The 57,671-nt window shown below is 32.3% G+C and carries 44 protein-coding genes and 1 pseudogene (1 of these 45 running past the window's edge); 10 read left to right on the top strand and 35 right to left on the bottom strand.

Annotated features, from left to right (window positions below; all coding sequences use genetic code 11):
• From O3884_RS01615 to O3884_RS01555, 13 genes are all read right to left on the bottom strand, one after another.
• Positions 1-506: the 5' portion of an HAD family hydrolase gene (locus O3884_RS01615; RefSeq protein WP_371451274.1), read on the bottom strand. 160 nt of this gene lie to the left of the window's left edge; only the first 506 of its 666 coding nucleotides appear in the window; its start codon is at positions 504-506; the stop codon falls past the left edge of the window.
• 170 nt (positions 507-676) lie between these two features.
• Positions 677-1,327, bottom strand: a complete 651-nt coding sequence (locus tag O3884_RS01610; protein ID WP_371451273.1) for a nitroreductase family protein — start codon at positions 1,325-1,327, stop codon at positions 677-679.
• A 118-nt stretch (positions 1,328-1,445) separates the two neighbouring features.
• A complete protein-coding gene (locus O3884_RS01605; RefSeq protein ID WP_371451272.1) occupies positions 1,446-2,615 on the bottom strand; it encodes a CapA family protein in 1,170 nt (389 codons plus the stop codon).
• Positions 2,616-2,782: 167 nt separating this feature from the next.
• Positions 2,783-3,457, bottom strand: coding sequence for a hypothetical protein (locus tag O3884_RS01600; RefSeq protein WP_371451271.1), 675 nt, complete (start codon positions 3,455-3,457; stop codon positions 2,783-2,785).
• Between the two features lie 26 nt (positions 3,458-3,483).
• Positions 3,484-4,374, bottom strand: a complete 891-nt coding sequence (gene dprA / locus O3884_RS01595) for a DNA-processing protein DprA (RefSeq protein WP_371451270.1) — start codon at positions 4,372-4,374, stop codon at positions 3,484-3,486.
• 12 nt (positions 4,375-4,386) lie between these two features.
• Complete coding sequence (locus O3884_RS01590) at positions 4,387-5,436, bottom strand: competence protein CoiA (RefSeq protein WP_371451269.1); 1,050 nt, start codon at positions 5,434-5,436, stop codon at positions 4,387-4,389.
• A 70-nt stretch (positions 5,437-5,506) separates the two neighbouring features.
• Positions 5,507-5,785 (bottom strand): hypothetical protein, encoded by a 279-nt coding sequence (locus tag O3884_RS01585; RefSeq protein WP_003144200.1) that lies wholly within the window; start codon positions 5,783-5,785, stop codon positions 5,507-5,509.
• Between the two features lie 43 nt (positions 5,786-5,828).
• On the bottom strand, positions 5,829-6,644 hold the full coding sequence (locus O3884_RS01580; protein WP_371451268.1) for a methyltransferase domain-containing protein: 816 nt from the start codon (positions 6,642-6,644) through the stop codon (positions 5,829-5,831).
• A gap of 278 nt (positions 6,645-6,922) precedes the next feature.
• Positions 6,923-7,420 (bottom strand): tRNA adenosine(34) deaminase TadA, encoded by a 498-nt coding sequence (gene tadA, locus O3884_RS01575; protein WP_371451267.1) that lies wholly within the window; start codon positions 7,418-7,420, stop codon positions 6,923-6,925.
• Between the two features lie 127 nt (positions 7,421-7,547).
• Entirely contained in the window at positions 7,548-8,585 is a 1,038-nt protein-coding gene (locus tag O3884_RS01570) for a YdcF family protein (protein ID WP_371451266.1), read from the bottom strand.
• A 214-nt stretch (positions 8,586-8,799) separates the two neighbouring features.
• Positions 8,800-11,121, bottom strand: coding sequence for an ABC transporter ATP-binding protein/permease (locus O3884_RS01565; RefSeq protein ID WP_371451265.1), 2,322 nt, complete (start codon positions 11,119-11,121; stop codon positions 8,800-8,802).
• A 141-nt stretch (positions 11,122-11,262) separates the two neighbouring features.
• On the bottom strand, positions 11,263-11,883 hold the full coding sequence (locus tag O3884_RS01560; protein WP_371451264.1) for a DUF1648 domain-containing protein: 621 nt from the start codon (positions 11,881-11,883) through the stop codon (positions 11,263-11,265).
• Entirely contained in the window at positions 11,870-12,142 is a 273-nt protein-coding gene (locus O3884_RS01555) for an autorepressor SdpR family transcription factor (protein ID WP_316451791.1), read from the bottom strand. Before O3884_RS01555 ends, O3884_RS01560 begins: the two co-directional genes overlap by 14 nt.
• 538 nt (positions 12,143-12,680) lie before the next feature.
• On the opposite strand from O3884_RS01555, the gene O3884_RS01550 reads away from it, so the two are divergent.
• The gene (locus tag O3884_RS01550) at positions 12,681-13,679 is read left to right on the top strand and encodes a D-2-hydroxyacid dehydrogenase (RefSeq protein WP_371451263.1); all 999 of its coding nucleotides are present in this window, start codon (positions 12,681-12,683) and stop codon (positions 13,677-13,679) included.
• Positions 13,680-14,711: 1,032 nt separating this feature from the next.
• On the opposite strand, the gene pyk is transcribed toward O3884_RS01550, so the two are convergent.
• The 6 genes from pyk to O3884_RS01520 form a co-directional block, all read right to left on the bottom strand.
• Entirely contained in the window at positions 14,712-16,151 is a 1,440-nt protein-coding gene (gene pyk / locus O3884_RS01545; RefSeq protein WP_371451262.1) for a pyruvate kinase, read from the bottom strand.
• Between the two features lie 115 nt (positions 16,152-16,266).
• The gene (gene pfkA / locus O3884_RS01540; RefSeq protein ID WP_371451261.1) at positions 16,267-17,229 is read right to left on the bottom strand and encodes a 6-phosphofructokinase; all 963 of its coding nucleotides are present in this window, start codon (positions 17,227-17,229) and stop codon (positions 16,267-16,269) included.
• Positions 17,230-17,357: 128 nt separating this feature from the next.
• Positions 17,358-20,627 carry a DNA polymerase III subunit alpha gene (locus O3884_RS01535; protein ID WP_371451260.1) on the bottom strand — a complete coding sequence of 1,090 codons (3,270 nt, stop codon included), beginning with the start codon at positions 20,625-20,627 and terminating at the stop codon, positions 17,358-17,360.
• Between the two features lie 46 nt (positions 20,628-20,673).
• Positions 20,674-21,264 carry a flavin reductase family protein gene (locus tag O3884_RS01530; RefSeq protein ID WP_304096480.1) on the bottom strand — a complete coding sequence of 197 codons (591 nt, stop codon included), beginning with the start codon at positions 21,262-21,264 and terminating at the stop codon, positions 20,674-20,676.
• A gap of 50 nt (positions 21,265-21,314) precedes the next feature.
• On the bottom strand, positions 21,315-22,043 hold the full coding sequence (gene yaaA, locus O3884_RS01525; protein WP_371451259.1) for a peroxide stress protein YaaA: 729 nt from the start codon (positions 22,041-22,043) through the stop codon (positions 21,315-21,317).
• 2 nt (positions 22,044-22,045) lie between these two features.
• Positions 22,046-22,459, bottom strand: coding sequence for a hypothetical protein (locus O3884_RS01520; RefSeq protein ID WP_371451258.1), 414 nt, complete (start codon positions 22,457-22,459; stop codon positions 22,046-22,048).
• Between the two features lie 428 nt (positions 22,460-22,887).
• Between O3884_RS01520 and O3884_RS01515 the strand changes: the two genes are divergently transcribed.
• The 3 genes from O3884_RS01515 to O3884_RS01505 all read left to right on the top strand — a co-directional run bounded on the left by O3884_RS01515 (position 22,888) and on the right by O3884_RS01505 (position 25,660).
• Complete coding sequence (locus O3884_RS01515) at positions 22,888-23,031, top strand: hypothetical protein (protein ID WP_371451257.1); 144 nt, start codon at positions 22,888-22,890, stop codon at positions 23,029-23,031.
• A gap of 107 nt (positions 23,032-23,138) precedes the next feature.
• Positions 23,139-24,635: a glycerol kinase GlpK gene (gene glpK / locus O3884_RS01510; protein WP_371451256.1), complete on the top strand. Its 1,497-nt coding sequence runs from the start codon at positions 23,139-23,141 to the stop codon at positions 24,633-24,635.
• A gap of 212 nt (positions 24,636-24,847) precedes the next feature.
• Positions 24,848-25,660: an SIALI-17 repeat-containing surface protein gene (locus O3884_RS01505; protein WP_371451255.1), complete on the top strand. Its 813-nt coding sequence runs from the start codon at positions 24,848-24,850 to the stop codon at positions 25,658-25,660.
• Between the two features lie 93 nt (positions 25,661-25,753).
• On the opposite strand, the gene O3884_RS01500 is transcribed toward O3884_RS01505, so the two are convergent.
• Together O3884_RS01500 and O3884_RS01495 are read right to left on the bottom strand one after the other, a co-directional pair.
• Positions 25,754-26,503: a protein-ADP-ribose hydrolase gene (locus O3884_RS01500; RefSeq protein ID WP_371451254.1), complete on the bottom strand. Its 750-nt coding sequence runs from the start codon at positions 26,501-26,503 to the stop codon at positions 25,754-25,756.
• A 219-nt stretch (positions 26,504-26,722) separates the two neighbouring features.
• Positions 26,723-32,086: a S8 family serine peptidase gene (locus tag O3884_RS01495; protein WP_371451253.1), complete on the bottom strand. Its 5,364-nt coding sequence runs from the start codon at positions 32,084-32,086 to the stop codon at positions 26,723-26,725.
• Between the two features lie 780 nt (positions 32,087-32,866).
• Between O3884_RS01495 and O3884_RS01490 the strand changes: the two genes are divergently transcribed.
• The gene (locus tag O3884_RS01490; protein WP_371451252.1) at positions 32,867-35,101 is read left to right on the top strand and encodes an HAD-IC family P-type ATPase; all 2,235 of its coding nucleotides are present in this window, start codon (positions 32,867-32,869) and stop codon (positions 35,099-35,101) included.
• 135 nt (positions 35,102-35,236) lie between these two features.
• On the opposite strand, the gene ftsH is transcribed toward O3884_RS01490, so the two are convergent.
• From ftsH to O3884_RS01470, 4 genes are all read right to left on the bottom strand, one after another.
• Entirely contained in the window at positions 35,237-37,261 is a 2,025-nt protein-coding gene (gene ftsH, locus O3884_RS01485) for an ATP-dependent zinc metalloprotease FtsH (RefSeq protein ID WP_371451251.1), read from the bottom strand.
• 100 nt (positions 37,262-37,361) lie between these two features.
• On the bottom strand, positions 37,362-37,907 hold the full coding sequence (hpt, locus tag O3884_RS01480; RefSeq protein WP_371451250.1) for a hypoxanthine phosphoribosyltransferase: 546 nt from the start codon (positions 37,905-37,907) through the stop codon (positions 37,362-37,364).
• Positions 37,908-37,911: 4 nt separating this feature from the next.
• Positions 37,912-39,228, bottom strand: coding sequence for a tRNA lysidine(34) synthetase TilS (tilS, locus tag O3884_RS01475; protein WP_371451249.1), 1,317 nt, complete (start codon positions 39,226-39,228; stop codon positions 37,912-37,914).
• Entirely contained in the window at positions 39,218-39,832 is a 615-nt protein-coding gene (locus tag O3884_RS01470; RefSeq protein WP_371451248.1) for a S1 RNA-binding domain-containing protein, read from the bottom strand. The genes tilS and O3884_RS01470 overlap by 11 nt, the downstream gene beginning before the upstream one ends.
• Positions 39,833-40,263: 431 nt before the next feature.
• On the opposite strand from O3884_RS01470, the gene O3884_RS01465 reads away from it, so the two are divergent.
• Complete coding sequence (locus O3884_RS01465; RefSeq protein WP_371451247.1) at positions 40,264-40,503, top strand: hypothetical protein; 240 nt, start codon at positions 40,264-40,266, stop codon at positions 40,501-40,503.
• Positions 40,504-40,588: 85 nt separating this feature from the next.
• On the opposite strand, the gene O3884_RS01460 is transcribed toward O3884_RS01465, so the two are convergent.
• The 5 genes from O3884_RS01460 to O3884_RS01440 all read right to left on the bottom strand — a co-directional run bounded on the left by O3884_RS01460 (position 40,589) and on the right by O3884_RS01440 (position 46,091).
• Entirely contained in the window at positions 40,589-42,460 is a 1,872-nt protein-coding gene (locus tag O3884_RS01460) for a polysaccharide biosynthesis protein (protein WP_371451246.1), read from the bottom strand.
• Positions 42,461-42,639: 179 nt separating this feature from the next.
• On the bottom strand, positions 42,640-42,891 hold the full coding sequence (locus O3884_RS01455; protein ID WP_003144102.1) for a hypothetical protein: 252 nt from the start codon (positions 42,889-42,891) through the stop codon (positions 42,640-42,642).
• Between the two features lie 2 nt (positions 42,892-42,893).
• Positions 42,894-43,856, bottom strand: a complete 963-nt coding sequence (locus O3884_RS01450; RefSeq protein ID WP_371451245.1) for a CdaR family protein — start codon at positions 43,854-43,856, stop codon at positions 42,894-42,896.
• Between the two features lie 11 nt (positions 43,857-43,867).
• Positions 43,868-44,674: a diadenylate cyclase CdaA gene (cdaA, locus tag O3884_RS01445; RefSeq protein WP_371451244.1), complete on the bottom strand. Its 807-nt coding sequence runs from the start codon at positions 44,672-44,674 to the stop codon at positions 43,868-43,870.
• Positions 44,675-44,942: 268 nt separating this feature from the next.
• A complete protein-coding gene (locus tag O3884_RS01440) occupies positions 44,943-46,091 on the bottom strand; it encodes a pyruvate kinase (protein WP_371451243.1) in 1,149 nt (382 codons plus the stop codon).
• 554 nt (positions 46,092-46,645) lie between these two features.
• Here O3884_RS01440 and O3884_RS01435 point away from each other — a divergent pair.
• Positions 46,646-47,983 carry an MFS transporter gene (locus tag O3884_RS01435; protein WP_371451242.1) on the top strand — a complete coding sequence of 446 codons (1,338 nt, stop codon included), beginning with the start codon at positions 46,646-46,648 and terminating at the stop codon, positions 47,981-47,983.
• 119 nt (positions 47,984-48,102) lie between these two features.
• On the opposite strand, the gene O3884_RS01430 is transcribed toward O3884_RS01435, so the two are convergent.
• Complete coding sequence (locus O3884_RS01430; RefSeq protein ID WP_371451241.1) at positions 48,103-49,197, bottom strand: NAD(P)/FAD-dependent oxidoreductase; 1,095 nt, start codon at positions 49,195-49,197, stop codon at positions 48,103-48,105.
• Between the two features lie 542 nt (positions 49,198-49,739).
• Positions 49,740-50,333 carry a TipC family immunity protein gene (locus O3884_RS01425; protein ID WP_371451240.1) on the bottom strand — a complete coding sequence of 198 codons (594 nt, stop codon included), beginning with the start codon at positions 50,331-50,333 and terminating at the stop codon, positions 49,740-49,742.
• Between the two features lie 326 nt (positions 50,334-50,659).
• Between O3884_RS01425 and pepF the strand changes: the two genes are divergently transcribed.
• Positions 50,660-52,468, top strand: coding sequence for an oligoendopeptidase F (pepF, locus tag O3884_RS01420; RefSeq protein ID WP_371451239.1), 1,809 nt, complete (start codon positions 50,660-50,662; stop codon positions 52,466-52,468).
• A 240-nt stretch (positions 52,469-52,708) separates the two neighbouring features.
• Complete coding sequence (gene ung, locus O3884_RS01415) at positions 52,709-53,395, top strand: uracil-DNA glycosylase (protein WP_371451238.1); 687 nt, start codon at positions 52,709-52,711, stop codon at positions 53,393-53,395.
• Between the two features lie 405 nt (positions 53,396-53,800).
• Here the strand turns inward: ung and O3884_RS01410 are convergent, their stop codons facing one another.
• Entirely contained in the window at positions 53,801-54,439 is a 639-nt protein-coding gene (locus O3884_RS01410; RefSeq protein ID WP_371451237.1) for a sunset domain-containing protein, read from the bottom strand.
• A gap of 241 nt (positions 54,440-54,680) precedes the next feature.
• Positions 54,681-55,859: an acetyl-CoA C-acetyltransferase gene (locus tag O3884_RS01405; RefSeq protein ID WP_371451236.1), complete on the bottom strand. Its 1,179-nt coding sequence runs from the start codon at positions 55,857-55,859 to the stop codon at positions 54,681-54,683.
• A gap of 226 nt (positions 55,860-56,085) precedes the next feature.
• Between O3884_RS01405 and O3884_RS01400 the strand changes: the two genes are divergently transcribed.
• Positions 56,086-56,970, top strand: coding sequence for a protein kinase family protein (locus tag O3884_RS01400; protein ID WP_371451235.1), 885 nt, complete (start codon positions 56,086-56,088; stop codon positions 56,968-56,970).
• Positions 56,971-57,173: 203 nt separating this feature from the next.
• On the opposite strand, the pseudogene O3884_RS01395 reads toward O3884_RS01400, so the two are convergent.
• Positions 57,174-57,671 (bottom strand): annotated as a pseudogene (locus O3884_RS01395) (Asp23/Gls24 family envelope stress response protein); the annotation flags it as partial.

The following is a 57,671-nucleotide window of genomic DNA, read 5'->3' as shown; positions in this document are numbered from 1 at the left end:
TCTATAGCTATAACATTATTTATATTAACACCTAACTTTTCAGCTGCCAACAGATAAATATCTGGAGCAGGTTTAGGTGTGACCTTATCTTCTTTTGTAGCTATAACTGATATATATTTTTCAAAACCTTTTCTTTGAAGTCCAGTTTCAATATGTTCTCTTTTACCATTTGAAGCTACGGCCATTTTTATCCCACGAACATGTAAATATTCCATAAGTTCCGCAATACCTGGTAATACCGGCGCATTATGATAATTATCTAGAATACGCTTAGTAATTTCCGCTTCAAACTTATCGTAATCGTCACTAGACATCCCATATCTCTCATTATAGTATTTCTTACTTGTTTCTTCATTCGTTCCTGAAACATTTTTTATATAGTCCATCTTATCTAATTTTTGACCTAATACTTCTTCCGTTAAGTCGCGCATGTTTTCATAGTAAACTTTTTCTGTATCTACTATCGTTCCGTCAAAATCAAATATTACCGCCTCTATTTTTTCCACTTTATTTCTCCTTTTTTCTATTTAAACATATATTTACTATTTTATAATGTATTTAATAAAATTCAAAATTATTTGGACGAATAAAGAGCAACTTTGAAACTGAAACTTCCAATTCCACCTAGTTGCTCTTTTTTTATATTTTTGATATTTATAGAAAAAGTACCATTATATTATTCAAATCTTACTAATTTTTCAGCTTTAATTCTTACAGATAGTCTCCCATCTTTTTCTTTTTTACCTAGTGCGATTAACATCACTGGCACTAAGTTTTCCTCTAACTCAAATAATTCTGCTACTTTATCTCTCATAAATCCACCAATAATATTAGTGTCATACCCTTTAGCATAAGCTATATTAGTAAATTGCATCGTCCATAATCCGCAGTCAAAGTAAACACCTTCTCTATTTTTATCAACTGGGATTTTTTCTAATTGAGGAACCATACCTTGCTCAAAGCCATCTTTAACTTCTTGAGTCATATAACCTTTTTCTACAGCTTCGCCATATATCTCATCAAACTTATTATAGTAGTTCAAGTCTCCTAATACGATAATCATCGCTGCAGAAGTATCATTTTGAATTTTATTATAGTTAGCACTCCCTAACTTCTCTTTTCCTTCCGGAGTATCTACAACGATATATCTCCAAGGTTGTAAGTTACAAGATGAAGGAGCAATATTCGCTTCATCTAACATCTCTATAATTTCTTCACGTTTAATTTTAACATCAGCATCAAAATACTTAACTGATTTTCTTCCTTTTATCACTTCAAAAAACTCTGGACTTTTCTTACCTAATAGTGCATTAAAAAAGTTTCTCACTTATCTTCTCCTTCTATACGTAATTAACTTGATTATTTTACTATACTTGAGAAGTATTATCAAATAAAAGAGCTCATAAAAACCTCATACATTTATCATACATTCAAACAACCATTAATTACCATTTTAAATCAACAAGTTCCATTATTTCTTTATACGAGGTATCTACTTTATCTTTCATCCTATCATCTAGTTTATCTCGATGTTTTCCACCTTCGATAAAATCTTCTAACACCATAATTTTATAATCATATAGTTCCTGTCCATTCATAACTCTATTATTAGGCTTCGAATAAACCAAAGTTGGATGAGCTTTTACAGTTTTCACTATAGTTTTATCTTTATCCTTCTCAAACGTGACATTCATCAATAAACCTCTCTCCGTCCATTTATTCCCTAATCTCTCTAATCGTTGATCAGAAATAAAGTTACCCATAGAATAAATTATGAACTTTTTATCACCATCTTTTTCTATAGTTTCCGCAGGCTCAATAACATGAGGATGTCCTCCAAAAATTACATCAGCTCCCCAGTCAATCATCTTATGATAAAGAGCCTTTTGTTGCTCTGTAGGTTCTAGCTTATACTCTACCCCCATTTGTGGCATTACTACAGTAACATCCGCTTCTCTTTCCGCTCTTTGTATCTCTTCTTTTATCTTCTCTTCATCAAGATCTGATAGATAATCATCATATTGCTCAGGTGTTAGATTTACATCCATACCATTAAATCCATAAGTGTAGGCTAGTATTGCTATTTTAATACCATTAACCTCTTTTATAAGAATCTTATCTTCTGAACGTTTCTTCTCAGTATGGACTCCTATAGTATCTATTCCTCTATCTTTAAAAGCCTTATTCGTATATTGCAGTCCATATAAACCCGTATCCAATATATGGTTATGTGCCAAATCAACAACATCATATCCTGTATCTTTTATCGCATCCGCAATCTCAACCGGTGCATTAAACATAGGATACCCTCCAATTGGATGACGATCATTAATGGTACCTTCATAATCCCCAATCGCTAAATCAGCGCCTTCTATCCAAGGTTTAACATACTCAAAATATGGATTAAAGTCATAACCTCCATCGTCTTTTTTAGCAGTATAGAACAATGCAGCGTGAACTAGAATATCTCCATTAGCAACAACTCGCGCCGTCTTTACACCTGAGTTTTTCTTTAGAAAATCCCCTTCTTTATCAGATAATGTCAAAAAATAAATACCAATGAATATTCCACAAACACTTAATATCCCCAATAAATACACTAATACTTTCCTCAATACTTCACTTCCTCCAAACTAAATTAAAAATACTTTCTTACATAACAACAAGTAGCCAATATCATATCAATCAGCTACTTGCCTTAAACAATAATTTTATATCGTAATGATAATGTGTTCCTCTTACACATAATCGAATTTTCCATTATAAAATTTATCATAATTCTCTATTTCCCTAATAATATATCCAAGATCATCTGTGGTTTAGTTACCATAAGAAGATGATCTGACTCCTCTATTTGCGTATAACTCATTCCTATTAACTTGAAGTAAGAAAAAACTGAAACTTTATTAAACACAGTCCTACTTCTTTTTAATAGTTCTAAATTATCTACCCCCGCATACAAAGATAAATAATCATACTCTGTTTGCGAGCTCGGCCTTACCATATATTCACTACCTTCTTTTATGAGTTTTTTAAGAATTAACTCCACTAAAAACTCATCCCTCATCTCTTCTACACTAAGTGTCTTTGATAGATATTCTTCTTTACTAGTGAACTTTATCTCTGGTTCAAAATATGTTTTTAACACCGATTCAGGAGGTATAGGTTCTAAGCCCTCAATGATAATTAAATTAACACCATCAAGGTATTCACTAAAAATCTCTAAACCGTTAAGTAAAACGACCGTACCATAAGAAGCAGTTACAATATAACCTCCTCTTTTTACTTGCGTCATTTTATTTAAAAGTACCTGCTCAATTTCTTTTTTTGATATAGATTTAAAACTCTCTTCGGTAAATTCAATAAAATCAAAGGTTTGGTCTGGCATATTTTCTAAGACTCTCGCCCAAATACATCTATCCCAACCTAGTGGATTAATAAACAAGATATCTGTCATAGTAATCATCCTTTCAAATATCTATACTAAAATCCTAATTCGTCACCAAAATCCTCTAATTTATTTACAAGTATCGCCCCCTCTTTAATGTACTCGTTCATTGCATAACTCATCTTATCGCCAAATTTTCCCGGTAGGCAGAATACATCAGAACCTACATCTAAGGCGAAATCCACCGTTCTCTGTGTACCACTCCTTTTTGCTGCCTCAGTTACTAAAAGAGCACTAGAAAGACCAGCGACAATCCTATTTCGTTCTAGAAATTTATATTTTCTTATAGGCGAAGCCGGAAAATACTCAGATATGATAAGATGGTTTCGTTCTAGCTCCTTATAGAGCTTATAACTTTTTTCCGGATAAATAATGTTGTGCCCATGAGCTATTACACCAATAGTGTATCCTTTACTTTTTAAAGCTCCCTCATGAGCAAGGCTATCAACACCTGTAGCAAGACCACTTACTATTACAAAATTATTCATCACTAAATACGGTACTATACTATCGAGAGCTTCTTTCGAATATGAAGTATTATTTCTACTGCCTACTATAGAAATCTTTCTCCTAAACAGCAGCAGATCTTTATTACCTCTATAAAAGATAACGTACGGATAATCATAAACCCTAAAAAGTTCCTTAGGATAGTAAACATCATCACAAAACATATACTTGACATTATAAAATTCAAAATAACTCTCGAAATCAAACTCCATATTATTATGAAGTTTGGTATAGATTTCCTCAGCATTACTTCCAAAATATACAGCTAACTCTGGTATAGATAAATCCAAAATCTTCTCTATACCATTTAAATCATTAAATACCCTATGTAATTTAAGCGTAGTAACCTTCTCAATTGCTACTAAAGAAAGTAGCACTCTTTTTTGTTCTTCTGTAAAATTCCCACTATACTCCCCCATAGTTTTATCCTCTTACTTGTCATTTTCTACTAACAAAGCATAATATGCTTTAAATACTTTTAAGAAAATTTCCCCTTGTTGAATATTATTTATATAAATACTATCTTTAAATTCTATAATATTACTCATTATTCTTATAAGTTCAGAATAACTTTTACCTTCTTTATAAAATCTATACATTAATCCTTGCCAATAGACAAGCGGCGTTCTAATAAGTACCTGCTCTAACATGTTAACACCAATTACTTCAGGAATATTATTCAACTCTATATGTTGATTATAAAACATGCTTAAAACTTTATTTTTCACAGTCTTATCAAACTTAATTTGTTCATAGACATAATTCTCAACATCTGATGGATATAATTTCGACGTTAAATCTTTGTCCAGTAGTTTTAAATCAAGCGGTACATCAAACTCATCAATACTTAATGAAGTTTTTATACAAACAGCATTTCGTTTTTTTAGATTATGAGCCCAGATTTGATAGAATTCAAATTTTTTATTTATATTATCCCAACCGTAGAAGAATACTTTCCCTTGATAATAATTCAAAAAATTATCCACAAATGGCGAATATCTAATATAACTTATACCATCATAACTTTTTAATTCTTTTATAAATTTGTTTGTATCAATTAACCAAATTAGCTTTAATCCAGCCCTCATATACCCTCTCGTTCTAGCTTTAATAAGGTCAAAAGGAATAACGGATCTTTGATACTCAAAAGCAATGCTATTATCTTTAATAAACACATCCGCTATTTGAATATCATTTTTTTCCCCTGTTTTAAAAATATGTTCAACTTCCACATTACGATATTTTTTTCTAAAATGTTCGTAAAGATCTTTCTTCGCTTCTAGATGCTCACTACTCTCCTTTTTATAAGTTTCAAACTCGCAAGAGCAATTTTTAGCATGTGCAAAATGCGATTGAATCTTCACTCCCTTTTTGAAAATTACTTTTCCCCCACATATCGGACAGTGATACTCCTTATTTTTTTCTATATCCTTATCCAATGCATTAAAAACTTCGTCTTTACTATCGTATGCTACGTACATAATGTTTCTCCTCTTTTTTTCTGTACTACACTTCCAAACTACTTCTAACGCCTCTTATTCAATTGTCAATTTACTTTAAATACCTGTATTTTCTATAAACAGAATCATCTACTTCTACTTCTATAAAATTCGTAAGATCCATCCACGTAATTTCATTTTCATGATTATCACTGTCTACTAAGTAAATCTTACTACCCTTCTCACATAGATAAAAGTTTTTCTGTCTGTCGTACATCCCTTGCATAAAGTCCATATCCTCTTCTAAAGAAAAGTCAAGACATCTTTTATACCAAGGTACCTTCGCATGTTTTTTTACCTCTACTACATGATCGTATTTACTTGCGTTCATAATATCTCCTCCTTCATAATTTTTCCCCTTTATTAAACTTATATTACCTTTTACAAACTAAAAGCTCCAAATCTATCGTAATTTCTTTTAGTTTATCTATATCAGCATCTGTGATAACTTTAGAAAATGTTAAAGGTGTCATCTTTAGAAAACTCGCTGCTTGAGTCTGTGTTAATTCAAATGTATCACTCACCGTTATCCTCTCCACGATAGTACAATTCTCCTCAATTAAACTCACAGTATCACTATTCGTATATTCCTTACCACCGACCAATTCTCTAATTTCTCTTAGATAATTAGCATTCGGAATAACCTTAATCAAATATCCTTCATCTCCAAGCACTCTGAAAAATTCTTCATAATTTGCTGGTGTTAATATGTTCAAGATACACGAAACACTACCATCTTTGAACGGAAGATTAGCTAAGTTAGCTACCATGTACGGATTTAACTTATCCTCTTTTACAGCTAACTCTATCGCGTCCTTGCTATTATCTAGACCATAAAAATATTTCTCAGGAAATACCGTCTTTAACTTCTTGATGTAATAACCTTCTCCACACCCGATATCCAGCACAATATCTCTAGCATATTTTTCAACTAAATTTTGGATATTTTTTAAAACATTCGCATAAAAATCATTACCAAAAACTTCACTACGAGCTCTAAACAGCTCTTCACTATATTTTGTAGGCTTATAATTATTTATTAAATGGATATATCCTTTTTTAGAAAAATCATAACGATGATTATTACTACAAATCAAGCTAATATTCTCTATACAAGATTCTGATAAACACTTTGGACAAAGGTATATTTTTTCTTGATTAAACTTCTTTATTACATTCTCTATTTTCATTAAAACGCCTCTATACTTTCTAAGTTTATTGTATCAAATTTTTTAAAATATTGGTAGCAAAATACAGCTAAAATATTAGAAAATTTCATCTTTTTCAGTTTTCTTCTAAACTTTATTTTTATTAGCTAATTACCGATTTCATTCCACTTTTTTAAAACAAAAAATGACGACAATTCTCCACAGAATGTTTTTATCGTCATTATATTTATATATTAATATTTTTTATTATTTTATGGTTGTAATTTTATCGTTTTAAGCTTTAGAAATATATTAAAATATTATTTCTTTTTTTTCTCTCTTAACTCTTTAAAAAAGTTCTTCATTAGCGTAGAGCACTCTTCTTCAAGCACCCCAGAGATAACCTTAGCTTGATGATTAAATTTATTCTCACCTACTAAATCAATACAACTTCCACAGCAACCATATTTAGGATCACTCGCTCCATAAATAACATTTTCAACTCTAGCCTGAACAATTGCCCCGCTACACATAACACACGGCTCTACAGTAGTATATAAGTAACTATTATCAAGTCTCCAAAAACCTTGTTTTTCACAACTTTCTTTAATAACTAGCATTTCCGCATGATTCAATGCCTGTTGATTTTCTTCGCGAGTATTGTGTGCTTTCGCAACAACCTTATCATCAATAACCAACACAGCTCCAATCGGAACTTCTCCTTTAGCGTACGCTCTCCGCGCTTCTTCTAACGCCAACTCCATATAATAAGAATGATTTTTCACACCACTACATCCTTCCACAAATACTTTTTTCATCTTATTATATCATATTTAGAAATCGTTAGGGGTAGTAAATTACAAAGTTATCAACATCAATTACATAAAAAAAGACTTAACAAAAACAATATTAAAACTGATTTTGTTAAATCTATTCCCTTAAACTTTAGCGATAATTAATCCAATAATATATTTCCACAAATAGAACAGCTGCTATAAACAAGAATGTCAACATACCTAGTACTATAGCGTGTATTTTCCTTTTGAAATACAGATATCCTATAAATTCTCTAATAAATGCATTAAGACTGAAATAGAACCTTGTCGGAGCCCCATAACCAATACATCTAAATCCTAGAGTTCTTGCTTGAACCAATGCTCGGTAGACGTGGTAATAATTCGTTACAACTGCGAAACTTTTATCAGCCGGAATAAATTTCTTCGAAAAAATAATGTTTTCTTCTGTAGAAGTTGATTTATCTTCTAGAATTATATCTTTTTCATCAACACCTTGCTCGAGAGCATAATTTTTCATCGCGAATGCTTCAGATACTACTTCGTCAGGGCCCTGACCTCCTGACATTATCAATTTACTTCCAGGATTATCTTTGTATACTTTTATCCCTTTTCTAATTCTACTAGCAAGTAACGGTGTTACTCTCTCTCCAATCAATCCTGCACCTAAAACAACTACATAATCAATCTTCCTCGGTAAAATATTGATGAAGTTTAAGATGCTAGATACTAAATAAGACATCGCTATACATAGAAAATATAAAACTACTAAACTAACATAAACATAAAGTGTATTTAACGCAATATTGTCACGTGTATAAGTAGCAACACGTGGCCAATAAACTATATAACCTACAAGCAAGAAAAACGTAGCCAGACTCAGTAAGTTACCTACTCTTAAACCTTCTCTTCTAATAAGCATAAATGAATTGTATAAAAACATAATTACTACTGCAATTGGCAATAAAGTGAATATTACAATTGCAATGACAAGTAATACTACACCTAAATTATAAACAAAGTTATTATCTGTTGCATTATTAGTAATAAGAGTCATTATATAAAAAATAAAACTTAGACCTGTCGCTATAAAAAATATTCCTAAAAACAGATTTCTTCTATCGAAATACAAAACAAATAAAAACAGCAACAGAAATACTGTAAAACTTATAAAAGAACCTATTACCATAAAAACCTCCTTCTTACACATATATATTATAAATTATATTGCAAAATTAGTATAAGTGTCAATCACGTCTAAAAATAACCTATATCTTCCTCTCGCAGTTACCTTCACATTAAATATAAAAACGAGGAATATTAGATTCGTTTAAACTACCGAAAGTTACACTTTCTCGTAACCTTCTGATTATAATATAATCCGCTATTCCTCATATTATTATTTATTCAGTTCTCAACGCTTCTACCGGATCTTTCTTCGCAGCTATTCTTGATGGAATAATACTAGCAATAAGTGTCAGTATTAAACTAAGCAATATTAGTCCAATTGATGATTGAGCATTTACCGATGCAGTAAATGCCTCGACTTTTAGCGCCTTAGCAATACTTCCACTTATTGGAACAGATAAAAGCATAGTCACCCCTACACCTACAGCACCAGAAATAAATCCAATTAACCCTGCCTCTGCGATAAAGATTCTTGTAATATCTTTTTTACGAGCACCAATCGCACGTAAAATACCAATTTCCTTCGTTCTTTCTACTACAGATACATATGTTAATATCCCGATCATAATAGATGATACGATTAGCGAAATTCCCGCAAAAGCTGATAATATTAATGAAATTGTATTAATCATCTGCGACATAATCGTCGTCATTTGCTTAGCTAAATCTGCATATGTGATACTATACTTGTGATAATCTGAGCTATTCGGACCATATTTATCCGCTACTTTCTTGTTAAAATCATTAATAACTTCCGCTATTTTATCACGATCATTGAAAGATTTTGGATAAATATTAATTGCACTCGGAGCAGTTTTTGCTCCTAACGTTGCAAGAATTTGTTCCGCAGTGTCACTATCCATCTTCTGATTAGTTATAATATTTCTAGTTTTATCTTTTTGTTGAGCTACTACGATATCCGACTTCGCTTCTTTCTCAATCATCGCTTTTTGTAAAGCTCTTGTGTAACCAATTGTCATCTGTGGTCTAGTAAAACTATCTTTAGCTTTTAAAATAGCCACTACCTTAACCTTAGTTCCAGAATCATACATCTTAGCATCCACATCACGTGGCACGAATCTATCTGCTATTTTTCTGTAATAGTTGTTATTTTCTACAACACTGAACTCTTTTCCGATAACATCTTCATACTTAACTTTCGCATTTTCATCAAAGCCTAATGCTTTTATCGTGGCTTTGTCAATTTCATTATTTTTTGCAGTAAATAACACAGCTTCATTATTGCTAGGATATTCAAAATTATCTTTAGATGATTTCACCACTTCATATTGATTCATAATTAGGTTCTTATCTTCTGGTAATACTCCAAAAATACTATCATTAAATGATGTTTGTTCTTGTTTTACAGCTACTACTTCACCTTTTGCATTTTTAGTTAGTGCTTGTAATTTATAACCTTCTGCAAAATCAATCGCAGAGTAATAATCTTTAGCATTATTTTGAATATAATTTATAAATGTTTCTCCATTCCCTAATGAATCAACTGAGTATAAATTTCTATGCACATCTCGACGCGATTTTGGTACCAATTCTGAGGCATTAGAGTCTTTTTCTGAATTGTCATCATCAACACTAAGACCGAAGTTTACCTGATTTGCACTTATCATAATTGGCATTGATGATAAATTCTCATTTTGCATCGTTTGAATATACTTATCCATTCCCGATGAAATAGCTAATACTAAACCTATACTAATAATCCCTATACTACTTGCAACAACAGTCATAAGCGTACGGAATTTTTTCGTAAGAAGATTTTTAAAACTAGATTTAATCGCACTACTAAATACCATGGCTGTTTTCTTCAAAGCAAAGCCATTATCAATAACCTCTTCAGCTACATATGGATTTGTATCTTCTTGAATCTCACCGTCTATAACTCGTACTATTCTATCACTATACTCTTTTGCAAGTTCAGGATTGTGCGTTACCATTATAACTAACTTCGTCTTACTAATTTCTTTAATAAGTTCCATAATCTGAACACTAGTCTTACTGTCTAGCGCTCCTGTAGGCTCATCTGCAAGAATAATCTTTGGATCAGTTACTAATGCACGAGCAATCGCCACCCTTTGCATCTGACCACCAGAAAGCTGATTAGGTTTTTTATAAAGATGCTCCGCTAATCCAACATCTTCCAATACTTTTTTCGCCTTCTCATCATTTTCTGCATTCGATTGACCTGAGATAGATAAAGCTAATTTTACATTTTCAATAACACTTAAGTGAGAGATTAAATTATAACTTTGAAAGACAAAGCCTATAGTCCCATTTCTATAACTATCCCAATCTCTATCTTTAAACTCTTTAGTAGAGCGCCCCATAAGAGCCATATCACCTGATGTGTATTTATCCAAACCGCCTATAATGTTTAATAGCGTCGTTTTTCCACTCCCACTAGCACCTAAAATCGAGACAAATTCATTTTCTCTAAAATGAATATTTACAGATTTTAGTACCTCTACCTCACTACCACCAGTATTATACTTCTTAACTATATTTCTAAGTTCTAACACTCTACGTCCTCCTAATTTATTATTAGACAAACTTAAACTTTTCTTTACATAAAACTTCTCGTGTATGTAATTATAGCATACAACATATCCCTATTAAAAGAATACTCTCTTCTAAGGATACGTGTATGCTATAACATTTATTTAATTACTACTTTTATATTTATTAACCAAGTAAAAAGGTAAAACTGTAGAGAAAATCGCAATAACAACTATTAAAACTAGCGCTACTGTTGAACTAAAGAATCCACTGATGAATATAACAACTCCACAAAAAGTCATATACAACGCGTAAGCTCTAACTACTTTTTGTTCATTAACACCTTTTTCTAAACCAAAAAGATTAAAATTGTATTTTCCCCAAAACTCTTTTTTAGGCAGATAGTTACCAAGTATAATAAGCACTATTCCGATAACAAACACTGTTAATTGTGGTACATTGAAATTATTATCTAAAGCATATGCTACTATGCCACCTTGAACTAGAACACTTATCAAAGGTATAATTCCCTTAGCTATTAGCGCACCTTTTTTCGGAGTTTTATCAAAATCAACTACTAGCGAAATTATGACCTGAACTATAGCAAAGAATATAGGAAGTTCGATAATCGCACGAGTTCTACTTACAAAATTATCCGGCTCTCCGCTAACATTGAAATGCACAGCTATTTGTTCAGGTAATACATCATAATAATAAACTCCTATTAATATCGGCAATAAACAAATAGCAACACTTAGAAACAAACTTTTTTTATCTACTCTCATTGTCTTTTCCTCCTAAACCATAGATCCAAACCAGAACTTCTTCGAATACACTGGCATTTAATTCATAATATATGAAATTCTTATGTCTAGATTCTAATATTAAACCTGCTTTTTTTAATTGTGTTAGATGATACGATACAGTAGCACCAGATAGATTAAATTCCGAAGCTAATTCTCCAGCGCTTTTCTTATCCTCTTTCAACATTTCTAGTATATTTCTTCTTACTGGATCAGATATCGCTTTTAAAGTTTCACTCATCCCATTTATATCACCCCATTTAAAATTTGAACTGCAATTCTATTTAGATATCTTTCTAAATAGATTATAACTCTACCATATTTCAAAGTCAAGAACTATTTAGAAATTTTTCTAAATAGTTTCTGAAATTTGTTTAGCACACCCTATCAACTGTACTACAAATTAAAATATTTTTATAATCGTATTTTTAATAAATATAATAATATTTATTTGTATGATATTTATGTTAACATCTATTTATAAACTCATCTCCTTTATAAAACATGTCCTCACCTAATATTTCTGAATAAATATTATTAAAACAGTGTTGTAAGCGTATTATTTTTCTTAAATATATTTTCTGTATTATTTTTTAGCGTGTGTTGACATAATTTATTTTTCTGTTAAAATAAAAGTTGTAAGCGTTACCTAAAGAGTGTTACTACTTTTATAAACGTTATGTTTTAGCTGAATACTAGATATTATTATCTATATATTTAATACAATATTTTAATCTAATATTCAGCTAAAATATAAAAAAATTAAAAGGAGATTTATTATGAAATTAGCACTATTTAACTTGAGAGAAGACGAAAGACCATTTGTTGACGCATGGTTAAAAGAACATCCAGAGGTGGAAGTTGATCTACACGAAGGGGAGCTTCAAGCAGAAACAAAACACCTATTAGAAGGAAAACAAGGGGCAGTAATGTTCCAAAATAGACCATTTGCAAAAGAAGTTTATGATTACGCTAAAGAGCAAGGCGTAAAAGTTATCGCAAACAGAATGGCTGGATTCGATATTTACGATATTAAATACATGCGTGAATTAGGAATTAGTATGACAAACGTTCCACGATATTCACCTAACGCAATTGCAGAACACGTTGTTACAACTGTTTTATACATAAGCAGAAATATTAGAAAAATTTTAAATAACGTTGAGAGACATGATTTCACATGGAATAAAAACATTATTTCTAGAGAGCTACAAACTCTTACTGTAGGCGTCCTTGGAACAGGGAACATTGGACGTCAAGCAGCAACTTTATTCAAAGGATTAGGTTGTAAAGTTATTGGTTACGACTTATACCCTTCTGATGCAGCTCGTGAAGTATTAACGTATGTTGATACTATCGATGAATTATTAGCTCAATCTGACGTTGTGACACTTCACGTTCCAGCTACAAAAGAATACACACATATGGTAAATGATGAATTCTTTAGCAAAATGAAAGATGGATCTATCTTCGCTAATGCAGCTCGTGGTATTCTTGTTGATACTAAAGCTGTTATTCGTGCCCTTGACAGTGGTAAACTACTAGGAGCTAGTCTTGATGTATACGAAAATGAAGGGAATTACGTTCCTAAAGACTTCTCTAATAAAGAGTTTGACGACAAATTAATGCAGGAATTAATTGACAGAGATGATATCGTCTACACACCACACACTGCCTTCTACACTGAAACAGCGGTTAAGAACCTTGTAGAAGGAGCTTTAAATGCTGCAGTAGAAGTAATAACTACTGGAGATTCTCCTAATATTGTTAATAGATAATTTCATATCAACTTTTACAAAATAACGACTAACCGTTTCACACAATATAGGAGTGACTCAAAAATCGTGATTTCGTAGAAATGGATTTTGTTGAGTCACACCACACAGTTATTAGATATCAATAAATCACTGTATCTATGAATTATTATATGAACTTTGTTAAATTTTAGGACTTTTGGAACAGCCTGAGAGTTTATTGATACTTAAATAGACCATCTACCAACTATGGAGCAACTCGAGAATTTGACTAAACTAAAATCATAGTTTTCAGTTGCTCCTTTTTTATAATCTTATATTTTATAAATGCCATTATCTGTAAGTTTGCATATTCTAAATATTTTTACTTATTCTTTAAATTTCAACTTTTCTAATTGTATATACAAAAATAAATATAAGATAATATTTCTCACACTTAAGATTATAACGATTCCTTCTATTTGACAAATAGCTATAATTTGCTAAAATAAAGTTGTAAACAGTTAGTAAGATAATTTTATCATTAAAATATTTTGGTATAATTAATATTATTTTATTTCTTTTCAATTATACTATTTGTTGCATTTGATATTAATTATTACTGAAATATCTATATTGTGGGGATAATTCAAATTAAATAAATTAAGCAATATTGCAAGAGTTGACCATTTCCCAAACAATATGTGGTATTGTTACATGAGTTAATAGGTAAGGAGATATATCTATATATATCATGCAATCTCTTTGATTGTTCTTAAAACTGTGGAAGACTCTTTCGACTTCCATTTTAACGACTATAATACTATAGTCATATATTTCCTTTCGGTTGTTAAATTTATTTAACAATAAACTTTTAATTTAATATCGGAAGCAATTCCGATCAATACTACAAAATAACAATTTACCCTAAATTTTTATTTTGTGTTCATATAACGAAAAGCGGTCCATTAAGGGCCACTTTTTGTTTTTTATTATTCACAATATTCTACTAATTATTTTCTAAATAATATAAAAAAGAAGAAATAGGATTCTCTCCTACTTCTTCTTTAATTATTATTAGTCGATTACAGAAACTTTTAAGAAGTTTGTTGTTCCAGCGTTACTTACTGAAGTGTTGATACCACCAGTGATTACGATAGCATCTCCTACTTTAGCATATCCTGAAGATTTAGCAATTCTTGCAGCAGTTAGTAACATTTCGTCTGTAGATTTAGCTTGTTCAGAGATTTGAGCATCAACTCCCCATACTAAGCTTAATCCACGTGCAACTTTAGCACTTGGAGTTACAGCTAAAATAGACGCGTTTGGACGGTATTTAGAAATTAATCTAGCTGTTTTTCCTAATTCAGTGTAAGTTACGATTGTGTGTAAGTCTAAGTTTAGAGCTGTGTATCCTACAGATACTCCAATTGCGTTTGTAATATCTTTAGATACAACTTTTTTAGAACGTTCTTTTAAGATACGAGAGTAATCTTGCATTTCTTCAGTACGTTTAGCGATTGTAGCCATTGTACGAACTGATTCGATTGGGTAAGCACCCGCTGCAGATTCTCCTGATAACATGATTGCATCAGTTCCATCGTAAATTGCGTTAGCTACATCAGATACTTCGGCACGTGTTGGACGTGGATTTTTTTGCATTGAGTCTAACATTTGAGTAGCTGTAATTACGAATTTACCAGCTTCGTTACATTTAGCAATGATATCTTTTTGCATGATTGGTACTTCTTCTGCAGGTACTTCAACCCCAAGGTCTCCACGAGCGATCATAATACCATCAGATACTGCGATGATTTCATCGATGTTATCGATAGCTTCTTGACATTCGATTTTAGGGATAATTTGAACGTGTTCACATCCTTCTTCTTTAAGAATACGTCTAACTTCTAGTACGTTTTCTTTTGTACGAACGAATGAAGCAGCAACGAAGTCGATATCTTGTTTACATCCGAAACGAATATCCTCTTCATCTTTTGGAGTAATACCTGGTAATTTTGTAGATACACCTGGTACGTTAACTCCTTTTTTGTTTTTAAGTACTCCACCGTTTTGGATAGTAGTGTAGATTAATCCACCTTCAACATCAACTTTGTTTACTGTTAATCCGATTAATCCGTCGTCAAGTAAGATTGTATCTCCAGCTTTAACGTCGTGTACTAATTCACCATAAGTGATTGAGAATTTTTCTGTTGTTCCAAGAACTTCTGTCATAGAAACGATAACGTCTTTTCCAGTTTCTAACATGATCGCATCATTTTCCATGTTGTGAGTTCTAATTTCAGGACCTTTAGTATCTAAAAGGATAGCTAAGTTAGTTCCTGTAGCTTCTCTAACTTCTTTGATTGTTTGGATTCTTGCACCGTGTTCTGAGTAGTCACCGTGTGAGAAGTTAAGACGACAAACGTTCATTCCTAACTCTACCATTTGAGTTAATGTTTCTTTAGCTTCAGACTTAGGTCCAATAGTACAAATAATTTTTGTTTTTTTCTGTATCATAATATACCTCTTAATTTTTAATCTTTTATTATTTTAACTTATTTTCAATTTATTTTCAAACATTTTCCTAAAAAATACTTGATTTTAAGAAAGAAAACATTTTCAAAATTAACAATTAGATTGAAAGTTGTTTAGACACATCATAGATAGATAAGTCTACATTGTGAACATCACCAAATACATCTTCAAATTTAGTACTTACAAGTTTATTATTTTGGATACCTACAGCACGACCTGATTTACCAGCTAATAATAATTGAACAGCGTAGTTACCTAATCTTGAAGCTAATACTCTATCTTGAGCTGATGGAGTTCCACCACGTTGAATGTGTCCTAGAATAGTAGCTCTTACTTCTTCACCAGTACGTTCTTTTAATTCTTTAGCTAATTCTTGTCCACCCATAACACCTTCTGCTAAAACGATGATTGAGTGTTTTTTACCACGATCTTCCCCTGCTTTAATACGAGCAACTACTTCTTCGATATCTTCTTTTTTCTCAGGAATTAGAAGACTTTCACTTCCTCCAGCGATACCAGCAAATAATGCTAAGTCTCCTGCGTTACGTCCCATAACTTCGATAATGAATGCACGCTCGTGACTTGATGCAGTATCACGAACTTTATCGATTGCGTCTACAATAGTGTTAAGTGCAGTATCGAATCCGATTGTGAAGTCAGTACAGCAGATATCGTTATCGATTGTTCCTGGTACACCGATAGTCTTAATGTTCATTTCATTACTTAAAGCCATAGCTCCACGGTAAGAACCGTCTCCACCGATTACTACTAATCCATCAATTCCTAAAGCTTCTAAGTTTTTAATAGCACCTTTTCTAACTTCTGGGTTAGCAAATTCTGGTAGACGTGCTGAATAAAGCATTGTACCACCACGGTTAATTATGTTACCAACATCCCCTACTTCAAGTTTTTTAATGTTGTTTTCAACTAGTCCTTTGTATCCTTGATATACTCCATAAACTTCTAATCCATTATAGATTGCTGTTCTTACAACGGCACGCACAGCTGCGTTCATTCCTGGTGCATCCCCACCACTTGTTAAAACTGCGATTTTTTTCATGTAGTCTTACCTTCCTCATAATTTTATTAATTATTTTTAAATTTACCTATCAACAATATCATATTTTTGAGATTTTTTCTAGTAAAAACAGAATTTTGTTTTATTTTTGTTCGATTATTTTTGTTTTTTTACTTATATGTGATTTTGATGCGTTTTCCAGGAAACTTTTCCAAAAATTTCTGAACAAATTCATGTTCGTTATTAATTGTAATTGTCTTCCCTTTTGTAGAATCATTATCAAGCAAGGCTATTACCTTAACTCTTCCATCATCATCCTTATATTCACTTAAAAGCTCTAATATTTCTTTATCAATAATTGTATAGATAGTTTTTATATTAGTTAGGCAGTATTCTCTATAATTTCTTAAACTAGCAATTTTTTCTAGAATATACTGTTCTCTACCATTACGAAGTTGTTTTTTCAAAGTCATAACAGCGAAACTTCCTGCTTTTATAAATACATTAGCATACTTAAATACACTTGGAAAAACAGTAACATCATAATCATTTTTCCCATCGTTAACTGTTAAAAATGCCATGTAATCGCCATTTTTAGTTCTTATCTCTTTTCTCGTTATGATTTCTACATAACTATCACTAACTTCACCACCAATATACTGCAACGGTAAATAAGCATACTTCTCTTTTTCTACTTGGACTGGATGTTTTAAGAAGTATGTTCCTGTGACTTCTTTTTCCATTTGGATTCTTTCTGTGATTGAATAATCTTCTACCTCTTCTACCTTTAATGTTAGGCCACTTTCTGCAGACAACGCAACACGTACATTATTTATAAACTGCCTATTATCTGAATAATAATCATTTACCTTTTTCATCAAAGTAGCTCGATTATAACCAAAAGTATCTAAAGCTCCAGCCTTAACTAATGAAACTGCGGCTTGATAATCAACCTTCTTATTCATACGTTTTAAGAAATCATCTATATCTAGATACGGTCCAAAATTAACTCTGTCTTGAACTATTTCATAACCACTTCTATAACCAACATTTTTTATTGCAGTTAGTGCGAAAACAATATCATTTTTAAAAACTCTAAAATTAGCTAAACTTCTATTAACGTCAGGTTTTACTAGATTAATTCCTAGATTCATAAGCTCTTGTTTATACTCATTAATCTTCTTCTCACTGCTTATTACGTTATTTAATAAGGCTGTCATAAAATACTTAGTATAATAGACTTTTAAATACGCTAAGCGATAAGCTAACATACTATAAACAACCGCATGACTCTTATTAAAACCATAATTCGCAAAGGTAACGATAAGATCAAAAAGTTTCTCGGCAACTTTTATGTCATAACCAGCAGCAACACTCTTCTCTACGAAGATTCGCCCATAATATTCAAGGTCTTCTTTTTTCTTCTTACTTACCGCTCTTCTCATATTATCCGCTTCATTAAGGCTCATATGGGCAAAGTTCACCGCAATTAGCATAATTTGCTCTTGATAAACTATTACCCCGTAAGTATCTTTTAATATTTTCTCTAAATGCGGGTGTGGGTATACTACTTGCTCTTCTTTATTTTTTCTTCGCACATAGACTTCTATCTGAGCCATCGGTCCTGGTCTATAAAGAGCATTCATCGCAACAATATCATTAAATTCCGTAGGTTTTAGTAGATTAAGTTTCTCCTTCATCCCACTTGATTCAAACTGGAAGATACCTTCTGTTTTACCTTTTGCAAATAGTTCATAGACCTTCGGATCTTGATAGTTTATTTTTGTTATATCAAATGTCGGGTTCTCTTTTCTAATTTCTTCAACAATACTTGATACCATAGTTAGATATCTAATACCTAAGAAATCTATTTTTAATAAGCCTACACTCTCTACATCATCCATCGTCCACTGCGTTAAGTACTTCGTCATATTCGATTCAGCTAAAGGCGCATAGTTAACAAGTGGCTTATCATCACTTATTACTATACCCGCGGCGTGTACCGATGGATTTTTCGGTAAATGCTCTAAACTCAGCGCTATACTGAACCAACGCTTATTAATATTACTCTGATTAATAAACGTTCTTAATTCTTCTGATATTTCATAACATTCTTTTAATGTTCTTGTCGAGCTAATATTACTACTAATAAACTTCAGAGTTTGTTCATCAAACTGCAATATTCTCGCCGATTCTCTAGCAGCACTTTTCGATTGGAATGTTGTAAAAGTGATAATCTGTGCCACTTTATCCGAGCCGTATTTTTCTTCTACATATTTTATAACTTCATCACGTCTAGTATCTTGGAAGTCTATATCTATATCCGGCATAGATATACGTTCTTTATTTAAAAATCGTTCAAACAGTAGATTATATTCCAATGGATCCGCTTCTGTTATGTCTAGTAAATAACATACTAAACTTCCGGCAGCACTACCACGTCCTGCACCTACTAATATACCATTATCTTTGGCATACTTTACAAAGTCATGTACTATTAAGAAATAATCATTAAAGCCCATCTCATCGATAATCTTAAGCTCATAACTATAACGTTTTTGATACTGATATACATCTTTACCTATTAACTTTTCCTTAACACCTTTTTGAACTAAATAATGCAAGTACTCTTTAGAAGATAACTTTTCGAATATCTCTTCTTTTTCTCCGTAGATATACTTAGGTAAATGATATCCCGAAAAATTCAATTCATATTTACAACTATCTATTATTAGTTTTTGATTAGCAAATGATTTTTCGAAAATAGCATATAACTCTTCATCTCCTAGAGCTAAGATTTCTTCAAAATCCTTTTGCTCTCTGACGAAGTCTTCTCCTGAGATAGTCGTAAGTTCCTGTATATTAAGCTTTTTGTTATCGCGAATAGCACGACTAACAATGACTTGTTGATAGTGCTCTTTATTTAGATAGAAACTTGGTTTAGTATAAACAATATTATCATAATTACTATAAAGACCTACCTGAAAACTCTCATTAAAACCAAAATAAAAATCATACTTACTTAGTAAATTTTTTAAATAAGAGAATTCCATACTATCCCTAAGTTCATCTACAACAATCAAGACAAAGTCTTCTCTGTAATCTATCATATCACTAGAAAAATCTTCTACAGTCCATTCTTCTCCGTTCATTAGCTTCGTAGAAATCTCTAATAGTTTATAAAACATCTTCTCTGTTTTACACAATAAATTGAATTTTAAAAGCCCTATCCCATAGCCTAAGTTAACTTCAAGACCTTGAATTAAGTTTATTCTTGCTTTTTTAGAAGCTTTATGAGCTTTAATAGCACCATACATATTTGGATCTACTATAACAACTGATTTCTGATTGTCTTTTGCTAACTTTGAAAACAGACTCTCGTACTTAATTGTACTATTCAATAAGTCATATGCACTATGTACTTGCATATTGTAATACATACTAATATCCTCCTTTCTTCGTTATTTTTATACCATCTATGAGATATTATCCGCAAAGTGGGTTGTACTCATCCTCATCTGAAGAACAGCCCATATTTTCTCCATGGTTTTTGCTCGCTTCATTGAAGTAACGATATACTCTCTTATTATCATCACCCATAAAATAAATTGGATTGAATTGGATATATTTCATATTCCCTTCTTCATCTAGAAGATTTTCACAAACAACTCTTCGTTTTATAGATGCTACAAAATTCGTGTATTTTCCATACTCAGAAGTACTTTCAACTTTACATTCAAGCGACAGTATACATTCATCCATAATCGGAGCATCGATATATTTTGCTGGATCATATGTCATATCAGCCATACCAATTTTATTCTGCCCTGAATGGAATCCCGCAATCTCCACCTTACTAAGTATTTGTTGACACGGTACGTTAACAGTGAACTCTCCATATTCTTTAATATTATCTACAGCATTACTATCTGTTGTAAGGCCAACTGTAATCATATCTCCTAATGAATATGATGAACTACACGCTGTCACATTATACTTCCATTTTTTATCCTTATAGCCTATTAATATTACAGGAAATCCGTAATATAACTTACTGGTTTTAGTTTCTAATTTCATCTTCTTCTGTCCTTTTTCTTATTTTCCTTTTATATTTAACCTTCCCTATTTTATCTTTTCGCTATAAAAGCCAATGTCTTTTCATCTGAATTTTTTTCGTTATATTCAAAACCATCAAATTTGATCTTTTTCATTTCGTCTACTGAAGAAACTTTGTTTTTTACAAGCTCAGTTAAGAACTTACCTCTAGCTTTTTTTGATATTGTAGAGTGGACTTTTAACACTCCTTCTTTTTCTTCCATAAAGCTAATTCTAGTAAACCTATCCCTCTGTTCTTTTGAAAATACCTCTTCAAATTCACTAGAAAGTAATGACACGATTAATTCTTCATCCTTAATACTCTTATCATAATCTTCACGCCAGAAGTTTTTCAATGACTGATTTGCGATTTTAATATTTTGTAAGAAGTCTAATCTATGCTCTTGAATTAAATCGTAAGCACCTATTACGCCATATAAAGATGTTGTAATAAATACATTTTCTTTTATATATTTTTTATCCGTCTCATCAAAATCAGCACGAGCTATATTTCTATACATTAGACCATTAAATAGCTCTAACGCCTCAAAACTTTTTGCTGTTTTTTTATTTATTTTTTCCCAGCGAGAAAATTCTTCCACAGCCTTTTTTTCTTTGATTTTATAGGCTTTCGCCAAGTCCTCTACACTTAATTTTGCTATTTCGCTTACTATTTCAGTACTTTTGTCACTTAGACTTACTGTCTCATTCGGAAGAGCCTTTTTGTTTAATTCTTTGGCTGTTGGTATTAAGATTTTCATTATTATTCCTCTTCTTCTGGTAACTCTAAGAAGCTATTTTCGATTAAACTTTCAACTTCCATCAATACAAAGTTGTACTCTGTTGCTTCTATAGCTGGATCGATAATTAATGTGTTAAAGTACCCTACTACGAAATCACGGTTAGCGATCTCTAGTTTAAACATATATTCACTGATTTCATCTACTAAAAATGCTGTTTCTTTAAGAACTTTGTCTTCATAAGTGTTAGCGTAGTGAACTGTTTCTAAAAGTCTGCGAATTTCTAAATCTGCGTGCTCTTTAGCAAAGCGATCACGAATGTGTTTTGCAAGTTCTTCAGCTTTTAGTTCTTCTGTGTTAATATTTTCTTTTTTTAGTACGTCTTTCTCTTCTAATTTTGCTAATAATTCTGTTAAAGATTGGTGTAATGTTTTCATTTAATTTTCTCCTATATTTACAATAAATTTTTTTAAAACTTCCTCTATATATTTTATAAGAAAAACATGAAAAACGCTAATAATACGCTACATACACAACTACGCTAGATTTCAAAGAAAACTATATTATGTACTGTTATTTTATTATTGTAGTAGAACTGATCAGGCCTAAAAACTACTACTGAAAATTATCACATAAATAAATACATTTCCCACTTTTTATTGTTTTGACAACGCTTTCTTGTGATGTTATAATATAAGTAAGATATAATATATATTTTACTATACATTTAACATTATTATAAGATAGATTTGCTATAAAAAAAAATTTATTATCAATAAATTAAAATAATCTAAAAAATTATGGAATTAATTAGGGAGCTTTGACGATAAGTTAATTTCAGGGATTTTAAAAAGGGGGATTTTATATGAGCAATGATGATAGATTAAAAACTACTATAATAATATTATTAGTAATTCTGATTTTAACGATAATTTTTTGCACAATAGCTATAATTGAAAAATTAGACTTGGTTCAACATACTCCAAGTCTTGTGAGAATTGTAGCATAAACGATGTCCTTAAAGCACTTAAAAACGCAGATAAAACATAGTTTTTGTCTGCGCTTTTATTATAAAAGATGTTATAATATTAACGAAATAATTATTCGAGGTGAATTATGAAAAAATATGTAATGGCAATAGATCAAGGCACTACTAGTTCTAGAGCGATAATATTCAATAAAAAAGCAGAAATAATAACAAGTAGCCAAAAAGAATTCCCCCAAATTTTTCCTAAGTCTGGTTGGGTGGAACACGATGCTAATGCAATCTGGAATTCAGTACAGTCGGTCATTGCAGAAGCATTCATCGAAAGTGGTATAAAACCAAATCAAATAGATAGTATTGGAATTACAAACCAACGTGAAACTACCGTTATTTGGGATAAAGAAACTGGACTACCTATTTATAATGCAATAGTTTGGCAAAGCAGACAAAGTGCTGATATAGCTAATAAACTGGTTAGTGATGGTTATAAAGATATAATTCATCAGAAAACTGGTTTAGTCGTCGATGCCTATTTCTCTGCGACTAAAATACGTTGGATATTAGATAATGTACCTGGAGCACAACAACGCGCCGAAAATGGTGAGCTTCTATTTGGAACTATCGATACATGGCTAGTTTGGAAGCTTACAGGTGGAAAAACTCACGTTACCGACTACACAAATGCAGCGAGAACAATGTTATTTAATATTAAAGATTTAACTTGGGACAAAGAAATATTAGAAATTCTAAATATACCAGAATCTTTATTGCCAGAAGTTAGATCAAACTCTGAGGTGTACGGAAAAACTACAGATTATCATTTTTATGGTGGCGAAGTTACAATAAGTGGACTAGCTGGAGACCAACAAGCAGCCCTTTTCGGGCAACTTGCCTTCGATAAAGGAATGATAAAAAACACATACGGAACAGGTTCATTCATTATCATGAACACGGGCGAAACTATGGAACTTTCAAAAAATAACCTATTAACTACTATAGGTTTTGGAATTAATGGAAAAGTTTATTATGCTTTAGAAGGTTCAATTTTCATCGCTGGAAGTGCAGTTCAGTGGTTAAGAGACGGATTACGTTTAATTAAAAAGTCATCAGAAACACAAGCATTAGCTTACAATTCTAAAAGCAATAACGAAGTATATCTAGTGCCCGCCTTTACAGGACTAGGTGCCCCGTATTGGAATCCAGATGCTCGTGGAACTATCTTTGGCTTAACACGTGCCACTACTAAAGAAGATCTAGTGAAGGCTACATTGCAGTCAATTGCCTACCAAGTACGTGATATTATAGATACTATGAAAATCGATGCTAAGGTAGAAATCCCCCTTCTAAAAGTCGATGGAGGTGCTGCAAATAACGATTATCTTCTAGAATTTCAAGCAGATATTCTAGGTGTTAAAGTAGCTCGTGCTGAAAATCTAGAAACTACAGCTTTAGGTGCTGCATTCTTAGCGGGACTAGCTACTGGATACTGGGAAAGCTTAGATGAGCTTAAGAATCTAAACACTGCAGGAAAGCTATTCGTTCCTACTATGGAAAAAGAAGAACGGGAAAAACTTTACAAAGGATGGAAACGTGCAGTAAGAGCTACGCAGATTTTTGCAGAGGAATAATTATCAATAAAATAAAAGCTAAGAATTAGGTTTTAAAAAAACTTACTCTTAGCCTTTTTTGTATCTAATATATTTTCACTATTTATATAAGTAGTATAGCCAATTTCTTGAAATAACATTTTCACAGTGATATAATTAAAGTTATAGGTGAAAACGTTTGCCTTGAATTGTTAAACTAACCAAGTTGCAATTTATATAGAAGAGGTGATTTTATGAAGATAAATAATTTTACAAAATGCACACTAGCTGTTGCATTGGGCTTTGGCCTTAACTCTCTTGCTGTTGCAGAAGCAGCAGATAACAATGCGGAAACTCCAGCAAGCGATAAGATAAACAAAAGTTTTATCGAACAGTTTCCTTTCGCTGAAAAATTCACAGATAAAGATGGAATTACAGCCGTAAGAATGAAGAGTCCTGATGTACCTTTAGTTAACAAAGAAAAGGGTTATTCTAGAGAAATCGTTAGGGTTATTAATTATAAACAAGGAACACATAAAACTGTAATTAACAGAATTTATCAATATGTTAGATTCTACGGCGCACCTGTACACGAGATTCCAAAAGACTCTCCAGTTAATGATGTGCCAGAATACAATGGTGGTGCTAATCCTATTGACCCACCTATTTTGGAAAAACCAGAATATAACGGTGGTGCTAATCCTATCGATCCACCCGTTTTGGAAAAACCAGAACTAAAGTTTGAATATAAACTTATTGACCCACCTGTATTAGAAAAACCAGAATATAACGGTGGCGCTAATCCTATTGATCCTCCCATTTTGGAAAAACCAGAATTAAAAGTTCCAAATACTCCGGAAAAACCAAAAACACCAGAAGTATCTAAACCAGAAAAACCGAAAACGGATATTCCTACCAACTTACCTAAACCAAAAGAGAACAATCCGCAAAATAACAGTAAAGTTCTCCCCAATACAGGTTTAGAAACAAGTTCAAGCATGGCTATTATCGGAACTTTAGCTTTATCAATTATCGGACTTGCAATTTTAAAACGAAAAAACAATTAATAATTCTTTTTTACTCAGTATCAGAAAAGAAGATTATAAGATAGCCTCATCCTCTTTGATGAATCTCATTCTTATAATCTTCTTTTAATTTTCTTACCCTAATAACTCTTCGTATAATTTTTTATCTAAATCTTTAAACACATTGAATACTACTTTTAAATCAGCAGCAGGGTTCTCCCTAAAGAATTTCTTAACCTCAGCTACCGCTATTTCAGCAGCAAGATTATTTGGAAATCTAAATTCTCCCGTGCTTAAACAGCAAAAAGCAATACTCTTAAGATTGTTATCTACCGCTAATTTTAAAGAATTTCTATAAGATGATGCAAGTAATTCCTTATCATCATCTTCAACAACACGATATATTATTGGTCCAACTGTATGAATAACATGTTTAGCTGGTAAGTTATAGCCAGCTGTTATCTTAGCTTGCCCTGTTTTTTCAAAACTTCCTTGCTTTTTCATTATTTCATCACATTCTTTTCTAAGTTGCAATCCTGCTTGTGTGTGAATAGCATTATCGATACATCTGTGTAGCGGAATTAAGCATCCTAATAGAGCTTTGTTCGCAGCATTAACTATAGCATCTACTTCTAATGTAGTTATATCCCCTTGCCATAGATAAATATTCTTATCAATTTCAGTTAAATCTTCTAGTCTTGTTATTCCTTTAGCACTTAGAACCTCTTGCAAATATTCGTCTTGAACTTCATAAAATTCACTCGGTAGCTCCGAAACTTTCCACGTGTTCATTAATGATCTAAACAAATCTCTCTTTTCTTGTTCCGTCTCCGGTATTTCTATTTCTGAATTTAGTGTTTTTATTAAATAATCTAGTTTTTCCATAATCTAAATAGTTCCTCCATGTCACTTATTATTATATACCTTACTTAAACATGTGTCTATAATTGAGACATTCTATAATCTTTTCAGAGATTAACGAAAAAGCTCCAGATTTGTAAATAAGTTCGTATGAGAACTCTTAGCACCACTGATTTATTAATAAAAATACGACTTCAAAAATTAGAGAATAAACTCTAACTTTTGAAGTCGTTATATTTTATCTTATTTTTGTCTACGACGTTTTACGTAAACAGTTAGTCCTACTAAAGCTAGTACTACAATTCCAGCATAAGCTGTTGCATTATTATTTAATCCTGTTTTTGGTAATAATGAATTAGATTTTGAAACTTTTCCGAAATCTTCATCTACATTAAATGTGTTTTCTTTCTTAGTTTCTTTTCCAACAAAACCACCTAAGATATCTTTGATTGATTTTTTAGAAACTTTTTTCTCCACTTCTTTCAACGCTTCTAATGCTTTATCTACTTCTTCTTGAGTAGCTGTTGCTGAAGCTAATAGTTCCTGTGCCTTTTGAACTGCATCTAGATAAGCTTTCTTATCTTCCGCACTTGCGCTTTCAAAACTATCTTTCTCTTTGACTTCTGCTAAATGACTTAATTGTTCATTTAGTTTTTTCTTGTCTACTTTTGGTGCTTCAGGTTGCGGTTTGTTTCCTTCTTCTTTCTTAGGTTCCTCAGTTGTTGGTTTCGGCTCTTCTTTTGGAGTCTCAGCTGCTGGTTTTGGCTCCTCTTTCTTAGGTTCTTCAACCGCTGGTTTTGGTTCCTCTTTCTTAGGAGTTTCAACCACTGGTTTTGGCTCTTCTTTCTTAGGAGTTTCAGCTGCTGGCTTCGGTTCTTCTTTCTTAGGTTCTTCAACCGCTGGTTTTGGCTCTTCTTTTGGTGCCTCACCTGCTGGTTTTGTTTCCTCTTTCTTAGGAGTTTCAGCCGCTGGCTTCGGAGCTTCTACTTCTTTACCATCAAGAGCATTTTCAGCTTGTTGTAATTTTCCTAACACAGCTGTAACTTCTTCTACAGTTGCATCTTTGTTATCAAGAACTGCTGTCGCTTCTTTTATAGTATTTACGAAGTTATCTTTTTTATCTTGTCCTGCATTTTTGAATTTAACCTCAGTTTGAAGTTTTTCAGTTTCTTTTAATTTTTCGATTAATTTAGCTTTGTCTACTTCTTTCTTCACTTCTGGTTGTTGTAAATTAGCTAATGTTACTTTAGCTTCATTTAGACTTGCCACCGCACTGTTTACTTCTTCTTGAGTTGCATTTTCGTTTTCAAGAACTTTCTTAGCTGATTCTAATGCTTTGTTGTATGCATCTTTAGCTTCGATAGTTGCATTTTTGTACTCTTTAGTTTCATCTAACGCTTTATCCGCTTCTATTGCTTTTTGAAGCTCTGCTTTATTCACTTTCGCTTTCTTCTCTACTGGGGCATCTTTTGGAGTCAATGCTACAAAGTTACTGAAGCTATCAGTAGTAAATGTAAGCTTACCATCAGCATAATTAACACTGCTTACAGCCGTTAATTTTCCATCTTTTTCATGGAAGAAGCGCTCTGGAGCTTTCGCTAAATCTAAAGTTACACTTCTATCACCAGGAACTTTAACTTCTTTTCCTGCTGCATCTACAATATGAATGTTAAAGTATTCAACATCATATTTACTTAAGTCTACATTACCTTCTGTTAATTGTTTTTGGATATTTGTTTTTTCTTCTGCAGTTGGTTCTGTTACAACAAGTTTGTAATTATTGTAAAGTTTTTTCTCAGTGAAATCTACTGTACCTTGTGATTTAGAATTCTCAGTAGTTCCTACACTTGCTACTTTTTCTGCAACGTTTAGAACAACTTGTTTTTTGTTGTGCCCATCTTTTACTACTAATTCAAAGTTGTTTTCTGCTGGAGTATATCCTTCAGGTGTTACTATTTGAATTGTGTATGTTCCATTTTCTAAGTTTTTCTGGAAGGCATTTTTTCCATATAAACTTGTTGGAAGTGATATTTTAGTACCATCTTGGGCTACTGCATAAACTTTGGTTCCTGCTGGAACTGGCTTATCAAAGCTGATTTCTGTAGCATTTCTGCTGATTTCATCTACTCTAAATTCAACCTCTTTTGTTGGTTTATCTTTAGTTATTTCAAAGTCAACTTTTGATGGTGTAAGTAGTTTGTACTCTCCATCAACCATAACTACTTCTACAGTATATTTACCGAATGGTAATGCTTGGTATGTACGTTTGTTTCTAGAGAAGTCTTCCCCTACGATTTCACCTTTTTCATTAGTGATCTTGTAACGCAGGCGACGTGAATTGTTTCCTGTTCCGTCACCTTTTTTAACTTCTACTTCTAGGCTTCCTTTACCATTACCTTCAACATTTGATAAGTTAATACTGTCTTTGTTATCTGCGAAGTCTTTTACTTCAAAAGTAAGATCTTTTAATTCTACACCTTCTGGAATTGTGTAACTTCCATCTTCATTTGCCGCAATAGTATTTTTACCATAGCTTAATTTTTTGTAGAATACTCCACTTCCATCTTCTAATACTGGATATGGTGTGAATTTACGAGTTGCTTCATCGTAGTAACCACCGTTAGCACCTGTGATTTTCGGAGCTTTTCTATCGATTACTACATTGAATGTTGTTTCTTGCATATCTGCACCACTTACTGCTGCACTATAAGAAACTACATATTGATACTCACCGTCTGGAAGAGGGTTACCGTTATTGTCAACACCTTTCCAGTTTGTCATAGTTAATGATGTGTATTTTTTACTTGTGTTGTTGTAGAAGTTTTTGTTACCAGAACCATTACCATTTTGGTAAAGTGGGTTTTTACGTTCTACATCGTCTTTAGCATATACTGAAAGTTTTAGGTTTTCGAAGTTACGGTAGAATACCCCTCTCATTCCTATTTCATCATAATTCTCATCACCGTTTGGCGAGAAGAAAATTTTATCAGTAAAGAATCTTTCACCAGTAACAGGATTTACATACGCTCCTGCTAGTGTTCTCTTATCTTTTTTATCTTCTTTATAAGTTGTTAACACTCCTGTGAAATTCATCTCTGTTAATGAATCCCAGTTATTAGGGTTTGAAGTATAACCATACTCATATGTTGGTTTTTCTCCATTTTTCATAGAATAAATTGGTTTTTCTAATACGGGTAGATTTTGGAACTGACCTTTAAATCCTACGAATGGAATATTAGCTTTTAATGCACTTTCTTCATCATAGAAAGTTACAAATCCTTCTAGATAATATCCATTAGTAAATACTTTTTCTAGTTCTCCTTTGAAGTCCGTAGCATCAACTGTGATTTCTACTTCTTTTTCACCTTTCGCTGGAACTTCAACTGAAGCCCAAGCAGTCGTCAATAACTTCTTAGGTGTCATTGTCAGTCTTCCACTCCAGTCAGCACCAGCATCTTCACCATAATAGTTATCAGTAGTTAAGTGAGCTGCATATTGTAAGTTTTGAGCTTTGTCTGATAGATTATGTAATACTAATTTAAAAGTAAATTTATCGCCAACATTTCCTAAAGAAACACTTCCGTAGTTGTTTTCTCCAGTTACATAAAGATCTCCATATGCTGCTTTATTAGCATCGATTAGACCCGCTCCTTGAAGGCGTGGTGATCTATATGCTGTTGTGTATCCATCAGAATATACCTGTGGATTGGCCGTACTCATGATTAATCTCTTCGCTAAGCCTTGAATTTCTTCAGCACTTAAGTTCGGGAATCTTTCTGATAATACTTGCTTCACAAGAGTTATTGCTCCCGCAACGTGTGGTGAAGCCATACTTGTTCCACTATCTAGACCGTATCTTCCATCATTATAAGATGATAAGATATCTCCTCCTGGTGCTGTTACGTCAGGTTTTAAGTATCCATCAACACTCATTCCCCAACCAGTAGATTCATCGAATTCACCTTTTTTAGGATTATCTTGTTTATCCCAAGTACCATTAAATGTTATTTTATATTCCCCTTCATGAGCAGAAAGTTCATTACCGAATTTGTAGTAAGTTGTTACTACAGGGAAATCTTTATCTTGTCCATTTAATGTCAGGTTATAAATAGTATCTCCTTCATTGAAGTAGATTACCGCCCCTGCTGCCCCGTATTGTTTAGCTAGTTTAACTTTTTCTTCAAAGCTATTACCACCACGTTGGATAAGGGCGATTTTTCCAGTTAAATCTTTATCAGCGTAGTTTTCAGCTTTACCAACTCCAACATATACATAGTCGTATGCTCTCTTGTCGAATTGTTTAGTATAGCTGAAAATTGGCATTTTTCCATTATCGAAATCAGCATTGTCTTTAAGCTGCTCAATATTCGCCACTTCTCTGTTAAGAACGCTGTTGCTTATGTTCGCTACAGAAATTGCATCTTCAGAAACCGATGGTCTTCCTACAGTTCCGTAATCTGGATTAGCTGCACTTGGGTTTGTTTGTCCACTAGCGAAGAATGCATTGTTCCCAGCTGCTGCAACTATATTAACACCAGCTTTTTTCGCAACATCCATCGCACGAACTAAACCGTCACCTACTTCTACTACTGAACCAGCTGGTGAACCTAAACTTAGATTTATCGTATCAGCACCAAGTTTAATAGCATCTTCTATCGCTTTTGTATAGATATAAGATTCTGTTCCTGCATTTTTAGTATCCGAGAATACACGCATGAAAATTAACTGAGCTTCTGGTGCTATACCTGTTACGTAATCACCATTTGTGAATTTCTCCTTAGGATTACCTACTGCAGTCCCGGCAACGTGCATACCGTGTGATTTATAAGCACTTTGTTTGATATCATTATTCCAGTCGTTATAGTTGAATGCAAATGGTAATTTTTCACTATACCACTTACCGTAGTCTATACCCGCTTCTTTTTTTATTTTTTCAATTTCATCTTTAGTTTTATATTTAGATTTTGAATTGTCTGATAATCTAAGCACTGGATGATTCGGATCAAGCCCTGAATCTAATACTGCAACAACTTTCCCTTGTCCTCTATATCCTTTATTCCAAAGAGGTTGTATATTAATAAGATTATAACTATCTAAAGCTTTAGAAAAATCATTAGCTTCAGTGCTTTCTTTCTTCTCTTCTTCGCTCGCTACATTTTCTGGTTTATTGTAGCTAACACTCATTTCAACAGTGTCTACAAAGTCTAACTCTTGAATTTTTTTAGCATTTGAAAATGTAGTTTCTAAGGCAAAACCATTCATTAATGTATCGTATTCAAACAGTTTTTCATAATCGATACCTTTATCTTTAATCTCTTTTAACGCCTTTTCCCTAGGTGCTTTTGTTGATTCCGTAACTTCTTTAATTCCTTCTTTGGTTTTTAATTTATTAGGATCAACGTCACCTTTTAATTTAACAATAACTTTTACCTTATCATCATTTTGAAACTTATGTTCTTCACTTTTTGAAACATTCGATAGCTCATCTTTTTTTTCTTCTTGGGCTAGTGTTATTTTTGATGATACTCCATAATTAAATGTACTGATATTTCCTAGTAGTAATGCTGCACTCAGCACACTTACGGCTGTCTTTTTAGTCAGTGTCATTCCTTCTTCTCCTATCTTTTTTAAGTGTATTTAAAGTATATTTCTATATTTTAACATATATTATCTGAAAAACAAAGACAATTTTCAGATATAACGTTTTTATAAATCTAAATGGATTTTTTTATTTAAGATTCGATACAAAATTTCTAAGAAAAATTAAAAACCAAGCACAGCTTTTGTGCCTGGTTTTATAATAAAAAAGTTAATAAACGACTTAAAATACAATCTTTTAGCTCTTTTATACACTAATCGACTAAATTTTTGTCGTTTAAAGTGTAACTATATTAATTAATATTAACTATATATACATCTTAATTATTTCATACTATTTATACTTTGTCAAAAGCAAATCAAACTCCAATATTTAATTTATACTCTCATAAAGAATAAATATTAATTGAATTGTTATCTTTAATTTACATACCTTAACAAAAAGAACTACCTCACCATATTTTTATATATTTTCGACAACAATTCTATACACGAAAATACAACGATATTATTTTTTTAAGGGGTTGACCCAAAGGTCCTAAATTTCAACAAAATGTATTTGATAATTCATAGACGCAGTGGTTTATTGATATCTAAATTCGCTTTATTAAAGCTTTTTAGATATCTAATAAACTGTTCGGGGGTGACTCGACAAAATCTTGTTTCTCCGAAATCACGATTTTTGAGTCACTCCCTCCTAGGAAATTAACTATACTTTAATTTTCCAAACTATACTAAAGTGTGATAAAATAGAAACTAATTAAAAAATATAGTTATGACGGAGGTAGAATGAAATATTTAACTAATGAAGAAGTAACTAAAGCGAAAAAAAATATTAGTGAAATAAAACCTTATAAAACTACTAAAGAGATTATCTTTTCTAATATTTTTACTTTTTTCAATGCTATGAACTTAGTTTTGGCAGCATTTATAGCTACAACACTTAGATTTGAAAATATGTTGTTTTTAGGTGTAATTACCATAAATACTGCAATTGGTATTTTTCAAGAAGTTCGTTCGAAAAATGCCCTTGAGAAGTTGAGTTTGCTAGGTAGAAGTAAATACCGAGTAAATCGTGATAATGAAACAATAAATATAGATTCTGAAGAAATCGTCCTTGGAGAATATTTACATTTAAATCTTGGTGATCAGATTCCTGTAGATGCCGAAATCATTGAAGGTAGTATCGAGGTCGATGAATCACTATTAACTGGTGAAAGTGATAATATCTTTAAGACTGCTGGTGATAAAGTAATGAGTGGTAGTAACGTAGTTAGTGGTAGTTGTTTAATAAGAGCTATTGCTGTCGGAGAGGATAGCTATATTAACAAGCTTGCTAAAAGTACTAAAGAATTCAAGAAATATCCATCTAAACTTCGTGACTATATGGATAAAATCTTAAAAGTTATATCTATTTTATTAGTTCCTGTCGCAATTATGCTATACATGCGTGGTGCTAGTCTGGGACGTGGTTATGTAGAAATAGTTCTCCGTAGTGCTGGAGCTTTAGTAGGTATGATCCCAGAAGGGCTAATCCTTCTTGTCAGCGTCTCTCTTGCGGTTGCTGCTATGAAACTTGCTAAAAAGAAAGTTTTAGTTCAAGAACTATATTGCGTGGAAACTCTTGCTAGAGTAGATGTTCTTTGTTTCGATAAAACAGGAACTATCACCACGGGTAATATGAATGTTGTAGAAATCGATAGTGAAGTTGCAGAAAAACTATCAAGCTATCTTGCATACTTCGATGATGAAAATGCGACATCTAGAGCTTTAAAAAATCATCTAACATGTGAAAAACAATGGGATATAGAGGAATTAGGAGCCTTTTCTAGTAAAAATAAATATTCATTTATAAAACTACAAAATGGTGGAACATATTTCTTCGGAGCATATGAATTTCTGGGCTTCTCAGCTGAAATGGATGAGTATTACGAAAATCTGAAAAAAGATGGTTATCGAATTTTATCGCTAGCCCATACTGAAGATAGTACAAACGTCCCTACTAATATGAAACTCGTAGGACATGTCGTTCTATCAGATGAAATAAAAGAAAATACAAAAGAAACATTCAAATACTTCGAATCACAAGGTGTTGAAGTGAAAATAATCAGTGGAGATAACCATATAGCCGTATACGGTGTCGCTAAAAAAGCTGGTTTCAAAGAAGATGCTAAAGCTATTGATATGACTAAAGTGACTGATGAGGAATTTGAAAAAACTGTTCTTGAAAATGATATTTTCGGACGCGTTACTCCTGAACAAAAACAGAAAATGGTAGCCGTATTACAAAAGGCTGGTAAGACTGTCGCTATGAGTGGTGACGGTGTTAACGATGTTCTTGCCTTGAAAAAAGCCGATATTAGTTTTGCTATGAATGGTGCTACTAGTGCTGCAAAAAGCGTATCGAACATCGTATTCTTAACGGATGACTTCGGAGTATTCTACGACATACTTATGGAAGGTCGTCGTGTTATTAATAACATTCAGAAGGTAGCTTCACTATTCCTAACAAAGACATTCTTCTCGATTGTCTTCTCAATACTTAGTGTAATCTTCGCCTTGGAGTTTGCATTTATACCGATTCAATTTACGATAATTTCAGCGATAACAATCGGTATTCCATCCTTCTTCCTAACTTTTGAAGCGAATAAGGGAAAAGTAAGTAATAACTTCATGAAGGACATACTGACGAACGCTGCGATCGGTGGTGGTATATTAGTAGCTACAGTACTACTGACAAACTTTGCTATCGCAGACAATTCACAAGCGAAGTTCATCTGTTTCCTTCTTGCGTTAATAAATGGATTATGCATGGTTGCGAAGGTCAGCTTACCTCTGAATAAATACAAAATTGCACTGCTTTCTATGTTAAGTATGGCTGCAATTATAGGTGTGGGAGTTAATATATTTATCTTGAAAAATCACTTTACACCATTAGTATTTTCTCAAGTAATTTATATAATTATTCTTGCAATAGTGATTTCAACACTTCACTTCTTTACGAGAAGAAAGCTGAAAAGATAAAAATTTATCGCTCATTTATCGCTCATTTATCGCTCGTTTTTGGTTGTGAACATTCACTAAACCTTGCTATAATAACACTTCAAAAGAGTATAACAAAACCCCAGACTTGGTTAGTTCCAAATCTAGGGTTTATTTTTATTCTTCGTCAGAAGTTTTTTCGTCTTCTAGGTCTTTTTCTTCAACCTTTTCAACTTTATCTTCCTCGTTTTTAGCCTCTTCTTGAGCTTTTTTCTCAGCTTCTTCTTTAGCCTTACGAGCTTCTTCTTCATAGTATTTCTTATTAACTACTTTATCTAGTTGATCTGCATCTCTTTCATCTAAGTCTTTTGGCATTTTTCCAAATTGGTAAAGAGCAACGATTTCTTTTCTATCGATTGTTTCAACTTCGATAAGTGTTTGTGCAATAAGTTCTAATTGATCTCTGTGAGTTTCAATGATGTGAAGAACTTTAGCGTAACATTCGTTAATAATTTTACGAACTTCAATATCAATTTCTTTCAGCATTTCTTCTGAGTAGTTACCGATACTTGAAAGTTGACGTCCACCATATGGATCGTGGAATGGAGCTTGCATTGGTCCTACAGCATCACTCATACCATATTCTGTAACCATCGCACGAGCAATAGCTGTTACTCGTTCGAAGTCATTATGAGCTCCTGTAGATACTTCGTTAAAGAAGATTTGCTCTGCAGCACGTCCACCAAGTAATCCACAAATTTTGTCGATTAAATCTGTACGAGTTTGGAAGTATTTTTCTTCTTCCGGAATCATTAAGTTATATCCACCAGCATCACCACGTGGGATAATAGTAACTTTTTGCACTTTATCAGCACTATCAAGTACCATACCTACGATTGCGTGACCTGCTTCGTGGTAAGCTACTAAACGTTTTTCTTTTGGAGTGTATACTCTACTACGTTTAGCTGGACCACCGATTACTCTGTCCATAGCTTCATCTAGATCTTCTTTATCGATACTAGATTTATTTTCACGAGCTGCTAATAATGCCGCTTCGTTAAGGATGTTAGCAAGATCAGCACCAGAGAATCCTGGAGTTTTTTCTGCTAATGAACGAAGGTCAACACCTTTAGCAAGTGGTTTGTTTTTAGCGTGTACTTTAAGAATAGCTTCACGACCTTTTACATCAGGTGTAGAAACTTTAATTTGTCTGTCGAAACGACCTGGTCTTCTAAGGGCGTTATCTAATACGTCAGCACGGTTAGTAGCCGCAATTACGATAATACCTTTTTCACCATCGAATCCATCCATTTCAACAAGAAGTTGGTTAAGAGTTTGTTCACGTTCGTCATTTCCTCCACCTACTCCGCTTCCACGTTTACGCCCTACAGCATCAATCTCATCGATGAAAATGATACATGGCGCATTTTTTTCAGCTTCTTTGAATAGGTCACGAACACGACTTGCACCAACCCCTACGAACATCTCAACAAAATCAGATCCTGAGATTGAGAAGAATGGCACTTTTGCCTCACCAGCTACAGCACGAGCTAGTAAAGTTTTACCAGTCCCCGGAGGCCCCTCTAGTAGGACACCTTTAGGGATTCTAGCACCCATCTTAGTGAATTTACGGTGATCTTTTAAGAACTCAACCATTTCAGCAAGTTCTTGTTTTTCTTCATCAGCTCCAGCTACATCATCAAATGTAACTTTCGCTTCTCCACCATCGATTTTTTTAGCTTTAGATTTTTGGAAGCTCATTACTTTGCCTCCACCGCCACCTTGCATTTGTGTCATAAAGAAAACTAAAACACCCATAAACAAGATAAGCGGAATAATGTTACCTAAGAATGATAGAATTGCTCCAGTTTTTTCAGCTGGTTTATATTCTACTACACTTAATTTTCCATCTTTAGCTTTTTCATTAATTTGTTTTTGTACTTCAGAGTCAGATGCTGCAACTACACTCTCGAAGTTCTTATTACCATCTGTGTAAGTACCTTTAACATTGTAGTTCTCATCTTTTCTTTGTAGACTTATTTCTTTAACCTTGTCATCTTTAATAGTCTGAACAAGTTTAGCATAGTCTATTTTTTCAGTTGTCCCAGGTAAATCTTGCTGCCAATATGCAAATAATCCAATCGCGATTACGATTAATGCAAGCATACCAAGGATAGGGTTTTGCCTTTTTTTATTATTCATATAGACAATCTTCCTCCTATCATTTTTCTAAACATAATTTATTTTACCATATGTAACTTAAGTTTGGCTAATATTTTGACCTTTTTTGATTAAAATATTATTATGAATAAATTTCTTCTTTTAGAATACCAATATAAGGTAAGTTTCTATATCTTTCATCATAGTCTAAACCAAATCCTACTAAGAATTCATTTGGTGAAACAATACCGATATAATCAGCTTCAACATCAACTACACGAGTTTCTGGTTTATCTACTAATGAAGCACATGCTACAGAAGCAACATTTCTTCCTTTTAAGTTTTCAATAAGAGCTTTAAGAGTTCTTCCTGTGTCTACGATATCTTCAACGATAATTACGTGACGTCCTTCAATATCCATTCCACAGTCTTTTTTGATTTTGATTACACCAGAAGATTCAGTTCCTCCGTGATAACTAGATACATCCATAAAGTCAGTAACTACATGAATGTCAATGTGTTTTAAAAGTTCTGCCATAAAAGGTAATGCCCCTTTTAATGTACAAATTAGAACAGGACATTTATCTTTATAATCCTCTTCAATTTGTTTAGCAATTCTTTTACTAGCAACAACGATGTCCTCGTGTGTAAATAGAACTTTCTCGATATCTTTTAATAAATTTTCCACTGTTTTATCCTTTCGTGTTTATATAATAATCATATTTTTTGTTTTTGTTAACTTTAGTATTTATTCCTAAAACACCTAAAACCCCATCTTTATTGCGAATTACTGGAAGTTTGTCCCTAAGTTCCTTGGGAATCTTTTCATCGATAAAAAGACGTGAAAGTTTTTTGCTAACCTTACCTCTTTGAATTCTATCGCCATCCCTCTTAGTCGTAACTATTAAAGGCAAATCTTCTTCATTAAATCCAACCTCAGATGAGTTGTTAGTTGTCGTTATTAGAAAACTACTCTGATGAAATGTATAAACTTTATTAATATCCACTTCATCTATTATTAATTCTATCTTATCATTATACCATTTTTTTTCGATTTTATGAATATAAATACTATTATATTCGCTAATAATTTTTAAATTATTTTTCAAATCATAACTTTTATTGTTATTTCCACTTTTTAAGTCATCTGTTATTGTAAAAAGAGCCCTTTGTTTTACATCAAAAATACCGAAATTATTTGCTAATATGTCTCTTAGCAAGAAATAAATCTCTTCTTTAGTATTTTTTAATAATTTTTCTTTATCTAGCTCAACCTTACCGTCTTTTGTTGAAATTACATAATCATTTTTACTTTCTAATACTTTATTTTTCAGCTCAGTATTGATGTTTTGATAATAACTAGAAAAATTAATCAAATTATCAAAACTCGCAGCATTTACATCGTTTAACAACGGTACAATATTGTGCCTTATATTATTCCTTGTATAATCAGTATCGAAGTTTGTTGAATCAACATAGTATATTAAGTCGTTTTTATCAGCATACTGCTCAAGGTCTGATTTTAATACATTTAATAACGGGCGATAAACTTCTAAATTTCCAATAGTCGTCTCCTCTTCTATCATCAAATTATAATCCATACTGCGTCCACTAAGGAGCCTCATAAGGATATTCTCTACCTGATCATTTTTGTGATGAGCAGTTATCAACTTCACACCACCTTCTAATGAAGCCATCTCCTCAAAAGCTTCATAACGTAGTTTTCTTGCGAGCATCTCCTCTGATGTATGGCTATCCCTTGCCAGTTCATTCATGTTCAGCTCTTTTTTGTAGAACTTAACATTGTAGTTTTTGACAAAATTCTCTACGAACTCGGCTTCTTCATAAGACTGCTCTCTTAGACCATGATTTATGTGAAACACCACTAATTCTTTATAACTCTCTTTATACTTTGTAACAAGCAGATGAAATAAAGCTATAGAATCCACGCCTCCTGACAGACCTAGTGCTATTTTATCAGTTTTTTGCCATAAAATATTAATGTCCATCTAGATAACCTCTCTCTTGAAGACCTTTCTTAATTTTTTCGAACTTACCTTCAGCTTGCTTTGTCGTCGCAATTATATCTTCTAGTAATCCTTCTGGTGCTGGAGGAATCTCTTTTTTCTCCTCTTTTTCCTCAGATAGCTCAGTAATATTACTCTTCTTACCTTTTCCTACAGAAATCTTCATATTCCCTATGAATTGAAGTTTTTTCAAATCTTTTAGCGTTTTTGTCTCCTGTTTAGGCTCCTCTATTTCTTCCTTCACTTCTTGTCTTTTCTGAACTTCAGGTTGTTCTTTAGCTTCTTTTTTTATCGGTGATTTCGGTTTGTTTTTCTTTTTGTTCTGTTTTTCTTTAGAGTTTTTCTCTACTTTTCTCTTCTCACCTTCAGCTTGCTTCAACTCTTTTTGTGTTAAAATCACTAAAGAATCCTTTGTACCTTTCTCCTCAGCTTTAATAACAAAACCAACAGAAAAAATCTCCTCTAGCTTCTTCTTTTTACCTATAAACATATTTTCTTTCGGTAAAAATGCATCTTTGCCATTTTCTAGTTTTATATACAGACCTTTACTTTCAACCTTTGTTACTTTACCTGCAACTTTACTCATTTAATCACCTCACTATCAATTTAGATGTAAACTATGTAATCTTAATAGTTTAAACCTCTTAAATCATTCCTATTTATTTTACTTAAATATTATACCACACTATATTCATCTATTGAAATATCAAAGACAATCCGGGGTAATAATATACCAACAAAAAATCCTAACTTCTACAACTAAAAAACACCAACTTCAAAAAGTTATTCTTCCTGAAATCAGCGTTCAATTATTAAATCTTCTTCTAAATAGTGTTATGTTAACTTTCTTTAATAGAAAACATCACTAACCTTTATTATACCATAAAAATAAACATTTTATTAGTCTTTAATTTTTAAAATTTTTATGCTATGTTAAAGATACCAAAGGTATATGTTTCATATCATATATACTTATTTCATAGTAAATACGCAATACGCGATTTCAGGGAGGTTACTATGTTAAACGCAGAAAAAATTAAAAAAATTAAAAAAAGATTTTATATATTTATAATATTCTATGTGTTATTCGGCATCGCGCTATCATCATTATTACATAGAGAACTTAGTTCAGATTTCAAACAAAAATACAAAATCATATTATTTGTGATTGAAGTTTTTTTTATGAATTTACCTATGTTATTAGCTTTGATTATAAATAACTATATAGCTAAAAGAACTAAAACCTTAGAAAAATAAGACACTCTCTAAAACTAGCTATACTAATGTTCCCTTGTGTAGCTAGAAAGAGCGACTCAAAATTACTTTTGAATCGCTCTTTTTTTTATCCGTTATAACAATTTATTATCTCAAATAGCTTGCTACGAATTTCTTCATTTGTTGAATGTCCTAGCATTGATTTCAACTCTACTAGTTTTTTATCTAGTTCCTCAACATCAATATCTAAGGTTGTATTTTTATAAATCATTTTGTTATCAGTCTTTTCACTACTTTCGTAATCAAGCGATAACTCTTCATACATTTTCTCACCAGGTCTTAGACCAATCTCTTCGATATCTATATCTTTATACGGTTCTAATCCTGATAGTTTAATTAAGTTTGTCGCAAGATCTATAATCTTCACAGGTTCTCCCATGTCTAATAGGAAAATTTCCCCTTCACTTGCGTAATATCCTGCTTGTAGTACTAATTGTGCCGCTTCTGGAATCGTCATAAAGTAACGAATAATATTTCTATGCGTAATTGTGATAGGTCCACCTTTTTTAATCTGTTCTTTAAAGATAGGAATAACTGAACCATTTGAACCTAATACATTACCAAATCTAACCGCAGCAAATTTCGTTTTGTACTTATTACCTTTTGATTGTAAAATAATCTCTGTTAAACGTTTCGAAGCTCCCATCGCATTCGTAGGATTTACCGCCTTGTCAGTAGAAATCATAATAAATCTTTCTACTTCTTTTTCAATTGCTACATCCATAACATTCTTTGTCCCAAAGACATTATTTTTTATAGCTTCTTGTGGACGACGTTCCATTAAAGGTACGTGTTTATGAGCTGCAGCATGGAATACAACGCTCGGTTTATACTTATCAAACACCTCAGCTAACGCATCTTTCTCACGAATACTTACTATTTCAGAGATATAGCTTATATCGTCGTATTCTTTACTATGTGATTTTTCAAAATCTAAATCACGCTCTAGCATGTATAAGGCATTCTCGTTAACATCTACTAAAACAAGTTGACTAGGTTTAAATTTGAATATTTCTCTTACGATCTGGCTTCCAATCGAACCACCAGCACCAGTAACAAGGATACTCTTTCCTCTAATATAAGAACGAATCTCCCCTTGAGAAAGCTTCACTTCTCCACGTCCTAATAAGTCTTCGATTGATACATCTTTCAAGTGTTTAGAAATACTCTCCCCGTCTTCTACAGCAACTCCAGAGCTCATTACCTTAACACTAACATTAGCTTCTTTCAGAACGTTTAATATTCTATTTTTATTATAAGCACTAATCGAAGGAATCGCCAAGAATACTTGCTCTACTTCATATTTCGGAATAAGTTTTAGTATTTCATAAGTCGTTCCAACTACTGTAACACCACTGATTACAGAATTTTTTCGATTATCATCTATAAGACCAACTACATTCGCACGGAAAATATTATTTTTAGATAACTCTTTTAATAATATGTATCCCGCATCTCCTGCACCGATAATAAATGTATTTTTATAAGTACTAGCACCATACTTACCAGCTTCTCTTTCACGTAAGGCACGATATAACATTCTTGTAAACATCATACCCGCTATTATTAATAAAGGTGAAAAGATAGCAAATCTAACATTTGAGAATGTATCAGGTAACATATACTGATAAAGGATACTTGTAAGCAAGTCTCCTAAAACTACAGAGATACAAATACTTACTATCTCATTAACGCCTAAGTATGACCATAATGATTTATTAGTACCAAATAAATAAAAACTAATTGTATATATAACAAGTGAAATCACTAGAAATTCTAATATCTCAATATAATGGTCATTTAACATCGCAAATGGATTTGATGCCTTACCTAAAAATATCGATGCTACTACACCTAATGCAACCGTCAATAAGTCCAATAACATGATAAGTTTAAATCTATGATTTATATATATTTTTGATGAAAATAGTCTATCCATAACATCTCCTACAAATTTACCAAAGAGCATTAGGGTCGACTAAACCCAAATCCTAAGTAATCACAATAGTTTATCCATATCTAAATATCAATAAAAACTCTTGCGACAACTAATAAACTATGTGGGGAAGAACTCGAAAAAAACATTTTCGAGTCACCCCCTCAGCTCTTCTACATATTTTAAAACAATCTATAACCAAAGTAACATGTCGCAGCAATAATAATACATAATATTAAAATACTGATTTTTCTAGTTTCCTTGATCACTTTTATCTCTACTATTTTTTGGACTATTAATATAGTTATAGCTACGAAAATCGCAGTAGTCTTAATCCTTTGATTCTCTATAAACATCGTCGCAATTATTATAGCTAAACTAAAAACTGTAATAAGCATATTAACAGCCATAAATATTAATTTTTTATCCGCCATAATTATTTTTTCCTTATCTTGATTGTTACTTTAACAATCGGTGTATCCGTCGCAATTCGAATATTTTCTCTAGGATAAATTTTCAAATTACTTCGTTCTTCTGTTTCTTCTTTAACATCACTTAAGTCAACATCGACGAACATCTCTGATACTCTGGCCAATGTAGCTTCATCTTCCGCCCTAATAGCTACTTTCGAAACATCAGCAGTCGCACTAATCAGCTCGAATCCTGAAGGAAGACTACCTATAGTATTTACTTCTAGTGGAACTTCTTTTTCGATATTCTTCAACTCAATATTCATAACTGTTGAATTTGGTTCTATTTGAATATCTTCGATTTTATTATAGTCACTATCGTAAGCTACTAGTTTTGCTTCTTCTCTAGTATTTCTATTAAGTTTCGTACGAGTATCACTCTCAGCACGAACCTCATTTATTCTATTAAGACTTTCTATTGCACCAGAAATCTTAACTGTTTCATTTGTCACACTAAGATTATCTACTTCATATCCAATCAGTAGACGTTCTTTCTTAACTACCGGTGTAACTTTAAATTCTTTTGTTGCTTTTTCTCTAATAGATATCGTTATAATAGAGGGTTCTGCGGTACCATCAACACCTTTTTCTAAACCATCTATCTCAATTCTAACCTTTTGATCATCACCTATTTGAGCATTTCTAAGATTCAACTTCGCTTTGAAGTTTTTAGCAACACTTTCTTTCTGAACTTTCGTTTTAGTTCCAGATAATTTCACAGATACGGTATTAGGAATACCTACTACATAAAGCTTATCTCTATCATAATCAACATCCAATGGCACATCACTTACCCAAGCTGTTGCATTATCACTAGTACTATCTCCAAGAACCGAAAAGTTTTTAAAATTCTCATTAACCGATAGGAACAGTAGTATCGCTATTAAAAATGATATTAACTTTAACTTATTATTTTCTTTTAGTTGCATAATATCACCTCTTATTTAATTATTTTTTCTTGCTGTTTCCAATTTTTCGCCAAGTAATTCGTTAACTCGTCTGTTGTGTAATCTGAAGTTAAGATTCCATTTTGACAAACACTAATCTTCCCTGTTTCCTCAGATACAGCGATTATTATAGCATCTGTAACTTCAGATAATCCTAATGCAGCACGGTGTCTTGTACCATAGCTACTAGCTATCGATCTATTATCCGATAAAGGAAGCACACAACTTGCAGCACGAATCTTATTTTCATCGATTATCATAGCACCGTCATGCAAAGGCGTATTCGGAATAAAAATATTAATTATAAGTTCATTTGTCACCTCGGCATTGACCGTAATACCACTTTCAACGTATTCATCAAGACCTGTATTATTTTCTAATACGATTAGTGCACCTATTCTTCGACGTGCCATATGTCTAGATGAATCAACCACAGCCTTTATAATCTGTTCAGTTGAATCTTTCTGAACATCTTTATAATTCATATTGAAGAAATTAGATAGCTGTACCCTTCCTATGTATTCAAGAGCTCGTCGTAATTCCGGCTGGAATATGATCATTATACCTAATACTCCCCAAGTTACTACTTGTTCAAAAATGTATGTCATCGTCTTAAATCCGATAAAGTTAAAGAATATTTTTAGTCCAATAACAATTAAAATACCTTTAACGAGTTGCATACCACGAGTACCTTTTAATAAACTTAATAGTTTATAAACTAAAAACCAAACTAATAATATATCCAATATATGAATAATTAGTGTTAGCGTACTTACTCCTGATAAGTATTCAGCTATCATAAATAATCTCCTTCCTTTAATTAATAATATCTCGTTACGCATAAAAACCCTTATCGTTATGCGTATAGCAGTCCACTTTCAATTATATCATAAAATGCAAGCGTTGTGCTATTTTTATAGAAGAAAAAAGAAGATATTTTACAATTAATCTATGCAAAATATCTTCAATATACTTTTTTATAATCTTAGCTTTTAGTTATACTCCACTAAATAATGGCTTATACCCCTTGTAACATTGGGTTTCTCCCTATAAACTATCATTAATTAACTAATCAACCTTACTTACATATACAAAGTCTGTAGGTGGTACAATACCTTTTCCTGTATCTGGTTGACCTGCTGTTATCAAGATAAGATCACCAACTTCCGCTAATCCAACTTTTTTAGAATATGAAGAAGCATTACTTAGCATCTCTTCCATACTTAACATCTTAGGTTCGATATACGGTACTATTCCTCTAGTAATAACTAACTTTCTAGCACTTTCTCTATCAGGTAAAACGGCTAGCACAGGTATATTTGGGCGATATCTCGCGATGAAACGAGCTGTTGTCCCTGATTTTGTATAAGTTACAATATTTTTTACGTCAACTGCTTCTAAAAGATGTTTTGTTGTCATAGAAACAGCGTGTGAGATACTCATATTATATCCTTCCACTTCGAATCTTTCAGCATCAACAGCATTATTTTTCTCAACAGTTCTTATAATTCTATCTACTGTTTCTAGAGCTTCACATGGATAATCACCAATTGCAGTTTCCTCTGTTAACATTATCGCATCAACACCATCGAAAATTGCGTTCGCAACATCTGATACTTCAGCTCTAGTCGGTCTTGGATTGTAAACCATAGAATACAACATTTGAGTAGTTAAAATAACTACTTTCGCAGCTTCATTAGCTCTTCTTACTGTTTCCTTTTGAATACCAGGTAAATCTTCATACGAAATATCTACACCAAGCTCATCACGATTAATCATAATCGCATCTGCAATTTCCAATATCTCATCAAGATTGTCGTAACCATCTTTACAATCTATCTTAACAATAATTCCTATATTTTTTCCATGTGACTTAATAAGCTCTTTCACCTTCATAATCTCTTCTAGGTTTCCAACAAAAGGACATGCAACGAAATCTACATCATTTCCACAGGCAAAATCTACATTCTCCTCATCTATTCTTATAAGTTTATACTTATTTTTCGCATAAATATGATCAACATCATATATTATAGCTAAGTCTCTCCCCACTTCTTCTCTTAGAGATTTAACTTTCTCTATTCTTTCAATATTTTGTTCATTACTCCCATAATAAGAATCTATCAATACAGCATCTGCTGCACCTTCCACTATTTTTCGTAACACTTTATCTGTAGCATCACCTATAGTAGCTATTATTTTAGAATTTCTAATCATAACTATTCACCTATCCATATCTTTATTTCACATTTTATTATATCACAGCAAATTATAACATACTATACTATACTTATTACAACAGTTTTAACCTATATTATTAAGTAGTTAAATATTATTATTAAACATAAAGTGCTAAATCATATTAAATCCCATTTATTTAGGTAAATTTAATTCTTATTAACACATTAATTTAATATAAACTATAAAAATATAACTACATATATCGTTTTCAAACAGAATTTTAATTCATTAAATAAAAGAAAAAACCTTACGTGATTTGTAAGGTTTTTTCTTACAAATAAGCCTACATTTGTAGTTGTTTTTTAGCGATAATTATGAAAAATATTTACAAAGTTTATTTTCATAAAATGCTATATTTTAAAAGAATATCAATATCTACTAATTACATATTAAGAAAAAAATAATATTATATAATATTTAAAAAACTATTGACAACTTCACCTCTGTAGTATATAATTTTACATGCTGATATAACACAAAGTTTTCAGTTATTAAAATTTATATATATTATATTTAGGAGGAACATTTTTATGTTATCATTTTTAAAACCTAAAGCTAAATCACACAAAGTTCCTGCCGATAAAGTAATGCCAACTTATAAAAAATTAAGATTTATTTCTTTCCTTGGAGTATTCCTTGGATATATGGCATTCTACATTGTTAGAAATAACATCAGTTTATCGAGTAGTGACCTTAAAGCATCTTTAGGAATTTCTAAAACTCAAATGGGTGCAATCATGAGTTACATGTTACTTGCATACGGATTAAGTAAAGGATTTATGAGTAGTTTATCGGATAAAGCAGATCCGAAAAAATATATGGCTCTTGGACTTTTCCTTTGTGCATCTGTAAACTTAGCACTTGGAGTTAGCCACACTGTATTCTTAGTATCAATCTTAGTAATCTTACTAGGACTTTTCCAAGGTATGGGGGTTGGACCAGCATTCATCACACTTGCAAGCTGGTACCCTAAAAAAGAACGTGGTCGTATGACTGCTCTTTGGAATATTTCTCACAACATCGGTGGAGGAATCGTAGCAAGTGTTGTTACATTAGGATTCTTCATCTTTGGTAAAGAACACTGGAAATTAGCATACTACGTATTCCCAGCGATTATCGCTATTATCTTCGTTATTATTATCCTTGTTTTAGTTAAAGGAAAACCAGAAAACGAAGGTCTACCAACAATGGAAGAAATCACTGGTGAAACACACAAAGTAGAAGTAAAACACGTACCAGAAGAAGCTGCAAACTTAAGTGCAGGACAAATTTTCATAAACTACGTATTAAAAAACAAACATGCTTGGTATGTATCTCTAGTTGATACATTCGTATACTTAATCCGTTTCGGATTAATCTCTTGGCTTCCAATCTACTTATTAGAAACTAAAGGATTCACAAAAGGACAAATGGGTATCGCCTTCACATTATTCGAGTGGGCTGCTATTCCATCAACACTTCTTGCTGGATACCTATCTGATAAAGTATTCAAAGGTTACCGTATGCCTCCAGCAATCGGTGCAATGGTTATCATTTTCTTCTGTCTAATCGGATATTGGGAAAGTACTTCTCTAGTATGGGTAATCGTATTTGCCAGCCTTTCTGGATGTCTAATCTACGTACCACAATTCTTAGCATCTGTTCAAACTATGGAAGTTGTTCCATCATTTGCTGTTGGTAACGCAGTTGGTCTAAGAGGATTCATGAGTTACATCGTGGGTGCTTCATTCGGTACTTGGTTCATCGGATTCGTTGTTGACCGTGTAGGATGGTCTGGAGGTCTTTACGTACTTCTAACATCTGCAGTTCTTTGTATCGTATTCGCAGTACTAAGTCACCGCGGAGCTAAAGAATTAGCACACAAATAATTAACAATTGAAAACATCAAAAAGCACTGAACAATATTGCTCAGTGCTTTTTCTTATTGTTAGGGGGTGACTCTAAAAAATCGATTTCTCCGAAATCACGATTTTTGAGTCACTCCCTCTTACTTACGTGTTATATAGTTTTCGATGTTGTAATCTTGTGGATCTAATTCTATATCATTGCCTAAAATAATATTCGCTATACTATAGCCAATTATCGGGCCTGTAGTTAACCCTGAAGAACCAAGACCACTAATCGCATAAACATTTTTCAGTGTTGGAACTTCACCAAAGAATGGAGAATAATCACTAGTATAAGCCCTAATTCCAACACGTTCATTTATTATTTGCGCATTTTTTAATTCACCCAAGAATTTCTCCGCTTCTTCACCAAAAGTATCAAGTTGCTGTTTATCAACAGTTAAATCAAAGCCCATTTCATTTTCGTGTGTTGCTCCAACACTAACAACACCTTTTTCAAATGGAATAATATCCAATTCACCCTCAGGCATAATAACTGGATAAGATCCTGTATTTTTATCAGAAACTTTATAATCCCTTAGTTGACCTTTTTGCGGACGAACATCAACATCAAATCCAAGAGGCTCTAGTATATCTTTTAACCACGCACCAGTCGCAAGCACGACTACATCAAAAACCTGTCCATTAATCTCGTATTTATCCCCCACAACCTTTAGACTAACTTTTTCTTTAACGACATTTGCTTTCGAGGCATTAAGTAAAGTATTAACGAATCTCTCTCCTTCTACTCGTCCACCACCACTCGCATACAGTACGTCTCCATTGTTATCGAAGCTAGGAATAATTTTTTGAACTTCTTCTTTTGAGATTATCTCTAAATCCCCTATCATCGGTGATAATTCTTTACGACTTTCAGCAAGTTCTTTTAACTCAGGTAGCTTATCTTCATTTTTTTTCAATAAATACACTCCACATTGTGAATAAAAGTCAGTATTGTAGCCATCATCTTCTAAGTCTTTAACTAATTTCAAATAAAAATCCGCACCAAGTCTAGCCATCTTATACCAAGGTTTATTACGTCTTTTAGAAAACCATGGACTTATAATCCCAGCCGAAGCTTTTGTAGCTTGACCTACACCATAATCAAAAACTACTATTTCATTTTTTTGTTCTTTTGACAAATAATAAGCACATGTAGCTCCTACTATTCCCCCACCTACTACTGCTATTTTCATAAGATACCTCGCTTTTTTTTAATAAATCTACTAACTAAAATTATAACTCAAAAAATTTATAGAGTAAATACAGATATCACCCTCTCTACTCTCATCTATTAAGGAATATTTTTTCTATTTACTCTTATTTTCTTTATCCTGTTATCTTCCATTATCTGATAAAAGTCCTGATAATTTTTCAGATGTTAGAATAGCTCCATGCTCTAAAGCTCCTCATTTAGAATCTTTATATAGAGCTGTCTTAACAGTAAGATCTTTATCATCATTTATTATCAATTTCACATTTATAGCTTCCGTTATACCTTTCATAGTATAACTATCATCTATTTTATAACTTTTTATTTTCCTATCCTTCCTTTTCTACTAACTTTTCTGAACAAAGTCATCTTTTATTATTATCTCGTGGAAATATGCTTTGTATTTCTCTATATATTATTCTTTTTCTATTATACCATATTTATTTTATATACTTTAATAGTAAAAATACTAAGTAGCACTTAGCTACTCAGTATCCTTTTATCAGTTATTTTATCTAGTACTCACTATCTCAAAAATTCATCTTTTTCTATTGTTAGTCTTCCCATATTACTCCTTGAATATGAACTACCGTTATACTTCTTCCAATCTGTTAAAACTACATCTAACAGTTCATCTGATTTCTTCTGTAAGTATTTTTTTGAGATATTATACTTTTCTAAGAGTTCTCTTCTCTGTTTTGGCTTATCTTCAGTTAATGGAACATTTTTTCCACGGAAAGTCACAGTATTTCGCAATTCATGATTATCCATGTCATATAGATAGTTTATATCTAAATATACACCTTCGGCAATTAATGTTGAGCTAATTACAAATATTTTCTGCTTATTATTAAAGTTTATTAAAGAAAACTCTATATTACTTCCATTAACTTGTTCTTTATAAAATAGTTTTTTAATCTCTATTGCTTGATCAGTTCTACGCACATATTTTACCTGTGGCATTTTATCTATCGCTCCAAGTGGTAACAAGTTATAATATGAATTATACATCTCTTCAAATGCATTTCTATTATTTATTTTATAATATCCATATATACTACTTATTAATACTACCGTTGTTATTATAAATAGTTTCCACTTCTTACTTAACTTTTCCATATTTTATTACCTTCTATAATAAATATTACTATGATATTTATTTTACCACAATAAATTTGATGTCTATTTTTTATTATATCATACTTCTTATTAAAAAAATAGAACTACAAACTCACTTATTAATTGAAATTGGTGTTCTACTTTACGATACTTCTATTCCTCTTATGTCTACTTCTCCTTCACTATTTTTCAACACTTCTTTCATTCTACCCTAAAACAAATAATTAGCTTTACCTATCTACTATTATGTATTATAATTATTATTAAGTTGCTTATAGGCAACTATGAATCGATATAATTCAACTTAATTATACAGGAGGTAAACTATGACTGAAATGAAATTAATACCAAGAAAAGAAGTCGAAGAGAAATATACTTGGGATATGACTCTTCTATACAAAACTGATGAAGATTTTAAAGCGAGCCTTGAGAATATTAAAAAGGAAATCTTAGATTTTAAGGCTGCTTACGAAGGAAAATTAGCGGATCACGCGACTTTAGATACTGCCGTTAAAAAATATGAAGAACTATATGAAGAATATTATAAACTATCTCATTACGCTGAATTACCAATGGCGGTTGATAGATTTAATGACAATGTAGTGAAAAATGTAACACTATTTGAGGATGTTTCTACTTTATGGGCGGGGAATTTAAGTTTCTTTGACACTGAACTTGTAGAACTAGATGAACAATTCATTAAAGATTTCGTGAAAAACTATCGTCCTGATTTAGAATACTACTTCGAAAAAATCATTCAGGAGAAAAAACATACATTATCAAAAGAAGCTGAACAAGTAATCGCAAACTATGAAAGTCTTCCTGGTTACTACAATCTATACGAGGTAACTAAGCATGAAGATATGCAATTCGACAGCTTCGAAGCAAATGGAAAAACTTTCGAAAATAGCTTCGTACTATACGAAAACTTACACGAAATGGATAATGATACTGAAGTGCGTCGTAATGCTGCGAAAAGTTTCTATAAAACATTAAATACTTATAAAAACACTTCAGCAAATGAATATATTTCTCAAATTAAAAAAGAAAAAATGCTAGCTACAATGCGTGGTTATGATAGTGTTATCGACTACCTATTAGCAGAGCAAGATGGTAACCGCGAATTATATGATCGTCAAATCCGTACTCTTATGACAGATTTAGCACCTCATATTCGACGTTACATTAAGCTTCTAGCTCGCGAACACAAGATTGAAGATATGCAGTTCGCGGACTGTAAAATCAACCTTGATCCAGATTTCGAAGTTGATATGACTATCGACGAATCTCGTTCTTACCTTAAAAAAGCACTTGGTGTTCTTGGTGAAGACTACGTTAAAATGATTGATGAAAGTTATGATAAACGTTGGACTGACTTCCCTCAAAACATCGGGAAAAGTACTGGTGGATTCTGCGCAACAGTTCCTAATGTAGCTGGATTTATCCTACTTTCTTGGACTGGAAAAATGAATGAAGTTTTCGTTCTTGCTCACGAACTTGGACATGCATATCACTTCATGAGTACAGGAAAACACCAAACAATGTTAAACAACGATTGTCCACTATACTTCGTTGAAGCTCCATCTACTTGTAACGAGGTTATCGTATCTAACTATCTACTAAAAACTAATACTGATGCTCGTTTCAAACGTTGGGTTATCAGCAACATGATTAGTAGAACATACTTCCACAATATGGTAACACACTACTTAGAAGCTGTTTATCAAGATAGAATCTACAAAATGGTAGATAACAATGAAATGTTAACTGCTGATGTTCTTTCTGAAGTAAAACGCAACGTAATGGAAGAATTCTTCGGAGATAGTCTAGTAGTTAATGAAGGTGCAGAGCTTACTTGGATGAGACAACCTCACTACTACATGGGACTATATCCATACACTTACTCTGCAGGATTAACAATTGGTACAGCTATCGCTAATAAGATCGATAATGACAGTTCTTATGCCGACACTTGGTTAAATGTTCTTTCTAAAGGAAGCAGCATGTCAGCACTAGATCTTTCTAAACTTGCAGGTTGTGATGTAAGTACTGATGAACCACTTAAAGAAGCCATTGCTTATGTTGGTCACCTAGTGGATGAACTTTACAACTTAACAGATGAATTAAATAAATAAGGAGTGACTCAAAAATCGTTATTTCGTAGAAATCGATTTTGTCGAGTCACCCTCGCACAGTTTATTAGATATCTAAAAAGCTTCTATAAAGCGAATTTAGATATCAATAAACCACTGCGTCTATGAGGAGTGCCTCGATAATATTGATTGTAAAAAATTAATTTCATCGAATCACTCCTATTTTATTATATATTTAACTATGATATACTTTAACAAAGTAGTAATTTTAAGGAGTTTTATATGCATAACAGTTGGAATGAAGTAATAAAAAATTATCCAAAAATAGATGAACTTAATGAATTGATAGAAAAAATAGATGAAAAACGTCTTACTACAACAATCTACCCTCCAAAAGAGCAAGTTTTTAGGGTTTTTGACTTAGCTTTAGAAGATATTAAAGTCGTAATATTAGGGCAAGATCCGTATCATAATCCCGATCAAGCTTGCGGATTAAGCTTTTCTGTAAATGATAGTGTGCCACTTCCTAAAAGTCTTATAAATATTTACAAAGAGCTTCATGATGATCTAGGTATAAATCCAGCAAAAACAGGAAATCTCGAATCTTGGTTTAATCAAGGGGTCTTTCTTCTTAATGCGGTTCTTACTGTTGAAAAAAATTCTCCTGCGAGTCACAGCAAGATGGGATGGGAAAATTTTACGGATTACATAATTGAAACTATTTCTGAAAAAAATGAAAATGTAGTCTTTGTTTTATGGGGTGCTTACGCAAGAAGTAAAAATAAACTAATTGATTCTTCAAAACATTTAATTATTGAATCAGCACATCCGAGTCCACTATCCGCATACCGTGGCTTTTTCGGAAGCAAAGTCTTCTCTCAAATCAATGATTATTTAGCCTCTCACGACAGAGGAAATATAGACTTTGAATTAAAAATGAAAGCAAATGAGCAAATTTCATTTTTTTAAAATATTTTTAAAAAATTTTAAGTATATTTTAAGTAAGAGATATATAATGAGTACCTAAACAAAAGTAATGAAATTTCATTCTTAACGACACTTGTCGTTTCTCCCTTTTAAGTTTGAAATTATTTTTGTTTAAACCAATATTTCGGTTAATTCTTTATGATATTAACAGATAATAAAACTTTTTAATTTTTTTCATAATGTGGCTTGTCGCTCCCTAGGCAAGCCATTCTCCCTTTTAAAGAGTTGAAAGACTCTTTTGTTATTTGTATATAAGATTAGATATAAACAAGCAAGAAATTGCTTAGAACTTAATTTAGTTCACCCGAAAAACGTGTTCCCCAAACACGTTTTTTTTTATTATATTTTAAAACAAAAAATCCCAGACATTTTGTCTGAGATTTTTTATTACGCAGCTCTTCTATACCCTGCTCTTTGGGCTGCCTCTTCTGAATTGAAGACTAATAGATTTTTAGCTGTAATATTATTGTAAGAAGGATGTGTTGGTGTATAGTAATAACCATTCTTTTTACTAGCTCTAACGATAACCTTTCTAGGTTGTTGTAACTGTTGTTGTGTTTGTTGATTTTGAGCTACTTGAACAACTTCTTTTTTCTCACTATCACTTTCATCTATTCTTTTTTTAGATGGAGGTGGTGGGGCTATTTGTTGTTCTTTATTTTCTGTTGAATTTTCTTCTTTTTTCTCTTCAGAAGATTGTTCTTCTATTTTTTTATCACGCTCTTCTTTTTTCTCTTGGAAAGTTTTTCTTTGTTCTTCTTTTCTAGCTTCACTAAAATGATTTGTCATTAGCATTGTTAACATCATAACAAGTGCACTTACAGCACCTAAGACAACTTTTTTCAAACGCGTTTTTCGTTGAATAAGTTTTACAATAGGTGGACATAATAGTATAAAACTTAATACAAATACGACAATAGCGTATCTAATACCATGAGTAAACACCATGCTAAGTGATATTATCATAAATACTAAAAAGATAAACCACAAAATAACTTGTCCATGTTCTTTCATGAATTTATTCACAATATTTCTCCTTAAAAATAATCACTTATCTATTTTAACACTTTCTTAGCTAATAGACAATTATTTTTATAAAGAACTTTAACTTTCACGAAATTTAAACCTTTTCATACGGAGCTGAAGCTAATGTTCTAGCTTTTAAAATGTTTCATAGTAATCAGCTGTTTATAGATATCTAATAAACTGGGGTGATTCAGCAAAATCGATTTGTACGAAATCACAATTGTTAAATCACTCCTTGTAATTATTTTCTAGAAACAACCATAGAGATACCTTGACCTCCACCTATGCAAAGTGAACATAGTCCTTTTTCTTTGTTGTCTTTAATTAGTGCATGCACTAATGTAACTAAAACACGACAACCGCTCGCTCCTATTGGATGCCCTAGTGCTATTGCACCACCACGCGTATTAACCTTAGTCGTATCTAAGTTTAATAAACGTGTTACAGCTATAGATTGTGCCGCGAAAGCTTCGTTCATTTCAAATAAATCAATATCTTCAATATTTAAACTTAATTTTTCTAGTACTTTTTGTGTTGCAGGTACTGGCCCTAGTCCCATTACTTTATTATCTAAACCTGCTGAGGCATAACCTTCAATGTAACAAAGAACATCTAAATCTAATTCTTTAGCACGTTTTTCACTCATTAGAATGACGCAAGCAGCTCCATCATTAATTCCTGAAGCATTCCCCGCTGTAACAGTCCCATCTTTTTTGAAAGCTGGACGTAATTTAGCTAAGCTTTCTAATGTTGTATTCCCACGAACATATTCATCTGTATCGAAAACAATCTCCTCACGTCTTGTTTTAATAGTTATAGGAGCAATTTCCTCAGAAAATAGATTATTCTCGATTGCTAAAGCCGCCTTTTTTTGACTTGCTAGAGCAAATTCATCTTGTTCTTCTCTTGTAATTTCGTATTGTTCTGAGATATTTTCGGCAGTGATACCCATGTGATAATTCTCAAAAGCATCAGTCAGACCATCATTGATTATAGTATCTTCTAATTCAAAGCTACCTAGTTTTTGACCAAAACGAGCATTTTTCGTATAGTGTGGCGCCGCACTCATATTCTCTACTCCACCGCAAACTACGATGTCATTATCTCCTACCATAATAGATTGAACTCCAAGAACAACGCTCTTTAGTCCTGATCCACAAACTTTATTTACAACAAAGGCGCTTTTCTCTTTTGGAATACCTGCATTAACAGCAATTTGTCTTGCTACATTCTGTCCAAGACCAGTCTGTAATACATTACCGAATATAATTTCATCAACAAGATTTGGATCTAGATTTACACTTTCTAATGCTTGTTTCACAAGATCTCCACCGATTTTCGCAGCAGAAACATCTTTTAAACTTCCTCCAAAACTTCCTATAGCAGTTCTTTTTGCACTTACAATAGCAACTCTATTCATGTTTTTTATCTCCTAAATTTATTTTACTAGTATATTTTACTATAAAAAATAGACTTCATCAAATAATGCAACAAAACTAGGCCGATCCTAAAAATTACACCATTGTAACATTCACTAAATATCTTTGTAATATAAATGTAATATTTTTGTAATAAAAGGTTGTTTTTTGTAATTTAGAGATGTATAATATGAATATAAAGAAGTTACAAAAAAGAAGGTGGACAATATGAACAAACTTCTAAAAACAACAGGTATATTTATTTTAGGAATCGGACTTATGACTGGTTGCACAGATAAGGTGGCACAAAAAATTGATAACAACAATAATAATGCAACTAGAGAAGTAGCAACTACCGAAGAAACACCAACTTCTTTAGCTAACCTACAAAAAGAAGTTGAACATATTAAACAAACAGATACTAACGTTAGTACAAATATTGTTAGTAACAAACCTACTATTCAGATAGAAACTCCTGCTAGAAAAAACACTACTACTAACGTAGCAATTCCTACTAGAAAAAACACTACAGTCCAAAATACTACTCAGACTGGAAAACATGACTTAGCTAAAGCTGGAGAAATTCTACAACCTATGGCATATGGAATGTTAAATCTAAAAGGTAGCAGTACTGCCAATGTAGTGAGATTTATCGCTAGTAACGACGGTAGCAATAACGTAGTAAAACAAATTAACTTGAGTAAAGTATTGGACTTACTAAATACATACAATGCACAAACATTCCATAAACAAGATGTACTACAAAGATTACAAAATGATAAAGACATTGAATTTGTTCAATTAAATAATAAAGTTACTGATTTTAGCAAACAAAACTTAGAAAAAATGATGAATCATAAAAACAAAGTTGTATACTTCGCTAAAGATCAAGTATTCTTAGTTAAAAGTGATATTGGATACGGTGGAGCTACTGATGCAATTTTTATGCCGGTAGAAAAATGGGAAGTTAAAGGAGACAGAGTTCTTATTCCATACGAAAACATCGCCACTAGAAAACCTGTGGGTATGATGACACTTCGCTTGAACAATAAAAACTACGAAAGCGGAGCTAATAGAACTATGTACTACGTAGAAAGATTTGAATTATATTAACAAATGAAACATCGTCATTTCACATGGCGATGTTTTTTATGTTAAGTTAAAATCGATATTACGAGAGCCACTGTATTAAAATAATATAAAAATAGGTAACCGACTTAAGTTCTACTTTTGCCAGTTACCTATATAGATTCCTATTTAATATTACTTAGATTTACTAGTTTTCTAATAAAAGGATTTGATAAATAATAGTCTTATTATTTAACCATTTTCTTTACATCTTCAATAGCATCTTCAGCAGCTTCTTTTACATCTTCTGCCACTTCTTTTACTTTAGAAAATAGTTTTCCAGCGAATCCTTCTTCTTCAACAGCTTCTTTAGCATCCTCTGCTTTGTCTTCTACAGCATCTTTTACATCTTCTGCTTTATCTGCTGCTGCGTCTTTTAGGTCTTCTGCTACTTCTTTTGCATCTTCTGCTTTGTCTTCTGCTGCGTCTTTTACGTCTTCCGCTACTTCTTTTGCATCTTCTACTTTATCTTCTACAGCATCTTTTACGTCTTCTGCTTTGTCTTCTGCTTCATCTTTCACATCTTCTGCTACTTCTTTTGCATCTTCTACTTTGTCTTCTGCTGCGTCTTTCACGTCTTCCGCTACTTCTTTTGCGTCTTCTACTTTATCTTCTACAGCATCTTTTACGTCTTCTGCTTTGTCTTCTGCTGCGTCTTTTACGTCTTCCGCTACTTCTTTTGCGTC

It is taken from the genome of Gemella sp. 20925_1_85, from assembly GCF_041433735.1.
Lineage (GTDB): Bacteria > Bacillota > Bacilli > Staphylococcales > Gemellaceae > Gemella.
This window is presented reverse-complemented; position numbering and strand designations above follow the sequence as displayed.

Excerpts from the sequence above, each read along its gene's own strand:
- O3884_RS01430 (WP_371451241.1), bottom strand. The coding sequence starts at position 49,197 with ATGAAAATAGCAGTAGTAGGTGGGGGAATAGTAGGAGCTACATGTGCT.
- O3884_RS01435 (WP_371451242.1), top strand. The coding sequence starts at position 46,646 with ATGTTATCATTTTTAAAACCTAAAGCTAAATCACACAAAGTTCCTGCC.
- cdaA (WP_371451244.1), bottom strand. The coding sequence starts at position 44,674 with ATGATAGCTGAATACTTATCAGGAGTAAGTACGCTAACACTAATTATT.
- O3884_RS01530 (WP_304096480.1), bottom strand. The coding sequence starts at position 21,264 with ATGAAATTAGAAACTAAAACCAGTAAGTTATATTACGGATTTCCTGTA.
- O3884_RS01455 (WP_003144102.1), bottom strand. The coding sequence starts at position 42,891 with ATGGCGGATAAAAAATTAATATTTATGGCTGTTAATATGCTTATTACA.
- O3884_RS01400 (WP_371451235.1), top strand. The coding sequence starts at position 56,086 with ATGAACAAACTTCTAAAAACAACAGGTATATTTATTTTAGGAATCGGA.
- O3884_RS01560 (WP_371451264.1), bottom strand. The coding sequence starts at position 11,883 with ATGAGAGTAGATAAAAAAAGTTTGTTTCTAAGTGTTGCTATTTGTTTA.
- O3884_RS01555 (WP_316451791.1), bottom strand. The coding sequence starts at position 12,142 with ATGAGTGAAACTTTAAAAGCGATATCTGATCCAGTAAGAAGAAATATA.
- ftsH (WP_371451251.1), bottom strand. The coding sequence starts at position 37,261 with ATGAATAATAAAAAAAGGCAAAACCCTATCCTTGGTATGCTTGCATTA.
- O3884_RS01580 (WP_371451268.1), bottom strand. The coding sequence starts at position 6,644 with ATGAAAATAGAGAATGTAATAAAGAAGTTTAATCAAGAAAAAATATAC.
- pepF (WP_371451239.1), top strand. The coding sequence starts at position 50,660 with ATGACTGAAATGAAATTAATACCAAGAAAAGAAGTCGAAGAGAAATAT.
- O3884_RS01500 (WP_371451254.1), bottom strand. The coding sequence starts at position 26,503 with ATGGAAAAACTAGATTATTTAATAAAAACACTAAATTCAGAAATAGAA.
- tadA (WP_371451267.1), bottom strand. The coding sequence starts at position 7,420 with ATGAAAAAAGTATTTGTGGAAGGATGTAGTGGTGTGAAAAATCATTCT.
- dprA (WP_371451270.1), bottom strand. The coding sequence starts at position 4,374 with ATGGGGGAGTATAGTGGGAATTTTACAGAAGAACAAAAAAGAGTGCTA.
- pyk (WP_371451262.1), bottom strand. The coding sequence starts at position 16,151 with ATGATACAGAAAAAAACAAAAATTATTTGTACTATTGGACCTAAGTCT.
- O3884_RS01585 (WP_003144200.1), bottom strand. The coding sequence starts at position 5,785 with ATGAACGCAAGTAAATACGATCATGTAGTAGAGGTAAAAAAACATGCG.
- O3884_RS01490 (WP_371451252.1), top strand. The coding sequence starts at position 32,867 with ATGAAATATTTAACTAATGAAGAAGTAACTAAAGCGAAAAAAAATATT.
- pfkA (WP_371451261.1), bottom strand. The coding sequence starts at position 17,229 with ATGAAAAAAATCGCAGTTTTAACAAGTGGTGGGGATGCACCAGGAATG.
- glpK (WP_371451256.1), top strand. The coding sequence starts at position 23,139 with ATGAAAAAATATGTAATGGCAATAGATCAAGGCACTACTAGTTCTAGA.
- O3884_RS01505 (WP_371451255.1), top strand. The coding sequence starts at position 24,848 with ATGAAGATAAATAATTTTACAAAATGCACACTAGCTGTTGCATTGGGC.
- O3884_RS01600 (WP_371451271.1), bottom strand. The coding sequence starts at position 3,457 with ATGACAGATATCTTGTTTATTAATCCACTAGGTTGGGATAGATGTATT.
- O3884_RS01440 (WP_371451243.1), bottom strand. The coding sequence starts at position 46,091 with ATGATTAGAAATTCTAAAATAATAGCTACTATAGGTGATGCTACAGAT.
- O3884_RS01590 (WP_371451269.1), bottom strand. The coding sequence starts at position 5,436 with ATGTACGTAGCATACGATAGTAAAGACGAAGTTTTTAATGCATTGGAT.
- O3884_RS01550 (WP_371451263.1), top strand. The coding sequence starts at position 12,681 with ATGAAATTAGCACTATTTAACTTGAGAGAAGACGAAAGACCATTTGTT.
- O3884_RS01470 (WP_371451248.1), bottom strand. The coding sequence starts at position 39,832 with ATGAGTAAAGTTGCAGGTAAAGTAACAAAGGTTGAAAGTAAAGGTCTG.
- O3884_RS01465 (WP_371451247.1), top strand. The coding sequence starts at position 40,264 with ATGTTAAACGCAGAAAAAATTAAAAAAATTAAAAAAAGATTTTATATA.
- O3884_RS01570 (WP_371451266.1), bottom strand. The coding sequence starts at position 8,585 with ATGGTAATAGGTTCTTTTATAAGTTTTACAGTATTTCTGTTGCTGTTT.
- O3884_RS01405 (WP_371451236.1), bottom strand. The coding sequence starts at position 55,859 with ATGAATAGAGTTGCTATTGTAAGTGCAAAAAGAACTGCTATAGGAAGT.
- tilS (WP_371451249.1), bottom strand. The coding sequence starts at position 39,228 with ATGGACATTAATATTTTATGGCAAAAAACTGATAAAATAGCACTAGGT.
- O3884_RS01515 (WP_371451257.1), top strand. The coding sequence starts at position 22,888 with ATGAGCAATGATGATAGATTAAAAACTACTATAATAATATTATTAGTA.
- O3884_RS01535 (WP_371451260.1), bottom strand. The coding sequence starts at position 20,627 with ATGTATTACAATATGCAAGTACATAGTGCATATGACTTATTGAATAGT.
- O3884_RS01460 (WP_371451246.1), bottom strand. The coding sequence starts at position 42,460 with ATGGATAGACTATTTTCATCAAAAATATATATAAATCATAGATTTAAA.
- O3884_RS01495 (WP_371451253.1), bottom strand. The coding sequence starts at position 32,086 with ATGACACTGACTAAAAAGACAGCCGTAAGTGTGCTGAGTGCAGCATTA.
- O3884_RS01520 (WP_371451258.1), bottom strand. The coding sequence starts at position 22,459 with ATGAAAACATTACACCAATCTTTAACAGAATTATTAGCAAAATTAGAA.
- yaaA (WP_371451259.1), bottom strand. The coding sequence starts at position 22,043 with ATGAAAATCTTAATACCAACAGCCAAAGAATTAAACAAAAAGGCTCTT.
- ung (WP_371451238.1), top strand. The coding sequence starts at position 52,709 with ATGCATAACAGTTGGAATGAAGTAATAAAAAATTATCCAAAAATAGAT.
- O3884_RS01425 (WP_371451240.1), bottom strand. The coding sequence starts at position 50,333 with ATGGAAAAGTTAAGTAAGAAGTGGAAACTATTTATAATAACAACGGTA.
- O3884_RS01450 (WP_371451245.1), bottom strand. The coding sequence starts at position 43,856 with ATGCAACTAAAAGAAAATAATAAGTTAAAGTTAATATCATTTTTAATA.